This is a genomic window from Thalassoglobus neptunius (genome assembly GCF_007859735.1).
In the GTDB taxonomy this organism is placed as follows: Bacteria; Planctomycetota; Planctomycetia; order Planctomycetales; family Planctomycetaceae; genus Thalassoglobus; species Thalassoglobus neptunius.
The window spans coordinates 57,672-115,342 of sequence record NZ_SIHI01000004.1 but is presented as its reverse complement, the minus strand read 5'-3'; the positions used below and the strand labels follow the sequence as shown (position 1 = coordinate 115,342).

Here is a 57,671-nt window from a genome sequence, read left to right as displayed (position 1 = left end):
TTACGCCAATGCCTATCTCGCGGGAGAAGATCCGTCGTCTGCTCCGTTCGCGGCGGACGCTCTGACCGTCAATCCCTATATGGGCGTGGACACTCTCCAGCCATTCGTCCAACGCGCCTCTGAAGTCGGGGGAGGGCTGTATGTTCTGGTCAGGACGAGCAATCCAGGGGCAGGGGACTTTCAGGATCGAACGACCGAAGGTTCCACGCTGTTCGAAGCGGTGGCCGACGGAGTTGAGCGACTCTCCAGTGAATTCGCAAACGGAGCGGAATACGGGTCCATCGGAGCTGTTGTTGGAGCGACCTTTCCCAAAGAACTTGAAGAGCTCCGCGCGCGAATGAAGCACGTTCCGCTACTGGTTCCGGGATACGGAAGTCAGGGAGGAACGTCGAAAGATGTCGCTTCGGCGTTTGATTCAAATGGCCTCGGAGCTGTGATCAACAGCTCACGAGGCATCATTTTCAGTTACCGCAAGAGCCCATTGGCCGAAGAATTCGGAGAGGCCCGCTGGGAAGAAGCTGTCGAATCGGCTGCGAAGCTCATGATCGCCGATCTGGCAGAACATACTCCAGTGGGGAATCTCAAGTCGTCCTAGCAGTCAACCGGTCGGTTCTTTTCATGAGAGGAGTTCTTTGATTTGCACTCTCTCTCACGAGCCAACTGAGCCTTTTGACTGATGAAACGGCGCAAGCGAGTGCATAGGAAAGAGCAACTTGCTCTAGTTTTGAGGAGCAGCGGACTCGGCCATTTCTCGAATCACATCGGCGATGATTTCGCAACCTTGTGCAACTTCGCTCTCCGTCACATTGAGTGCTGGCAGAAGGCGGATCACGGTGTCGTGAGTCGAATTGAGCAAGAGTCCGCGTTCCATAGCGAGGCCAACCGCCGGGGCTGACTCGATTGTCAGATCAATTCCGATCATCATTCCGCAGACCCTCAGGTCGCGGATGATCGGAATTTCCTCTTTGAGTTTGGTGAAGAACTCCTCGAACTGCGACGACATTGTCTGGCAGTGCTCGAGCAAATTTTCGCTTTCGATCGTTTCGATGGTCGCGTTTCCTGCCACCATCGCGATGGGATTTCCTCCGAAGGTGCTGGCGTGCATTCCGGGGCGAAGCGACGGAGCGATTTCGTCCTTGGCAATGATCGCCCCGCAGGCGATTCCCGCTGCGATTCCTTTGGCCATCGTCATAATGTCCGGCTGAACTCCGAACGTCTGGTAGCCGAACCAGTTTCCGGTCCTTCCCATGCCTGTCTGAACTTCATCAAAGATGAGGACCATTTCGTTCTCGTCACAGAGTTCGCGGAGCCCCTGCAGAAACCCTTCCGCAGGCGTGTTGACTCCGCCCTCACCCTGAACAGGCTCGATGAGAATGGCGGCCGTTTCAGAATCGATCAATTCACGGACTGCATCGAGATCGTTGTGCGGGGCGTATGTGAACCCGGCGACCATGGGGCCGATTCCCTGATGGTACTTCGGTTGCGCTGTTGCGGTCACCGCTCCATAAGTGCGGCCATGAAACCCGTTCTGAAAGGAGATAATTTTGTAGCGATTTTCTGACGTATGAAGCCGTGCGAGTTTGATTGCTCCTTCGACCGCTTCGGCCCCGCTGTTGCAGAAGAAGCTCTTTCCGAATCCTCGCGTGCAGAGTGCTTCCGCAAACTCTCCCTGAGGTTCCATGTACCACGTATTCGGAACATGGATCAGACGCGCCACCTGTTCCTGAACAGCCTGAATCACTCGTTCCGGAGAGTATCCGAGAATGTTACATCCCCATCCGGGAAATAGATCGAGATACTTTTTCCCTTCGGCATCGTAGACAGTACTTCCCTCGCCACGAACCAGACTGATTGGAAATCGTCGGTAGTTGGGGATGACGTACTGATCGAACAACGCGATCGTTTCTTGACTGCTGCGGGGTTGTGTGGCCATGAAAACTCTGTACTGAAACTGACTTGGATGTCCGATACGAATCGGCAGGATGAAAACACGAAATCCGGTGTCGAGAAACAACATCTGACAACGGAACACCACGATTGTTCACGTCACTGGACCGCGGAAACGATTCGACGAGTTTCCGTGTCGAGGGCTGAGATTCAGCCGACGATTTCCGTTCCGATCCCTTGATCGGAATAGACTTCCAACAATAGCGAATGAGGGATGTTGGCGTCGATGATGTGTACTTTTCCGACTCCGACTTCCAGTGCATCGAGCGCAGCTTCGACTTTGGGAACCATTCCGGTGGCGATGGTCCCGTCGCCGATCAGTTCTCGACAGCGACGAATTGTCAGGTGCGGGACGAGTGTTGACGGGTCTTCTTTGTTCAGAAAGATCCCGGGAACGTCACTCAGAAAGACAAGTTTCTCGGCACCGATCAGTGCAGCAATCGCAGCTGCGGCGGTGTCCGCATTCACATTGAGCGATCCACCTTCGGTGTCGATTGCGATCGAAGGAAGTACGGGAATGACGCCTCCCCGACAAACACTGTGGATCACGTCTTCTCGAATTCCTGTGACATACCCAACTCGTCCAAGATCGATCGACTCACCGTTCGCATCCTGCAGAGTGAGTTTCTTGCCCTCCAGCACGGGCTGTTCGTTAACGTGCAATCCAACCGCACGTCCGCCCTGTGTTTTGATGAGATCAACCAGAGATGCACAGATCTCTTCGGTGAGGACACGTGTCGCGATTTCGAGTGTTTTCTCGTCAGTGTATCGCCGGCCCTGTACGAATCGGGGCTCGATGCCCGCTTCTGCGACGCTTCGGCTGATCGCTTTTCCGCCGCCATGGACGAGGATCGGACGCATTCCGACTGCTTCCATGAAGACGACATCAGCAAGACATCGTTTCACGGACTCAGGTTCTTCCAGCGCGCTGCCACCCAACTTGACGACAACGTAGCGATCGCGGAAACGTCTGATCCATTCGAGGGCTTCGACGAGAACTTTAACTTTCGAGAGTGCCTGATCCACGAAGGGACATCCAGAGGCTGCGCGGACTGACAATCATGAAGAGACACTCAGAGAATTCGCGTTCTTGTCGCTTATCCTCCTTGGGGAAAGCGACACTTCGTGAGTGAACTTTCCGATCTTTTCACTTCGAGATCTCACAACGTCGGTCGAAGTGTTTTTCTGCGAGTTGCGAGATGGCCATTCAATGAACGGACCCAATCGAAGTGCAATGACGTCAGCCAGCCGGGTGAACAAATTGGTGAATTCGAACGAGGGTAATGGCTTGTTCAGTGCAGACGAACAGACGACGCAGCGTGATGCTTGCAGAGATCAGTCCGTGAACACAGATTCGAAAAGGCTGTAGTCTAAGTGAGGCAATCTGATCGGTCCAGCGCGCCGAAAACATCGACGTATTGCGATGGGGAACTCGAGAACGTGTTCATAGGACAGGCTCAATCGAGTAGGCGCAAAAAAAATGCGCCGTCAACTGTGACGAGCGCACCAGGGGGGATTCAATGATTTCGATTGCTTATTTGCCTGTTTACCGGCAGTCAGTCCTCAGTCTCTGGATGTCCGAACGATCGGTTGGATGCGGCATTGGACATCGTTTGATTCTGCAAGGTGGCGAAAATCAGCGTCTCGAATCGATTCGAACGAATTGAAAGTGACTCTGAAATCGCATTCCGGTACGTGTTTGAATCAGGCAGCTTCAGGCGGCAAATTCAAGCAGCCCCGAACTGTGAGATTCGATTGCGAATCGCGAACTGGGAGTCGATCCCATGCTCGGCAGCCAGTTGAAAACGCATTGTGTAGGCGTCTTCTTCGGTGTCGTCGAAGTGTCTGCGAAGAACGCAAACAGCGCGAAACCCTTGCTTCTTGAAGAAGAGTTGGGTGTCGAGGTCGCTCTCGCGAACTTCGATCAAGATTTCGCTGCGACGTTGTTGTGAAAGCTTGTCGATCAGACGCAAGACCATTTGCGTTCCGATGCCTTGGCGTCGAGCTTCCGGAGCGACTGCAAAGTTCAGAATGTGTAATCGTGACTTGTGCAACTCGTAGATCATGAAACCAACGATCTTCTGGTCGTGTTCTGCGACCATTCCAATGCAGTTTCGCTGACGCAGACAAGTGAGGAAGTCTTCGTCTGTCCAGGCTTCCCCATAGCTTGATTGTTCAATTTGAATAACGTCGGTCATGTCCCGACGAATCAACCATCGGATTTGAACGTCCAGGCGATTTTCGGAAGAAGAAGATGGCTCCACATTGGCCTCCATGCCGATTGAACGTGCCGTTCGAATGAAATGACTTCAAGTGATGAGTGTGTTCAGTGGTTAAAAGATTAACACAGGTTTGAAGAAACTGGAAAGCCGGAAAAGTCGAAATCTGAGCAACACATGAAACTGTTGCGTATTCTGCCGAAATGAGATTTTCCGGTCTTGACAGAGGTGGTGATTCAGACCTTCCGATTTGCGACCGGCGGTCTCATCAAGCAGAGTGCCGCATTCAAACGAAGAATCACCCGATCAGCAGTGCCTTGAACCAAAATTCCGAGCGTTGAAGCGGGACGTCTCTACAGCGCGCAGTGAATTACAGACTGACGTGAACATCACGAGCCATCTTTGACTGCAGGTCAAGAATCGTTTGGCTCGGAAAGAGAACCGCAGGAAATTCCCGGCTGCCCAGAATCTGGTGTGCTCGAAGTTGTGCTTCCGCCTGTTCCAGTTCCCGACGCAACTGTTCTTCCTGAGGCATCGCCAGTGCATGCAGTGCTTGTTGAACTTCCTTTAACTGGCGGTGACGTTCTCGGTTCGCCAATTGCCGCTCACGTCGCTGCGCACGCGTGAATCCTTCCGTCTGAGCCTGCCAGTGTTGGCGAATCAGTTGATCTTTGCGCTCTCGGAGGGCATCAGCTTCGGGACCTGTGAGGTAACGGTCCGCATTGAATCGCAGGTCGCGAAGTCGTCTTTGGATGTCGCTGACCCGTTCGGAAGCTTCCGAGTGGGAAGCAATGGGAAGATGGCATGTCGCTGTCAGAATATGAAATCGAGGTGGAGCGGTTCCGAAAAAGGACTCGATCAGCCGGTCTGTCATCTCGTCATATTTCGCGCCGCCGATTCCGTGAGTGAATTGATCAGCAAAGCAAAGTCGGGAAAACAGAGTTGTTGTTAATGCGCGAGTGCGGAGTTTTGCGTTTTCAGTGAGTTGTTTGAGGCCTTCGAACAGGCCGTCTTTCGTCGACGACATGATGGTCGTTCCCAAACAGGACAACTCAACACGATCCTCGTCTTGCTTGACGAAGACTTGGCCGCGTGAATGGTCGCCTTCGACCCAGTACCACAGCGGAAGCTCGAGTCCGTCCGGACTCGATTCGAGATTGGGGACGGGATGCCGGTCGTTGCGGATTTTGTGGACTTGGCGGTATTCGGTGACGATTTCGTTGTATGCAGCGTGAAATTCCTGGGCGTGTTCGATCAAATGGGCAGCAAACTTCAGGAATGAATCTGTCTGACAAAGTTCACTCAGGGGAAGTTCAAGATTTCCCAATCCCCATTCCCGCTCCTGGCTCATTCGTGCAGCGGAAAGGGCACGGGCCATTGAGTTGCTTTGATTCGCGCTCTGAATCGCCGCAGGCCATGCATTCGCAATGAGTGGCTCGATTCCCCAATTTGACATCGCCTCGACGACGCGGTCTCCGAAGGTGTCAAACAACTCACGGTCCAGAATCTTCAGTTCTTCCCACGGTTGTTGAGGTTGCGGGCGGTCAAAACTGAGACTGAGGAGGTTTGGTCGCTCCTCTGATCCGGACGGCATTCGCAGCGACTGAGTCTGAACGGTGTCATTGTCGACAATGATATTCAGTCCAACGCCGGAGGCTTCTCGGGCCATTGAGGCGACTGCGAAGTTCTTTGCCCAGACGCCTGGGTGAGCAAGTTGTGGCTGATGTCCTGTGACGAAAAGTAACGAAGCGTGATGAGAACACTCCGCGCAGACCATCATCGAGCCGGTGACCTGATTCGTCCAATCGGCAGCCCGTTGAATCAGCTCTCGTCGAGTTGCAGCACGAAACTCGGAAAGTGGCACACCCGCAATCTGCACATTCGCGCAGGCGAAATCGTCGGCATTCCGTTGCGCATCGTGAATTGCCGTCTCCAACTCGGGAATCGATAAAACCGATCCACTCGTTTTTGGAGCACGAAGCTTGATGGAATCAGAGGAAACAGGGCGGGACATCATTCAGTGAGACTCGAAGCTAAAACTGGCGAGAAAACGGGAATGGCCGAGCGTCAGGACTTTGCATCGGAGCCGCATGGGACCCCTTGAGCTTCCATTTCCCGTTTCAGTACGGACTGATAGTACGCCATTCGCTGACGAGAATCATCTAGCGAGCCCCCAAAAGACCGTTCTTCTTCGAGGTAAACCAGTGGAACCGGAAATTCCCGGACCTTCAAATTGTGCCCCACAGCTTGAATCCAGAACTGAAGCGGCATCGCATATCCAAACTCTGTGATCTCAAAGTTCTTCAGAGCTTCGACTCGATAAGATTTGAAACCGCAGAACGAGTCGGTCAAGTTCAAGTCAAAACAGTTGTTGAGCTGCTCAGTGATCGACACGTTGATTTGTCGCCGCTCAGCGGGCGGAATTGAGTTTTCATCGAAGATCTGAAGGTATCGACTTCCGGAAACGATGTCCCAGGGGGCTCCTTCGCTGTGAAAGACCGCATCAGCCAGTTCCGGAATGAGTTGAGGTTGATGCTGGCCGTCGCAATCAATCGTTACGAGAACGTCGTAATCGTTATTGATCGCAAACTGAAACGCACTGTCGAGCGCAGCTCCATAACCGCGATTCTTCTCATGCGTGACCACGTGAATTCCGTCAATTTCATCCAGCACGGCAGCTGTTCCGTCGCTTGATCCATCGTTCACGACAAGGATTTCCGGACTGTACCGGGCAACCTCAGCGAGAACAGGTCGAATGTGACGTTCTTCATTGAAGACGGGGAGCGCGGTCAGAATCTTTTCAGACATGGAGTTCCTTTAATTGATAGCAACATGCTCACGGATTTGGTCGGTCATCTTCTGACAGAATCAGTCGACTCGATGTCGCATGTGAAATCACATGCAAAAAGCGGTCCGAGTCGAGAAAACAGCCGGATTTCAGTCCGCACTGACGGTGATGACGATTGAAATATCGACCGCTTCTGAGATTTGAACACGAGTTCTGGAAGGACGCGCAAGCGGAGCCCCGGAAAACACTTTGGTTTCAAGAACAGTCCGATCGCACGCCGGCCAAAACGTCAGGCAATTCTAGATGCCGGAATTGTCTGGTGACAGCAACTCACACAGGAAAGAGCAGAGAAACAGCGCGCAACAATTTATCTCGAAAAGAGTTATGAATAATCGCTGCATCCGATGGAAGAAACTGGACTCGTTCGCGAGTCGCAGCGACGCGATGTTGATTTCGGATGAGGCAACGCAACCCGTTGTTGCCGGGTTGCCGTCAGAGTTCTGCTATCTGCAGAGTTGATGATCGGGCGAGTTTCCGATTCGGCAATCATGTCATGACAACCGATTGATCGAATGGGGACACTGATTACAGCAGCATCAAACGGCATCGGCTTCACCGATTCGCGCGCATTGCCGAATCGAAAACCTGAGCGACGGCGAATAGATCGCGCGGGCCAGAGCAGGGGATTCAATTTCTCGGGATGTGGTGGACCTTCCCTCACCCTGGCGTGATGCGATTCAATGGCAACCAGAAACAGAGAGCATTCGCCACGGCGAAACGGCGAAGCGACTCATTTACTGGCGAAGCAGTTCCGGCACTTTCGTTTTCAGGTCGTCGACCGACGCACTGTTGTTGACCACTCGTCCGGACTTATCGATCAGAAACATTGTTGGAAGCGAGATGATTCCATAGTCGATGGCAAGTCGACCTTCGAGTCCACCCTCTTCGATGATCTGAGGCCAGACGACACGATAATTTCGCAAGTAGCCTTCGACATCAGCACCGGGAGTATCAAGATTGACGCCCACGATCTCGAACCCTTGACGTTGGTATTCGCTATAGAGTTGCTGAATTTGAGGGAGATCTTCCGTACACGGTTTGCACCATGTCGCCCAGAAGATCACTGCTGTCACTTTGCCACGATAGCTCGCCAGATCGATCGGTCTTTGACTTCCGAAAGTTGTTCCGGAAATCGAAACGGGTTGACCCTCGAGAGAAAGTCGACGCAGCGCTCCCTGTCCTCGTTGAGCTGCGGAGGAGTTTGGATAATCGTTCACCAAGCGTGTGTACCAGACGCGAGCGTCCTTCAAATCTCCGTTGAATTCCTCAGTGATGGCCAGTTGTAGAAGAGCATCACCAGCTTCTGGAGCTTTGGGGAATTCCTCAACGAATGACTCAAGCGATTTGAGCCACTGTGCCTGCACTTCTTCGCGTTGTTCTGGTTCGGCCGTTTGAAGTTGGACGTTATAGCTGACGAGCATGTTCTGGAAGACGGCGAAAGCCAGTAATTCCGGATCAGATTTATCGGCACGAAGTTTGTCGATTGATGCTTTGAGCTCAGCCAGTCCGTTGGGGAATGTCTGCATCTGTGTCGCTGCGGCGATGAGTTCGAGTCGCTGCCGCTGCCAGAGTGTGCGATCTTCGGCTGTGGCTGAGAGATCTGCCAGCTTTTGAAGCAAAGCTGCCCGTTCGACATTAAAACGAATCATCTCTTCGCGAGGAGTGTCAGCGGTTGGCGATTTGGCATCGAGTTCACGCAACTGATCGACGAGTTCCCGCATTTCGGGGCTGATGCCTTCCGATGTGCCGGGGGTAATTCCGGGAATTGTGGGCTGCAGCAGGAGTCCGCCTTCGCCGAGGTCGAATCGTCCTCCCTCAATCGGTCGCGGGCACTGGGTCAACCTCCAGTTCGATCCGACCTGAACCATTTCCCCGATCTGAACGAATCCGTTTTCGTCACCATTGGAGACAATGGCCATGACGTTCTCGTAAACCAGAAGGTCTTTTTGAGCTTTGCCAGCATCGGCAGGCACGAGATTTGGCATCAACATGGAACTGTCGAATCGAACCCATTCCGTCGATTTATTGATGATCTTCGAGTCGGCGAGAACACTTTGAAGCTGCTTGGCGAGCGTGTTGCGATTCGCCAGAAACTTGTTTGAAATCGATTGATCCAGGCCGATCGCTTGAGCGTCTTGAGGAGTCAGAAAGACAGCTTCGAGTCGAGCGACGTCTCCGTTTGCCATCGCAAGGACGGCTTCGCGAGTCGCTTCTTCCGCCGAGATGATTTTCCAGTAGTCGATCGTTCCGTTCTGATCGGTGTCCACACCCCAGCGAGTTCCATGAGTGTTGACCCAGCGGGACTCATTGATTTTGTTGTCGCCATCCGTGTCTAGATCGCGGTACACCTCGAGGCCAAATTTGAAGTATTTGAACTCGTCGACCTTCTGGTCCCCGTTGGTGTCCATGAATCGGCGAAGGACTTGTCCGGTCGGTCCGTAAAGAACCCATCCAGATTTCTTCCCCTCGGACTCAACTTTCAGTTCACACTGGGCGATCTCTGCACCAGTCGGGGTATCGATATCGACACCCGATTGAGCCGGTTTGTATGTCAGAACGACATCCGGTTTGACGTTTTGGCCGAAGACTGTAGAAGTTGAAATCCCGGCGAGAAACACACCAGTAGCGATGACTCTCGCAAGGGAGGAACACGTCAACATCTGATCATAACTCCGTTCGTGACCATTACTGCAGAGGGATCGTGTACGGGAAGAGTCTTCCATCTTCGCCTCGACTGCGCACTTACTCTATTGAGATTGAGACCCGATGGAAAGACCATCTGAGGAGATTGGCGATCGTCGGAAAGCGAGATCGACTTATTCGAGTTGATCGTCGAAAAAGTCGACCTCAAAAGCGGGATTTCGGACGTGTCGGTTCTCAAGGGAGACAATTCGCAGGAAGTTCTTGTAACGAAGACGAGAGATTTGCCCACGTTCGACGGCGGATTTGACCCCGCACTGCGTTTCGTGCGTGTGAGAACAGTCGGGAAACCGGCAATGGCTCACGTGAGGGCGGAATTCAATGAAGAGCCCCTCAACTTCTTCCGCAGCGACATCCCAGAGTTCGAGTTGGCGAATTCCAGGTGTGTCGACCACCCAACCACCGGCTTCGAGCGGGATGAGTTCGGTCACACGAGTGGTGTGTCGACCCTTATTGGTGTCTCCGCTGACTTCTCCGGTGTCGCGCCAGAGTCCCGGCTGAATCGCATTGAGAAGTGATGACTTCCCGACGCCGCTTTGCCCGGTGAAAACGGTTTCTTTGTCGATCAACAGTCGTCTGAGTTCATCGATCCCTTCACCCTGAACGGCATCGGTCATGACAACGGGATACCCAAGGCGGGCGTACTGTCCGACCAGTCGCTGGAGTTGAACGCGATCGCCGAGGTCGATTTTGTTGAGGCAGATAATGGCCCGGATTTGACCTTTTTCGGTGCTGCACAGAAATCGGTCAATCAGTCCAGGTTTGAGGACAGGCTCATCGACCGAAGCCACAATCACAGCCTGATCGACATTCGACACGATGACATGCGCTTCCCGGCGACTTCCTCGACTGAGAGTTCTGTCACGCGGCTCGACCCGTTCAATGACTCCTTCTGTTTCATTGACGGGAAGAAATTTGACGTGGTCCCCGGCAACGACGGGGTTTCTTGAGTCGCGCGAGAGAGTTCGCACGACTCGCCGCACCGTACACGTGAAAACTTCGGGCTTCGAATGATTCCGGTCCGACTGAACGACGACATGATTCGCGCCGATACATTTCAGGACGCGGCCGGAGAGAACAGCGGACTCGTCAATTTCTCGTTGAGAACCATCCTCATCCGTGAGGATTGTCCGGTAACGATTGACAGACCCTTTGCCTGAGAGCCGTTCTCCGTGTTCCATGTCGGCAACCTGATCGAGATCTTCTAGAGATTGCTTCGTCAGGTTCTGGTTTCGAACGCGCTTCTGCCTGTTCTTTTCAAACTGAACGCGGATCTTATGAGAGGACTTCCGTTTTTTTCCCACTGTTTAATCGTCGCCCATCAGCCATTCCATGGCTGCATCTTCATCCTCACCGAAAGAACGATCTTTGACGGGACGAGATGGAGCAGGCGGCGGATTGGAGGGACGTCTCTCTGCTTCGCGAGTCTGCAGGCCAGCTTTCTCAAGCAACCCGACTTCGAATGGATCGTCGTCTTCCGGAGGTGCATCGCCGACAGGTTCGTATGCGATTTCATAGTGGTTCTTGGCGATCGAAATCTGATCACCCGGATGGAGCCACTTTTGGTCGCACCGTTCGCCGTTGACTTTGACACCGTTACGGCTGCCGAGGTCGCGAATCTGCCAATAGCCGTTCAGGAGTTCGAGTTCACAGTGTTGTGAGGAGACATTTGGGAACGCCAGAACGATGTCGCATCGGCTGCGTCGACCGATGACGATTTTCGATTCAAGTAAGGGGATGCTGTCTCCGCCACCTAATGGGATCAATTCGCCCAACATTCGATTCATCCTTGCTAAGTCGTCAGTTGTCTTGCGTTCCACCTCAATGAGGCCCGTACTCATTTCAGAGATATTTACGCTACTGGCGATGACAAGATGTGGTTTGATTTGATGAAGTACTGATGAGAAGCACCAGTCAGATTCAATTAATCTACGGTTGATGCGTTTTGATGTCAAACAGGGAATTTCGGTTCAATGAAACAAACTGCAGATCAATCGAGTCGGCAAGCCTCTCGTGAACTCTCTGAGTGAAAATATGACGATGACGCAGGGTTTCCTGTGGAGAAACGGCATCATTCGAAGGAAGGAACCGTGTCTCACGAATGTGATTTACGGATGATCGCCTGAAGGTGCGTGACCACTTCATCGATCGTCATTTCTGACGAGTCAACAATCACAGCGTCGGCTGCTGGTTGAAGCGGGGCGATTGAGCGCGTTTCGTCCCGGGCGTCGCGTTCTCGCTGTTCAGACAGAACGAGATTGAAGCTGGCTTCCGTTCCCTGACGTTGGAGATCTTCCATTCGACGACGGGCACGAATCTCTTCGGCTGCCGTCAGAAAGAATTTGAAATCAGCATGAGGAAAGACAATTGTCCCTTGATCACGCCCTTCACAGACAATGTCGCACCCTTTAGCGATCGCCTGTTGCTGAGAGACAAGAATTTCTCGAACTGCGGGGTTTTGAGCAACCACAGATGCCGCTGCTGACACTTCCGGTTCTCGGAGACGATGCGTGACATCCCCGCCATCCAGAATCGCTGCTCCCTGATCAAATTCGAGTTGCGTCGCCCCAGCGACATTGGCGACCTGATCGGAATCCTCAAGCGACACCGCGGAGCTGAGGACTTTCAGAGCGATCATGCGGTACATGGCACCGGTGTCGAGGTATTCGAATTGAAGCACTTGCGCGAGGCGTTGAGCGACTGTGCTTTTTCCAGTTCCGGCCGGGCCGTCAATTGTAATGATCATCGGAGACGTGAAACTCAGGTCGGTGGAGATTCATCGAACGAAGGATCTCCCGGTCTTGGTGAAGTTCATCAAGCCATGATTGCGTTCCACTTTGTCGTTGTCGAGACTCGCGTCCTATCAATTCAAGAGACGACAATGATCAAAAGACGTTACTGAACACGAGCCAATACTGAGTGCCAATAAAAAAAGATTCGTCACGGACGATAAAACGATCCGTGACGAATCCCCCCCTCATTCTTGCTTCCAGTGTTCAGCGAGCTTTCGAACAGGTTCTCGGGAACGGATGCGATTGATTGAGTGAAAACTCTGGTTCGCTCTGTTCAAGTGCTCGCACCGATTCGTGCGATGTTCGAGAGCCGCTGAAAAAATCCTCCAAGTGCTATAATATCTGGCCGGCTTCGCGCTATTTTCTTGCTGAATTCGTTGCGTTGGTTATGCGTTGTGCGACGCCGATTTCTTTCGACGCATTTGCAATCCACAACCACTCGCCAGAGCCACTCCCCACATCGCAATTGATGCCGGTTCCGGAACGGTCGCGTTGAGGTTTGGAGCAGCGGAGTAGCTGAAGTTGTCCGCTCCCCATGCTCCGTCGTCCCCTTGAATGGTGATCTGGCTGAAGGCATTGAAAGATGTTTCAACGACTCCGAAGAACCCGCTGCTCGACGGGAAGAAGGTTTCGTAAGTGCCGAACTTGAACGACTCAAACGGAATTCCGCCGTTGAAGCTTGTGTAGTCGAATCCGAAGGCGGTGACCGATCCGTCGAAGTCAATGGTGACGACTGTTCCGTCGTCAGTGTCTCCCGAAAAGTAGGTCGTCCCATCGATGTTTCGGTCCTGGTTGAGTGCCTGAATGTTGGCCGGCGATGGATCGTATGCTTCGATCCCGTTGTCGGAAGCCCATGGACCAGATGCAGAGAGAGTAAACGGTCCCGCGTCAAAACTTCCGGACGTGCCGAGATTGTGATCGCTGGAGATTTTGTTGAAATCGACCACCGCGTAAGTGGCCACCGCGTTCTGCCATGCTGTTCGATCCGTGAAGGTCACGAACCCTGCCTGGGCAGTCTCGGCCGTCAATCCAACGATCGACAGTCCGATGAGAGTCAGAGTAATTTTGTGGTTTTTCATGATAGAAGTCAGTTTGCTGGCGATTGAGTTCGCGTGAGCTATTCGGATGATTCGAACTGAAACTGCCGAATTCACAAAAAAACTAGCTCGCGTTTTCGACCACTCGGTTGGGTTTTATAGAAAAATCTGAAAAATTGATTTCCCTTGTTCAAAACGCTTACGGGGGGGGCCGCGATTGAAGCGGGCGTTGTCAAGGATTTCCGATTTTTTAGAACGAAATGTTGTTTTTTTGCCTCATGTTGCAAATTCGCAACATTGGCGAATTCCCCTGTTTTCGAGCAGCGGGATCTGCGTTTTATCAAGCAAGCGGATCGCAAAATTGCTACGATGAGAGTGCCCGTGGGAATGACTAGGGCCGTAAGAAAGTCGCGATGTGGAGAGTTTGAATGCAGCCGGAACTTCCTGAGGTATTGGTCAATCAGTTTCGTCAGTTGCAGAACCGGCTCCGTGGGACATCGGCGCTGGGAGGTCTCGGTTTCACAGCGATCATCGCTGCCGTTTGTGTGATCGTGTCGATTGGGGTCGACCTCTCATTCGATCTGCCGCTCTGGCTTCGAGCGACGATGTTGGTCGTATCATTGCTCCTCGTTGCTCTGACGATGATTCTGTGGGTCGTGCGTCCAATGCTTCGACGCTACGAGCCGACCGAACTTGCTGCATACGTCGAACTGCAAAATCCCGACTTCGATGAACGCCTTCTTTCAACGGTTGAACTCCTCTCCGCTCCCGATCCCAATGCGTCGCCTTTGATGAAGCATTGGCTGTTTCGCGAAACGGCCGATCTCACGAAACGGACCGACTTCTCAGATGCCGTCGATGCAAGGCGGGCCGTGCGGTATTGCTGGGGAGGCGGAATCGCTGTTCTGGCGTTGCTGTTGCCGCTTCTGTTTGTTGGGCCGGCTTATGGTGTGTTGTTCGCAAGGTTCGTCAATCCTTGGGGAAACTACGAACGCGTTCACAATCTCATGCTGACGGTCGTCGACGGTGACCGCACAGTCGCTCGACATTCGGATGTCACTTTTCAGGTCGAAGCCGACTGGAGACTGACACCGGGAGAACTTCCCGAATCCGCGTGGCTCCACTGGACGGACAATCACGGAAGCACGGACCAGCGACGACTCGACTGGAATTCGGAGAGTGAGTGTTACGAAGGGACACTGGCACGTGTCGAGAACGGGTTTCGATACTTCGTTCGAGCGGATGGCTCAAAGACTCGGGAGCACGACATTCAGGTTGTCGATCGACCAGAGATGACAGCCTTCCAGATCGTATTGACGCCACCGGCCTACACGGGACTTCCCGCTCAACAGCATGATCTCGTTTTGGGAGAAATCATTGCGCTCGAACAAAGCCTCTGGATGATCGATGCAGAATTCAATAAGCCGATCGTCGAAGCCGAAATCCTCTGGCTTGATGGGCCCGCCCGACCCGACCTCGAACCTCTTGATGATGGCACCGCGATCGCTTCGATCACTCCGCTGAACATCGATCCATCGGGGCTTGTCGCACATCTTGAAGAACGACTTGATCAATCCCACCCATCGGGACGTTTCCAACTTCGACTGCAAGATGCCGACGGGTTGACGACCGTGTTGTCAGGGTCTCGAAGACTGACGATTGCCGAAGATCTGCCTCCCACAATTGCGTTCGGTGACAACGAAAGTTTGACGAGCGCCCGCCCGGACGACCTGTTTCCCGTGCCGATCATCGCGAGTGATGATTACGGAGTCGACCAACTCGAACTCCACTGCGAAATCGTTCGCAGCCCTCAATTGACAGAAGAGCGCGTGTTTCGAGTGGATCAACGACAGCTTGGTGAACGGCACGTTGAGAACCTCTTTGAACTCGACCTCGCGCAGTTCAAGCTTTCCGAAGGCATGCGCATCGCCTATCGAGCTCGGGCAGTCGATGAGCGGCCGATCCCCGCACCGAATGAAACATGGACAGTGAAACGGTTCCTGCCGATTCGTCTCGACGCGAAGCCTTATGGCGATCAGACATTCGCTCAACGGCAGCAACAGACTGAGGAAGCGTTGAAGAACCTGAAATCGCAACTCGAAAGCCAACGCGAAAAGACAGAAGAGTTGAAGAAGCAGGCCGAATTGGACGTTGCGAAAGACAACAATTGGGACAATCAGGAGGACGTCGCTCAAGTTCGTGAGAAACTGGAGAAGCTTCAGCAGCAAATGGAGCAACTGGCTGCACACATGAACCAGCAGCCTCTCATGAATCAGGTTTCCAGCCAGCTTCAGAATGCGGCTCAGGAACCTTTGGCGCAGGCACAAGAAAACTTGAACGATGCCGATCAGGCTGAACTCCCTGACAAGGCAGAGGAGTTCGAACAAGCCATTCGCAATATGCTGAAAACGGAAAAGCAACTGGATCAGGTCCAACAAGATTACAGCGAAGCTGCTGATTTACAGCGAGATCTATTGGAACTGAATCGTCTTGCTCACCAGTCAGAGCGACTTGCCGATCGCGTGGAAGATCTTGAACAACGGAAGAGTCAAATTGGAGAAGAGGGCGATGCGCTCACTCCCGAACAATCACGTGCGCGGCAGGAATGGAATCTCGATCATCGAGACGCTTCGAATGCCCAGCGGAATCTCTCTCGTGAACTTTCTGAACTGATGAAGCGACAGCCCGAGTTGGAATCGTCGGCTCGAACTTCTGTCGAACGCAAGTTGGCCGAAATTGCTCACAAGGCTGGACAACTCGCTGAGGAACAAAACGACATCGCCAAGACACATCGCCAGCAGGCTCAAGAGTTGGCGAAAGAAACGAAGTCGCTCAGACAACAGGAGCAAAAGCTGGCGAACGAACTCCGCAAGGCAATTCAATCACTCGAAGAGGAACGCGATACACCGGAGGAGGGGCGGCGAACGAACCCAGCGACCCATCTCGAAGACGCTGCTAAACATCTTCAGCGAGGAGATCTCGGAGAAGCACTGGAAAGCCATCAAAAAGCACAACAAGTCGCGGCCGATCGCCTCGCAGAAGCTCAAGAATCGGAAGGCTCTGAATCTGCCAGTCAGCTTGAAAAGCTCATTGAGGACATGAAAACCAGCGGTCAACAGTTGCAACAAGGGCAGCAGAACGAAGAGCGTTCGGAGAATAACGATAAGCGTCCGGAGCAGGGAGAGCGTCCTACCAATGAAGAGAGTCCTGCCAACTCTGACCGCTCGGATCAAAGTGAGGAGAGGCCCAACGGATCAGAAGAATCAGCATCGCGACCAACTTCTGACAGAGAGAACGATTCCGTCCAAGGCGAGAGTTCAGAGCGTTCTCCGGTCGAAGCCTCACAGGATCGGGTTCTCGAAGAGACAGATTCCCTGGCGGATGAGTTCGTTCGGACCGAAGATGAATTCGCTGCCTTGCCGACACCGAACTCTTCGCAATCGGAACGAAGATTGAGAGAGGCCAAGAAGTCTGTTTCACAAGCTCGTGAGCAAATGGAACAGGCAGAAACAGCGACGCAACAGCAGAACCGGACCCAGTCAGCACATTCTGCACGTGAAGCTGCCAGATCTCTGGAACAGGCTGCGCGAAATGCGCGCGAACTGGCTGGGGATCAGTTTCAACCGAGTGAAATGAATACGAAAACGAACCCGTCTGACCAGAACACGGCGTCAGGTGAGAATGCTTCGTCGCCGGATTCCGCGCCGATGGGTTCTGAGTCGATGGGTTCTGAGTCGATGTCGGCCTCGGATGCAAACTCGGAAAGCGAAAAACCAACTCAGGATTCTGGATCCGAGATGAACCAATCTTCTCAGAGCGAACAGGGCCAGGGCGAACAGGGCCAGGGCGAACAGGGCCAGGGCGAACAGGGCCAGGGCGAACAGGGCCAGGGCGAACAGGGCCAGGGCGAACAGGGCCAGGGCGAACAGGGACAAGGCGAACAGGGACAAGGCGAACAGGGACAGGGTCAACAGGGACAGGGTCAACAGGGACAAGGTCAACAGCAAGAAGAGTCTTTGATTTCTGACGGAGTGGGTGAACAGGTCGCATCTGCTGGGGGGCATTTGCAGGCGGCGGGGCGGATGTTGAAGCAACTCGGACAACTCAGCTCAGGCGAGAACGGAGACCAGCAACAGGCATCGCAAGAAGATCAGCAGACCGATTCCGGAGACATGGAAGCTTCGGACGAGGGGGGATCAGAAGGTCAACAACCCTCCGAACAGGGAAGCCAATCGGAGCAGCAACCGTCGTCGTCATCTCAGGCCCTGCGTCAGGCTGCGAAATCAATGCGACAAGCTGCGGGAAAAATGGGAATGGCTCAGCCCGGCCAGCAAAAGCCCGGATCAAAGCCGGAAGGACAGCAACCGGGCAGCAGCCCGAGTTCAGAATCCTCCGAGTTTGGAGTGGATCAACTCGTTGACCTGAGCGATTTGAATCTGCAGATCCAGTCGAGCGATGCGAGAGATTGGGGGCAGTTGCCGGGAGAGTTGCAAACCGAACTCCTGAACTCCGCCCGGAAGCGGCCATCCGGAGAATATTCGAAGCTGATCCGAAACTACTTCGAAGAGATTTTCCGGTCTCGTCCGCCTGAGGTTCAGGCCGACTGACACGTCTTTTCATGCTCGCTCTTGAGGTGTGAAAAATTACCGATGGAAATGGGTTCGGTTGCCGGGACTCTGATGCCAGAATCTGCTATGACTTCGTGAAAATCGCGATGAAGGTGATCTGAAAATCTGAGACGCCAAGCATTCCCCAGCGATGAGGAATCGGTTTTCGGAAAGCAGCATGAAACAGAAGACTCTGAGGCAGAGAAAACTGAGAACATGACCGAGACACTCCAATTGGCCAGCGGGGCGAAGCTCCCTAAAGTTGGTCTGGGATTCTGGAAAATCGATTCCGAAGCGGTCCCGTCGATCGTCGAAGAGGCAATTGATGTTGGGTACCGCCACTTCGATTGTGCCTGTGATTACGGCAACGAGGAAGCTGTCGGCCGAGGGCTATCGGCATCTCTCAACAGCGGACGTTGTCAGCGGGAGGATTTGTGGGTCACTTCCAAGCTTTGGAATACGTATCACGCTCCAGAACATGTTCGGCCAGCATTGCAGAAGACGCTGACGGATTTGCAATTGGACGAGTTGGATCTCTATCTGATCCACTTTCCGATATCGCTCAAGTACGTTCCGTTTGAAGAAAGATACCCTCCCGGTTGGGTCTTCGATCCTGAACAGGAGACTCCCCAAATGGAGTTTGCACCGGTTCCGATTCTCGAAACCTGGCAGGCCATGGAAGAACTGGTCGATGAAGGACTCATCAAGAATATCGGTGTCTGCAACTTCAACACGGGGCTCCTCGCTGATCTTTTGAACGGTGCGAGAATTCGCCCTTCGGTGCTGCAAATTGAGCGGCATCCCTATCTCGTTCAGGAGAAACTGCTCAAATATTGTCAGCAACAAAAGATCGCGGTCACGGGATTTTCTCCGCTCGGAGCACTTTCGTATGTGCCGATCGGAATGGCTGGAACGGATGATTCCGTGTTGTCTCAAGCGGTTGTTCAGGACATTGCCAAGCGGCATGGTCGGACGCCTGCACAAGTTGTGCTCCGCTGGGGAGTTCAGTGTGAAACAGCAGTGATTCCGAAGACAACGCGTCGGGAGCGATTGGTCGAGAACATTTCGATCTTCGATTTTGAATTGTCCGATGACGAAATGGCGGCGATTTCCGGGCTCGATCAACATCGCCGATTCAACGATCCTGGAGATTTTGGGCTCGAGGCATTCAACACGTTTTGTCCGATCTATGATTGAGTTTCTCGGGACAAGTTTTGTTCATGTCTTTCGCGCATTGATGGATGTGTTTGCAGTCCTCAGTGGGGAGTCGAGTGTGTCACAATTGACGATTTCAGAAGTCCTGAAGAACGAAGAATCCGTCCGTGAAGTCCACGTGGACGGACAACTGTCAATTGACGGGGGAGTTTTCCCCATCGTGATTCAGTGGGATTCCCCTTCGCGTGATCTTGCGGATGTCGAAGAGTTTCTCAAACCGCATTCTCAACTGATCAGCGACACAGCTGCGAAACACGGAGCGATACTTTTCCGTGGATTTCCCGTTGCGGATGCCTTCGAATTTGATCGGTTCATTGAAGCCTGCGGATTTCCGAACTTTCGGTATGAGGACTCTCTTTCGAATGCCGTGCGCGTCGTCAAAACGGATCGAGTCTTCACAGCAAACGAAGCTCCTCCGGAAGTGACGATTTTTCTGCATCACGAAATGGCGCAGACACCTGTTTACCCAAGCAAGTTGTTTTTCTTTTGTGAGCATGCCGCAGACACCGGTGGAGCCACTCCGCTTTGCCGCTCGGATGCACTGTTTGAGTTGATGCAAAAAGAGCTTCCGGAATTCGCCGCAGACTGTGAAAACAAAGGGCTTCAATACACGAATGTTATGCCTGGTTTTGACGATGCACAGTCAGGTATGGGCCGCAGCTGGCAGAGTACGTTTCGTGCTCAAACCCGCGAAGAAGCAGAAGAGCGGATGCGAGAGTTGGGCTACACCTGGACCTGGCTGGATGATGGAAGTCTGAAAGCTGTGACACCTGTGCTGGATGCTGTCCGTGATCTCGGAGATGGGCGAAAGGCATTCTTCAATCAGTTGATCGCTGCGTATAAAGGCTGGAAAGATACCCGCAACGATCCCTCAAATTCGATCCGTTTTGGTGATGGTTCGATTCTGGATCCGGAAGATGTCATGGCGTGCTCGGACCTCGCAGAACGCGTGACGTTCGACCTGATGTGGCAATCGGGGGACATCGCACTTGTTGACAACTATGTGGCAATGCACGGTCGTCGTAACTTTACAGGAACTCGCAAAGTGCTCGCGTCTCTCGTGGCTGGCGAGTCCGTCGGTTAACCAGCGAATCAGAAAATGAGACTCTCAACTCAACTTTGAGTTGAGAGTGAATCCTAGAGCAGTTTCTGATTTTGTGTGAACGATCTCGCACGAGCAAGCACAGCCTTTTGACTTATGAAACAGTGCAAGCGAGTGCACAGGAAAGAGCAACTTGCTCTAGTCTCGGTTGGTCACGAGTTTGCTGATTTGCTTGAACTCGTCGGTGCCTGCCACTTCGCACCATTCGAAGAGCACCATCTCGGTCGAAACGACCTGAATGCCTTCGTCGGAAATGCGTTTCAGTGCGATGGACTTGTCCTCTGCGGTGCGACTGCCGACGGCGTCTGCAACGACGAACACATTAAAGCCTTTCGAAGACAGATCGAGTGCTGTCTGAAGGACGCAGACATGTGTTTCGATTCCTGCGAGAACGATCTGATGTCGCGCCTCGGAGAGAATTGTCTCTGAAGTCCCATCGAGACATTCCGCAGCGCTGAATTGTAACTTTTCCGGGCGATTTGGAATCGCTTCTGCCAGTTCAGCCACGGTTCCGCCTAAACCTCGCGGATACTGCTCCGTGGCAGTCGTCGGCACATCAAGAATTTGCGCAGCCCGTACGAGTTGCAACGTTCTCCGCAGGATTTCGCTGTGTCGCTCGACGACAGGCAAGAGTTTTTCCTGCATGTCGACAACGACCAGACGACTCGTCGAACGGTCCATCAGTTGAGGGCTGCGCATGTCCTGCCTGTCATAAAAGGTTCAGGAGTGTGAGGTTCGCGAAAAACGGAAGATGCGGCTTCTTACTTTTCGTCGAACGCGTCGAGAGGCGGAGCAGCCACACAGTGGTAACCGGCGTCGACGTGCAACACTTCCCCGGTGATTCCTGAAGCGTAATCGCTCAGCAGGAACATTGACGATTTCCCGACTTCCTCGGCGGTGATATTGCGACGCATTGGCGAGAATGTTTCGTAGAGCTGAAACATCTTCTTGATGTCTCCGACACCACTGGCACTGACAGTTTTGACCGGGCCGGCGCTCACTGCGTTGACTCGTTTGCCTTCGGGACCGAATTCGCTCGCGAGATAGCCTACGGCACTTTCGAGTGCGGACTTACACAGCCCCATCAAGTTGTAACCGGGAATCACACGTTCTCCACCGAGATAGCTGAGGGTGAGCATGCTTCCCCCCTCGTTCAAGAGACCTTGCGCTCGACCTGCCATTGCGATCAGGCTGTAGACGCTGATTTCCATGGCCAGTTTGAAACCATCACGACTGCAGCGGTAGACCGGGCCGGTCAAGTCGGCAGGGGGAGCGAATGCGATGCTGTGGAGCACGAAGTCGATCTTGCCGAACTCCTGCTCGGTTTTCTCGAAGACGGTATCAAGTTGCTCGTCGCTCGTGACATCGCAGGGGATGACGAATTTCGCGCCGTGCGGATCGACGAGCTTACGGACTTTGTTTTCGTTTTTCGGACGAGCTGGGTCTTTGTCGGGAAGGTGTGTGAAACCAATCTCCGCACCTTCGGCGAAGAGTTGTTGTGTAATCGCCCATGCGATCGAGTGATCGTTCGCAATTCCCAGAACGATTCCCTTCTTTCCTTCAAACAATCCCATGACTTCTCTTTCTTCAGTGATTCTCGCTGGGAGATAAACTGTAACTGTGTTGGGGAGCATCTGGCAGACATCGATCCGTCGACGACGCTCCGATTTTGGCTTCAATCGACACGTTTCCATCGAAAACTGAGATGTCGATTTCTGGAAGTCAACGATCTACGACTCGATGAATTGAAGCATTCGTGACAGAGGAAACACTCGGCAAGCAGACGCTTGCGGTCAAAACAGGTTCCTCTACTTTCAGAACGATATCCAACACCGATCGAGGCTTCAATCAGATCGGGCGATTGGAGACCAGAAATGCAAGAAACCAGACGACGAGCTGTCGGCTGGTTTCTGCAATTGCAATTGTCAATCTCTTCTGTAGAAAGACCTTACGGCGGAAATGCTATTCCACGATGGGCAGAGTGAACTGCTCGGTGTAGGGGCCTTCATCGGTTGGGATGCAGTAGCTGAACGAAGGCACGAAGTACTTCGAAACCTCTTCGTAAGGTGGCAACAGAGAGAAGTCGATTTCTCCTTCTGTGGCACTGTCGAAATCTCCGTTGCGGAGTTTTTCGTAGTTGGCCTTCATGCCCGTGGCGGCATCCTGGTACGAGAAGAACGAATAGCTTTCCGGAAGATGCGACTCTGCGCGGAGGTAATTCTGCGACTGCTTGAGCGACATGTTGTCAGGCAGGCCGTCAAAGATTTGCTTGGCTCGCTCTTGCGATCGGGTGATGTAAACAGTTCCGTCGTGAATGGCGACGACGAAGTCTTTTCCGCCGGATGACACGAGAGTAACGGTGTTCCCGGAAACGGTCCCTTCTTCGACTGAGTCTGCCTGTTCAAGGGCGAGATCGATGAGTTTCTGGGCTTTTTCCGGGTCCGTGATGCCAATCGCTGCGGTTCCGTCGACGTCATTGGGATCGTCACCTTCAGGGGTCGCGAAGAAGAACTCGAACTGACCGGAGAATGTCGCGAGAACATCGTCACGGATGTGCAGGTCGAATCCATCGGCACGACGAGTCGCCTGAGTGACCATTTTCTCGAAGCTGCCTGGCTGGCGGCCGATCCATGTGTCATAGAGGTTTTCGATGGTGTCGTAAGCGCCGAGCAGATTCCAGTCGAATGCGAAGTAACCTGATGCGTCAGCAGGAACCCAGTCAGAGACTTCGGTGAAGGTCGGACGGAATTCAAACGCTTTGAAAATCCCGGCTGTCGGCTGATCAACAATGAGAAGTGATCGCGAAATTGTGGCGAAATCCTCGGCGTTCAGTTCGACGGTCGCGCCCGCTCCACGCAATGTGTTCACTCCAAATTGCGGGAGGAAGCCAGCTGCCATCGCTCCGAAGAACTGTGTGTCCGGAATCGATTGCAGAATTCCCAAGGTGAGTTGAACGGGAGTCACAAAGTAAATGGAGTCCGGTTCACTTCCGTCTGACGTCTGGCAGCGAGCCAGAAATTGTTGATAGAAGCTGTTCTTTTCGAATGTCTGAGCGTGTTCTCCATCCCATCGTTCGAGAACGGAATCGAGAATGTCGACGGACGATCCAATGATGACGGTTCCATCTTTGACGAAGTAGCAGACATCCACTGTTGGCATCTGCGGTGAATCTGTCTGGATGGAATAGACTTTGATCTCAGTCCCGGCAATGGTTTCGGACGTTGCTGTGACTTTTTCTTGGTTCGCGAGTTCGCTGTCGATTTTATCCAGAAGTGGCTGAAGAATGTCTTCGTGATCGCCAGTCTCGACGAAGGCGACAACTCCGAGTGCTCCCCCCAAAGGACGAACCACAGCAATGGACGCTTCGCCATCGATCAAGGCTGCGAGGTCGCTCGGCGGGTATCCAAGGTCGGCTTCAACACGTTCGACCGATTCCGCCATCTTGTTTTGGACCCACTCGATCATGTGTTCGCGGAAAGGGGTCATTTCCGGACCGTAGATCAGTTGTCCCCAAGGGGTCTGCTGGAACTGATCAAATGTCGCAGGGACGTCAGGTGTTGTTGCATAAAAGAAAACATCAGGCGGCAGTCGCTGATCGGATCGCGGAGCGGGCTGTGCATGGACGGCGACCGATGTGAAAGCGACAACTGTCAGAACGCACAGCGACTGGGCAAAAAGCCTTAAGCTGGCCAGAGATAGCATGAATAAGTGTCCTTGAAATCGATTGACAGACAGAAACTGTGCAGACCAAACGGTCAGACTCGGAAACAGGAAATGTTGGAATTCGTCTTCAGTAGGAAACGCAATGCAATGTCAACTTCACTCGCGAACATCACACTGCCGTTGCTGATTCACTCATTGAATTGATTCGACGCGCGACTGCGAGAACACAGACTCGCTTCATGTTCAAGAAAGCCCTTCGTTGAGCGGCTGTAATTCTTGGGGCAAAAATTTCCCATCTTTACGGATGAGTGTGCCGTCGAACCAGATTTCACCTCCACCGTATTCGGGAGTCTGAATGAGAACCAGATCCCAGTGGACCCGACTGCGATTGCCGTTGTCGGCTTCATCATACGCGTTTCCGGGCGTCAAATGCATTGAGCCGCCGATCTTCTCGTCGAAGAGGGTGTCGAGCATTGGATGTCGAACGCGATTGTTGCAGCCCATTGACCATTCTCCGATGAATCGGGCGCCTTCGTCGGTGTCGAGAATTTCGTTGAGCCGTGTCGAGTCGCCCTGGCAGGAAGCGTCGACAATCTTGCCGTCTCGGAACTCAAATCGAATCTGCTCAAAAACGGTCCCTTGATACCGAGACCCGGCATTATACTGGATGACTCCGTTGAGGCTGTCGCGGACTGGGGCGGTAAAGACTTCACCGTCCGGGATGTTGCGGTCACCGTTACAGGCAATGACGGGCATGTCTTTGATCGAGAATTCCAGTTCCGTTTCGGGACTGACGATCTTCACATGTTCGGTTTTGAGCATCAGTTCGCGAAGCGGTTCCTGAGCTTTCCCCATCGCGGCGTAATCGGCGGTGCAGACATCGAAGAAGAAGTCTTCGAACGCGGGCGTGCTCATTTGAGCGGCCTGCGCCATCGAATGAGTGGGATAGCGCAAGACAACCCATTTTGTTTTCGGAACGCGAATGTCAATGTGAACCGGTTGCCACACACACTCGGTCATGAGATCCATCTGCGATCCGGAAACGTCGGACATTTGATCGCTGTTGAGCGCTCCGCGAATTCCGACGTACGCATCAACGCGAGACATCGCTTCCGCTTCGAGTTCACCCATCAGCTTCAGGCCCTCTCGGTCGGAATGCTGATACAGTGAACGAAGAATCTCGTTGTTCTTCCAAAGCACAAGCGGATGTGCTCCGCGGGCTCTGGCGGTTTCCACCAGTGAACAGACTAAATTCGTTTCCGGAAGATCGAAGGCTTCGATGAGGACTTTCTCACCGGCCTTCAACTGGCAACTGTGATCGATCAGGACCGAGGCCAGTTCATCAATTCGTGGATCTTTCACCGACGATTCCCCCTATGATTGTGACGGTGATTGAATGGAACTTGACGAACGCGTCTTACAGAAGCGAGTCGATCAACATTCTCAGCTTTCGCAATTCGAGCGTTCGTTGTTCCTGATCCATGAGGTTTGGCAGAAGTTCAACAGAGAGCGCGCGGGAATAGCGATGCTTTTCCAGCTGAGAAATAATCCGACCGTAATCGACTTCTCCGAGTCCGACCTGCACCTGAAGTTGTTCGCGCGTGGAATCTCTCAGGAAGACGTGCATCGTGTACTTGGCGACGAGGTCGACAATCTGATCGATCTTTTCTGGATCAACGAAGTAGCTTGGATCGAATGCGATGCCCAATCCGCTCACAGCCTGACATAATTCGACAGCGGTGTGTGCGTCGGCAGACAATGTTCCGGCTTCGGTTCGGATGCCGACTCGAATTCCTTCGGTGGCCGCGGCACGTGCCATCGCCTTCAATCGGTCGATTTCCGAGTTGAAAGGAGTCCCGACAGGCGACGTGGCAACATTCACCTGCGTGACCTGCATCAGTTTGGACAGACTGCACAGCTTTTCAAACTGTTCGATCGGAATTTCATGTGCGAGCGTGAATGCGATCGGGGCCAGTCGCGTTTTCTCTCGCATCTGATGGTAAAAGTGATTGGGATCAGAAGTAATTTGACTGGGGGCAAGAGCGCCTGTTTCATCAAGATAGATTTCGACCTTGTCGAATTCATGGTCTGAAATCAGTGTTAGACTCTGCCAGTAGTCGAGGTCACCGAAGCACCTCGTCGATGCGGCCACGTACACGCGAACACTCCCTTGTCGTTGATCGTCAGTTTGGAATTCTCATTCGGAAGAGACAAGAGCGGGTTGCTCTCTCCCCGGCGATCGTCTCAATGTGCGGCACAGCATGGGGCTGCGCGCGTTGAGATATGAATCGCTTGAGAACCAAATCCAACGATGCTCAAAACTGTTGTTGTCTCCGTCCGATCGATGCATTCCCAAGTCTTAGGTTCGCGAAGTGTGAGAAACAGCGAACATGGGTAATTCGATTCGGTCTGGTACTTTATTCCGGTCAGGAGAGTACTGCAAGATCGTCCATGTGATCTCAATGATTGAGTTCTACGAATCTGGCAGATTCTCCGTATTCCACCGGTCCAACTGCCGATAACGGTATTGTGTCGAATGTTGCCAATCCGCTGGCTGGCGGAATTTGCCGGTCCGGTGGGACAGAGTCACCCCTTGCACAGTTGTGTACGGGTGTGGAAGTCGAGCTGGGCAGAAAGACGTTCGCATCTATTGTGGTTCGCTCGCAAGGGAAATTCCCAACGAGTTGCACCACCTTCTAAGTCGATTTGATCTTTCAGTGGTACTGAATTCTGGTTCGGAGGCCCAAGCCTCGATCAGCAGAGGACAACATCATGAAGCGAATTCAACTCCTCATCGTGGCTGGATGCCTGTTGCCGGCAGCATCTGTCATGGGACAAGCTCCTATGCCACAAGTCTCCCCTCAGCAGATTCAGCAGACCGGGATCAATTTGCCTGAGCATAAACAGCAAGTGCATCAGTTCGTTTACGATGCCAAAATGGGGCAAGGACCAAGCCAAACCGTCTTCTACGGACAGACGGTTTCCGGTGCAACCGGCGGATGTCCAACCGGTCACTGTCCTCCCGGACAGTATGGACAACAGATGTATCCTCAATACGGAAGCTACGGCGGATACGCAAGTTGTCCGGTTGCCGGATCAGCATGCGGTGGATGCCAATCCTGCTATCCAAAACATCGTTATTCTTCAGCGTACAACGTTCCGCGTGGATACGGTCCAGGTGGACAGTTGCAGTACCCCCAGAAGAACGCAACTGGTGGTGCGATCGTTTATCCCTATTACACTCACAAGGGGCCAAGCGACTTCTTCCGGAAGTAAGCTAGTCAGATTGGGCAGACTCTGACGCGCATCCGAGATCCCTTCAGCAAACTTGCTGACGGGATCTCTTTTTTTCGCGCTTCATTCTTGCGCCTTGTGATTCGCTCACTCTGGGAGATTGGTTCGGCAACGCTGTTTGACGGAAGGGCTGCTGCGATTTCTGAGGGCGACATTTATTGGCCAGAAAGACGTCTCGGGACTGGACCGGGATTTTGACTCGGCGATCTCGTATGGATGCCTAGTCAACAGCAATTTTGTAGAGATGCTGGTCGCTTCGCACGTAGACACCGTCGTCAGTGACTGCGGGGGTCCCGAGCATGATCTCGCCAAATTGATGCTCGGAAACGATCTTGCCTTTCTTGTCCGGATCGATGACTTGGGTCGTTCCCTCTTCGTTGACTGTGAAGAGTTTATTCCCGACCACAACCGGACTAGCACTCATTGGACCTTTGAGTCGTGCCTGCCACAGCCTCTTTCCATTCTCAAGCGATGCTGCCGAAATGACTGCTCCGTTGTTGATCACGAAGAGTCTCTCGTCGTAAGCGATCGGGCTTGGGACACCCGGAGAGAGATTTCCGACTTGCCAGAGAATCTCCGGAACACTCGTGTCGCTGCGACCGGGACGAATGGCGGTGACTCCATGAGACGGCACGTACGCCACTTCTCCCACCATCACGAGCGTGGGTTGTGTCGCTGCTCCGTCTGAGTATTTCCAAATTTCGGCTCCGGTTTCCGAGTCGATCGCTGAGACCCCGGCTGAGGATTGCATCAGGATGGTTTTCCCATCGGGAGCGATGGACGGAGAGGTCCAGTTCGCACGCTGAGGACGATCGATCACCCATGACGTTTCGCCGGTGTCCGCATTCAAACCGGCAGCGAAAGACGCATCGTCACTCTCCAACATGACAACGACCTTGTCTCCCACGGAAACTGCGGAGGAGGCCATTCCCAGGCTGTTGCTGGCATTCGGGAATTCGTACGTTAGACCGCGAAACCACTGCAAATTCCCGTCAAGATCGAGGCAAATCAGGTCGTTGCTCGAATAAATGGCGAAGATGCGTTTTCCATCGCTGGCCGGGCTTGGAGCAGCCACGCAGGTTTTGGGATGACAAACGGTTCGCCCGGTTGCCCAGCAGGTGCGCTCCCAGAGTTTCGAGCCGTCTGTTGCTGAGAAACAGAGGACGTGAAGGCGTTCCTGCAGGCCGCCGGAACTTGCGGTGACGAAGACGCGATCGCCGACAATGATTGGACTTGAAAGCCCACGCCCTGGCAAATCCGCTTCCCAGACGACTTCCTGAATGCCATCCCAATCTCGACCGGGGTCTTCGGGGAGTCCGTTGCTTTGGTTTCCGCGGAACTGTCTCCAGTCTGCGTGGGAAATTTCTGTGAGAAGTCCGAACAGGCAGGCCGAGAGAACCCAGCAAAACACAAGTTGCATCGAATGAAACCTTTTCCGTCAGTTGTCAAACTGGTCCTCAAAGCCGTTGGAGCGTCGTTGTCATAAACCGATTGCATGATTCGAATTCAGCAGCTTGATGAATTCAGAGATCGGAGTCGTGACACTATTCATTGGTTGAAGATTCGTCGGATGAAGAGAGGGCGCGTCCTGTTTCGTCCACAATCCGAAACTGAAATGCCCAGCGTTGAGCCCAATCCTGATTTTGCTCGTTCTGACAAACCTTCAGCAGGATTTTGTTGACACCCTGCTTAAGATGGACGGGAACAATGTATTGATCGAATTGCATTCCGCGATGGTATTCTTCCCTCGCAAAGATCAATTCTCCGTTGCACCATAATTTCCACGCATTGGGCGTCGCCAGACGAAACTCTACTTGTTGTTCAACCGGGCTGTTGAACTCTGTGTAGGCGTAGTCAATCGCACCTTTGTGCGAAGTTGTCAGTTCGGCGAGATCGAAAGCTCCGTCTTTGCGTTCCGAGACGAAGTGCTGCCAACTGACGGACTCGTTCATCCCGTCGTATTTCGCCGACAGGTTGATTTCTTCTTCCGGAGGGTAAACGACATCGAAGCCAGCTTCGTCCTTGTTGTCGAAGGGACCGATGAGATGCCAATCGATAATCAGCCCAAAGTGATCGACGAGATTGACCTTTTCTCCCAACTTCTTCAAAGCGGAGGCGATTTCGTCGAACTGATCCCGGTCGACTGCTCCGGAGAGAGCTTTGGTCCAGAGAGCCGTTTGTGCCTCCTCCGATTCCGCTGCCTTTGCTCGTTTGATGGCTAATGCGACTGCTTCCCGCCGGAGCGGACTGCTTGGGTCATCGAGCATGTTGGGAATGAGTCGAGACGGGGCGGACGGGTCCGCTTTGGCGAGCCAGTCGAAAGCGACACGCCGGGCACGGCCGTTGTGAGTTCTGTCGGTGACGAATTCCTCCAGTTGTTCCGCCGGGAGTTGACCCGAATTCAGAGACTGATCTGCGATTGACTCAAAGGCGACCTGTAACCAGTTCATGGCGACCGGATTCGCGTCGTCCATCGCAACGAGGAGAGGACCAAGCGTTTCCGGTCCCATCTGTTGCAATTGATTCACAGCTTTGGCTGCCGAAGAGTTTTCGGATCCGGCGCGACCGACACTTTGAACTTGAGTGATCAGGTCCTCAGTTGATGTGGCTGCAACTGTTGCCGCTGCACTCCAGAGTGCGGTGAATAACAGCGTGAAGACGGGACTGGAGCGTCGACACAGTTTTCGCATGAATTCATTCTCCGAGGAATTTCGCTTCGGGCAGGGAACGTGTTCCAACCAATGGCGGATTGATGAGTTTGGGTTTTGCTGGGTTGTCTTCCCAACAGCGATGAGCTCCCCGCGTGGGGGAATCAAGACGATGACGTCGTCTTGGAACTGCGTTTAATCATCGTGACACAATTCCCGATTTCGTTGAACGTCACGTCATCCATAAAGGTTTTCATCAACATCAATCCTCGCCCGCAAGGGCGTTCAAGATTTTCCGGCGCGGTCGGGTCCGGAACGTTCGAGTAATCGAATCCCGGCCCTTCATCCTGAATCGTGTATTCGATGCCGGAGGGGTTCAGGTCCACTTCGACTCTGATTTTTCGGTCGCGATAGGGTTCGAGATCGTTTCGTTGTCGAGCGAGATCGTAGAACTCTTCCGGGTTCTCTTCGCGAAGGTCAGAGCTGACTTCAAGATTTCCGTGATAGGCGGCATTCAAGAGTGCTTCCTCGAAAGCAACGCCGCACCGAAAGCTGTCTGATTCTGGAAGGAGGCCGGTTCTGCTGACTTCACTCTGAAGAAATCCGACAAGTGACGCGAGCAGAGAAGGGGCGTTGTTGAGCGTAAATTCCCAGCTGATGGTATCGAGTCCACGCATCAATTCGCTGAGAGTCCGTTGTTCCTCAGCTGTGGCAAGAACACGTGAAACCGTTTTGATGAGCAAGCGGTGGAGCTGTTTTTTGGGGACGTAACTTGCTGCTCCACTCTGAAGCGCCTCAACCGCGATGGTCTCGCTGCCGCGTGAGGTCATGACGATGACGGGAACATTGGGATGAGAAGATTTCATCTCCTGAACAAGCTGCAATCCGTTCATTTCCGGCATTTGCAGATCGGTGACCACCGCAGTCGGATTGAAGGATTCTGTCTTCTTGATCGCGTCGAGGCCGTCGTCGGCCGTTTCGACTTCCCATCCGTCAATTTTGCGAAGCAAGCGTTCCGCGAGTTTTCGATCCATCGAGGAATCGTCCACGACTAAAATCTTAGGCATCGCAAACTCTCCTGTTCCCTGAGTGTCGATCCGGCGGAAGAGAACGTTTCGATTGAATTCTTCGGTACATCTCCATCTTCGCATGAGACTCCGAATGTGCAATCGAGTCAAGCAACTTAAAGCTTCTTAAAGATCCACGAATCACGGAAGCGGCTCTTGTGACGGCAATTGTTGGCGCGATGTTTCTCAAGCGAATTCGGTGTTGCGAAATCTTCGTGAAGCCGTCGATCAGACTCTCGAGTTGCATGCGTGATCTCAACTCTCAACACTCAAAGGAACGCTCTTCAATGAGTATTCGTCCTATTTGCTCGTGCCTGTTCCAAGAGTGCTCGATAGCAATTCGGAATTGATTTCGAGGAATTGCTCACCCCAGTAGTAGCTGTCGAGCATGCCATCTGTCGAGCGCCCGAGCTGCGCGTAAGCAGCGAAGACAGCTTCGATTGTGGCGAGACCCTCGGCAGGGTCTTCGAACAGCTTCGACTTCCGCGGATATGCCGTCTTCCACGGTTTCAGGCTCCGAATCGGGACGTCATCGAAGGCTTCTTCCATCGGCCCGGCCAGCTTCCAGGTTGCGTCGAGAACGAGGAGCCCGGAGTTGCGATCTTCCGGAGTCAACAGAGGACCGCCGAGCCCGAGACGGTAGTAGCCGGTCATCGGTTCGGTTCGGCTGACCGGAAACTTCCAGAATTCAAACCCCGGAGTTCCTCGGAGCGGCTCCACAGAACACTTGCTGCGTTTTTCCTTGGGGTGAACGACAATGATTGTCGGGGGAAACTCCTCATGGGATGTCATGATTTTTCAATTTCTGCAATCAGTTGTTTCTGTTTCTCGATTTCTTCTTTGAGACGCGGAACGTCTTCAGGATCGTCAGGCTGTGCCTTCGCTGCAGCGAGAAGTTGCTGCAAGTTCTGGATCTTCTTCTTCGCAACATCGATCTGCTTTTTCTGTTTCTTGTTCAATCCCATTGCGATTCTCAATTCAAGTTAAGAGAGTGTGTGTTGTTTGAGAAGGATAGCGAGTTGCATCCGCGAGAGGCGAGCGACTCTAGGTGAACTGGATTTGGCAGGAATGACGCCCCCCCTCGAAGAGTTTCTGGAAGCAGTCCGATTCGCGTTTGAGCGAAAATTACCGTGGACGATTGTGCTCAGCCATCCGATTTCACCCGGGGAACAGAAGTCCGATGTCACGATTCCGAGAAAGATTCGAATTCGGCCTTTCGAAGTCAAGGGGCAACTGGTTTGTCAATGGGAGAGCTTCATTGGCGAAAAGGTCTCTCATGCGAATCGAAGCCTTGAGGAAACACTCAGCGAACTCGAACGAACTTTTCCGGATGTGCTGAGAGATGGCTACCTCTTCACGAACGAGCAGGAATGGAACGTTCGTGTTGTTGGAAAGGGCTTGAAACTGACCCGACGAAAACGGAAGGGGCCGGCGCTCGATCGATCGTTCACGCATGACCGGTCGAAGAATTACCTCATTCCCGAAGGGACGCCTTGTGCATTTTTGCATGCCCTCGGGATCATGAACGAGAAAGGGACGGTCAAATCTTCGAAGATGAAGAAGTTCCGCCAGATCAACCGGTACCTCGAAATCGTCAATGATGTCGTTGCAGACTTGCCGAAAGAGGGGACGCTGCGAGTCGTCGACTTTGGTTGCGGGTTAAGTTATCTCACGTTTGCGTTGCATCATCTGCTCGCAAACATTCACAACAGAGACGTGCAGCTGTTGGGGATCGATCAGAAAACGGATGTCATTGATCGCTGTCGAACGTTGGCCGACAAATTACAACTCAGCGGATTGACGTTCTCTTCCGGACGGATCGATCCTGAACAGGCGACCGAGAAAGAGCCCGTTCATCTTGCGTTGTCTCTGCATGCCTGCGATACAGCGACGGATGCTGCGCTCAGCTATGCCGTTCGCGCCAATGCAAATGTGATTCTAGCGGTTCCGTGTTGTCAGCATCAGTTGTTCAATCAGGTCGAAAACGAACAGCTGGATCTCATTTTGAAGCACGGAATTCTCAAAGAGCGTTTCGCGTCGATGGCGACCGATGCACTTCGAGCGGCGGCTTTGGAGTCGTGTGGATACCGCACTCAGATTCTGGAATTCATCGACCTTGAACACACTCCCAAGAATCTGTTGATCCGGGCCGTCAAAACAAGCGACAGCCCCACTGAAGAGAAACGCAAAGAATACGATTCGCTCAAGAAACAACTTGCGGTTCAAACAACAGCGACTGATCAACTTTTCGCGTAGAAACAGCGCTGTTTGAACATCAAAGAATTGACACTCTCATCGTTCAACCATCGATGATCGTGCGGAAAGTAACGCAGATCGTCTAACTCTCTGCCGGGTTCAGTTCGACCTCGGCGGCGATGTGCTCGTCGGCTTCCGCTTTTTCTTCTTCAACCTGAGCGATGCTCATTCCGGATCGAAGGAAGTAGATCAGACCGATCAGAGTCACTGGAATGTATTGCGACATGTGATAGTAGACCGATGCTGCAAAGATGGCTGGCTTGTTCGGGACGAAGAGTTCGAGAACAAGCATGAAGCAAAGCTGAATGACCCCGAAGTATCCCGGAGACGATGGAACGGTCACGCCGAAGGCAACGACCCCCAGCAAGACCATCGCAACAACCGGAGAGACGGAGATGTCGAAACTCCATAACGCCAGCAGAATGAGTGATCCGTTTAATGCCCACTTGATGATGGAAATGACCACGATGGCGAAAAGCAGGGGGCCGTGCTTTAACGATGCCAAACCCTTAGCGCCCGCTTCCAGCATCTCACAAAGTTTGTCCGTCAGCGAGTGCGGAATGAACGTGATCATCTTGAGGATTTTCTCCACAAGATTGACGAAAGGCTTCGTCCAGATCACGTAAATAATCCCGCCCAGAACCAGCGCGGCAGCGGCTCCCGCGAAGACATACGCACTCTTCTTGACCGAAGGGTCAACGCCTTCAATGAAGATCAGGCCGATTCCCAGATACAGCAGAATCGCGATGACGTCGAAAACTCGCTCCAGAACGACGCTTGAAATCGAGACCGGAACGGGCACTTTCTGTTGCTTCGAGAAGACAAAGCAACGCACGAATTCCCCAAGATGGGCTGGCAACAGATTGTTGAAGGAGAACCCGATCATAATCGGCGGAAGCAAGTCTTTAACGGGGCGGAACTGCCCGATCGGAGCCAGCATCAACCGCCATCGCCAGGCTTTCAGCCAGTAGAAAATGAAGAGGACGATAAAGATCACCGGCAGTGTTCGGTAGTCTGCGGTTCGAAACGCGAAGACCAGCTGATCCCATGCGTCGTCGTCATTCAGGATCGGCCGAAGTGCTAACCACATACACAGCACGGAAACCGCGATGCCCACGGTGAGTTGAAACGCCTTGTGATGGTAGAAAGGCTTTTTGCTGGTCATGTGCGTCAGTACTGCAGATGTGATGAGATGAAAGTGGCTTTGATATCAGCTTGTCAAATTTGTTGCGTCGATCACTATTTGGGTTTCGCACCGGCGAGTTCATGAACCCGCTTCCACTCAGCTTCTGTGACGGGTTGAATCGAGAGGCGAGACCCTTTCTTCAACACCATCATCTCGGCGAGATCGGAAGCCGCTTTGAGATCATCGCGAGTGACAGGTGACTTGAACTTCTGAGTCAATTTAATGTCGACCATGAACCAGGTCGGATCGTCAGGACTGCTCTTCGCGTCGAAATGTTTTTCGTTCTCATCGAACGCCGTATGATCCGGGTAGGCAGCCTTTGTGATGCGGGCTGTTCCGACAATTGCCATCGGCTTGGCGTTGCTGTGATAGATGAAGACTCGATCACCGACGCGCATGTCGTCGCGAATCATGTTTCTCGCTTGATAATTCCGAACACCGTCCCAGAAAGTCGATTGATTTTCTGAAGCGGCCAGATCGTCAATGGAAAACGAACCGGGTTCAGTCTTGAACAGCCAATACTGTTTGGGACGGGCCGCTTTCTTCGCCATGAATCAAGTCTCCGGAGTTCTCGTTCGCTTTTGATGTTACAAAACGCAGATTTTCTCGATGTTTGTGCGAACTCTATTGCACAACCCCCTCTTCGCCAACACGAATCTTTTCGCCCGAGGCTCCTCCATCCCGCTCGATTCCTTGCGAATGTTGTCCAAAACTGACAATCTGCTCAGTGCGTTCCACCTCCGATCTCACATCGGTGGATTCTTAAACATCCGTAACGAGATGAGTGCCATGAGGCGAATATCACAGCGTTCTTGTTCAATCTGGGTCGGCATAATCGCCGTCTTGATGCTTATTCAGGTGACAGATGCAGCTGAGAAACCAAACGTGCTGTTCATTGCCGTCGATGATCTCAATGACTGGATCAGTCCACTCGGGGGATACGAAGGCTGCCAGACTCCCAATCTGGAGCGACTGGCAGAGCGAGGAATGACATTCACGCGGGCATATTGTGCTGCTCCGGCGTGTAACCCGTCGCGTGCATCACTAATGACTGGCGTGCGGCCTTGGACGAGCGGCGTCTATCACAATCCTCAACCGTGGCGTCCTGCGATGCCGGACGTTTTGACGATTCCTCAGCACTTCTCAGCGAATGGATATCGTTCGACCGGCGCCGGAAAGATCTTCCACGGAGCCTTCGATGAAAACGAATCCTGGGATGACTACAAGAAAAAAGGAGGAGACCCGAAGCCGACGAAAAAAGTCCTGAATGATCCACACAGTAGAGCAGGCGGGATTGTCTGGGGCGTTCTGGACGTCGAAGACTCCGAAATGAACGACTACGTGACGGCATCACACACGATCGAACTTCTTGAAGCGGATCACGACAAGCCATTCTTCGCTGCTTGTGGAATCTTCCGACCGCACATGCCGTGGCAGGTTCCTCGCAAGTATTACGACATGTACCCGCTCGATGAGATCAAGGTCCCGTATGTTCCGGAAGGAGACCTCGACGATGTTCCGGAAGCTGGCGTGAAAATGGCGAAGCCGCAAGGCGACCATGCAACGATTCTTGAGACAGACAATTGGGCTCACGCAGTGCAGGCGTATCTTGCCAGCATTACGTTTGCAGATGCCCAGGTTGGGCGCGTGCTCGATGCTCTGGAAAAGAGCCAGTACAACGACAACACCATCGTCGTTCTCTGGGGAGATCATGGATGGCATCTCGGTGAGAAAGAACACTGGCGAAAGTTTGCGTTGTGGGAAGAAGCAACGCGCGTCCCACTCTTTATTTCCGTACCCGGAATGACAGAACCGGGGAGTCGCTGTGATCGAACAGTCGACTTGATGAGCCTTTATCCGACACTCTGTCGATTGTGCGATCTTCCAATGCTCGAACAGCTGGAAGGAGTTTCGATTGTTCCGCTTCTGAAAGATGCCGACGCGAAATGGCTCGTCCCGGCAATTACGACTCATGGTCGGAACAATCACGCCATTCGCTCGGAGAGATTCCGATACATCCGATATGCAGACGGTTCGGAAGAGCTTTACGACCACGAGAGCGACGGCGGAGAGTTCAACAACATCGCGAGTGATCCGGGCATGAAAGACGAGATCGAAAAACTCAAGCGATGGCTTCCGCCGAATAATGCTCCCGATTCACCGGCGAAAAAGAAAAACTCAAACAAGAACGCGAACAAGAACAAGAACGCAAACAAAAAAGGCAAATAGCCATCTGACGAATCTTCGACCTCGAGGACTCCGAATGCGCTCGCATCCGGATTGAAAGACATCTCCCGATTGTTTCGGAGGTGTTGAATATTCCGGAGCGATGACGCTGCGACGAGAGCACCGGGGGGATCGAAAATCGTCAAGGTCGATCTTTTCAAAACGGAAACGGCAGAAATAAGCACGCTTCGTTTCTCTTCGTTGCGAAGCTGTCTTTGAGTTCCCGATAAGCGATTGTGGTGCACTCTTTGAGTAAGTCGCGATCTTTGTGCACTTGCTTCGACGTTCGAGCAATCTCGCGCGCGCCGTTGAGGCGTGCGAGGCTGACCAGCGATCAGTTCGAACACTGCGCGAATCGGACTTCGGGAACCAGACAGAAGTGCAATGCGTGCAACCAAAATTGACAGCATGGGGCGATCGCTTCGAACGCAAAGAGGAATCGTTGCGTTCGAAGCGATTGTCTGGTTGCCGATCCTTCTCATCGTTCTCTTTTCCATTGTTGAGATGGGGTTGATGCTCGTCGGAGTGATGCACGTGTCGATGGCAAGTCGCATTGCTGCCAGGGAAGTATCGATCACTTCGGGACTGGCCAGCGCGTCGTCATCCGTGATCACAGACGACTTGCGAGAAACCGTCGACCTCTACTTTGAGAATGCCGGATACGGACCCAGTGCATCGCTCGGGTTAAGGCTGCAACATACCGTCGGGGCAGGGGGCTCATTCGCCAGTGGCGAGTGCGAAGCGGAAAGTGATCCTCCGCTGCCGGAGATAATGACTGGGGCGCCGCGCGCGGTAAGAGTGGTCGTCTGTCTCCCGGCAGAAGTTGTCTCGCCAAACTGTCTCGCGCAGTTTGGGTTCGACCTTTCGAATTGTCGAATTCACGGAGTCACGACCTTCCCGTATCTCGGTGAGAGTCCATGAATTCACGAGCATTCTTCCAAGCTTTGAAGAGAGAACGAACGGACGGTTCGAATCGGTCCGGAGTCATCACGTTCTGGATGATTGTCTCGATTCCCATTTTTCTGATCGCGCTCGCGATCGTTCTGGAAGTCGGGACACTGTGGGCAGCTCGAATTCAATTGACGAATGCGCTCGAGGCAGCTGCCATGGCTGCGGTAAAGACATGGGGGGATGCGGGAGCAGGAGATACCACCTTTCCACGACAAGTCGGAAACAGCTTCTCCTCTGCGAATACGATCAACGGGCGACCGGTCGACCTCACTGGAGTTGATCCAACACTCAATTATTCAGCGGGATCGGGCTTGTTCCAGAACGATGAATGCGACGGAGTGTTCGTCTTTGGAAGCCTTCGCGACGATGGGCAATATTTTCAGTTTGAGACGTGGCAGCCAGCCGGTTGCGGTTCTGATTACGGTATTGTGCTCGACATCACAGCCGAGGGTGTCATCGACGGAGACAACGATTGGGGGATTTCCTTTCAACCCGGAAATGGAAACAACTCGTCGCTTTCAATTCACCGCGTGACTTACGAATTGCCGAACGTCTATCGCGCACCCAATGGACAAGTCACCAACCCGGTTTTTGATTTCACGGGAGAAGCTCCGACTGTTTCTCCCAGCAGGCAAGACAATCAGCCCGCAAATCGAGTTCGATGTACGTTGGGTGAGATTGATTGCGATCTCCAGCAGAATGGTGCTCAAGGCCTGCTTGGAACTTCGCAGGCAGACATCTTCGGAATTGACCCCAATCAGGTCTCATTTCTGATCGGTGTTCAAACCGGAGCGACACCCTCAGGTGGAAGACGTGAATGCTCTCGCAACGGCCGTGATGTCACCGGGCAAACACATCCGTCGTATCGATCCAAGACTCTGACTCTGGAATTCTGCGATCCGAGATCAGGCTCGGGGTGCAACCCATTCACTCCCGGCGATCGCATTCGTTTTCGGGCTCCGGTGCGAGATCGCGGACAGGGACAAGGGCAGGCCTCGGTGACGATTGGAGCGGATGACATTGGAAAGATGGGCGTTCAAGTCACCGTTTGTTTTCACGACGGGACTTTTGTTCGAGGAACATTCGTTGATACCCTCTCGCCGGAGTTCGGACCTCTTGCGTGTGCGTGCTCAGATGTGCAATTCGCAAGCTGGGGCAACTGTCAGATTCCTCGGCAGGGAATGATTATTCATCCGACCGGAATTCCCGACCTTCCCTGTTCTCACAGTCTCTATGAGAACAACGATGAACAGTCGATCCTACAGCTTCAAGGCGGTTCTGTTGGAGGGGGATTCCCAGCTGTGCGTGTGCAGGCCCGTGTTGAAGTTCCCAGCCTCTGTTCTCAATTGTGTGGTTGGACGATTGGGCCGTTTTTTGTAACTGCCTGTGCAGACGCATATTACGATTGCGACACTGGAAGCGTTCGGCTCTACCATCTGGAGCAATCGAGATTCGGCTGTCACGAAAACTGTCCGTGAGACTGCTGATTCAAGCTGCGACATCGCCAGGGACGAATACGCTTCGAGTCACATTCGATCCACAAGAGATCAGCGAATAAAGCCGAGTCCGTACTGGAACGCAATTCCCACAAGCGAGCGCCGAGCCACGCTGGAAGTGGCTTAATAGATCTTTCGGATTCGGTAAGCGTTGACGCCTTTTCCGGGGAACTGGTGATGATGGAATTCTTCAATCACCTTCCAGCCTGAAGGAACAGGTTGACAGGCCCACATCGTCATTTCCGCATTGGGACGATTCGGGATCTTCCGGATCAGCAGCAGGTGGCACGTCGAACTGAGCTGCAACAGGCTCTGACGATGACCGACGACCACCCAGCCCGTTGGGACCGGTTCATCAGCTGGCCAGGGGGTGACATCCCGATCGTTGTACGGGGCAAAGAACGAGAGCCCTGATTTGCAGTTACAGCACTTCCATGGATAGCGAAATCGAAGCGCGTCGAGGGCATCGGTCGCTGGGGCTTCGCTCGGTATCGATCCAAAACACATCGATCCAAACAGGACGGCGAATATCCACTTTCGCATGAGGCTCCCCTTGAATTCGCATCTCGGAAAGATGCATCACTTCAGATAAACATTCCGCGCGTGCTGAACGATCGATTTGTCTGACGGGACTGATTTTGGAAGATCGGAACCGGTTCAGAGAATCGTGCAGTTTCGATTTCGACGAATGAGAGGGCTATTCTGAAATCGATCGCACTGCACGAGCCGATTGTGTCGATGATGATGCGATCCAACCCTCAGAATCGATACGACTAGAGCAAGTTGCTCTTTCCTGCGTGCTCGCTTGAACTCTTTCACCAGGCAAATGGCTGAGTTTGCTTGTGCGAGTAAGTGCACACCAAATCAGAAAATGCTCTATGCAATACGCGCGCGAATCGCTTCAGCCCATATTCATGGATTTCTTGCAGGTGGATGCACTCGCACTTGTTGCAATCCGTTGCGTTTCATTGTGTGTGCGGTGTTGGAAAGAAGCTATTCTGCCAATGTTGGCGGGTCGATTTGATAGATTTCGACCTCGCCGATTTGATCGATGAGAGTGAAGTTCGGCTGTTCTTCGTGACTCCAGTCGATCGGTGTATTTGTTCCAAGCGAACGCAACACAGCTTCCGGCGATTGCCCATGTTCTCGACTGACGAGAACGATCGCGTAGTGAATGGTTTCTTGTGTCGGAATTGCAAAGTGTTGTTCGTCGAGACCGCTTCGTTGGGCGTGAAACACCAATGGGCTGCTGATGGGTGTTGTCGTCACGATTGGGAAATTTGCTGCGTCTTGGGATTCTGAAATCGGCATCTCCAACAGTCGCTGGACAACTCGTTCGGCATCCGGGCACCGACCGGTTTCGTCTGACTGGCGAATCGATTCTGATGTCGTTGAGAAGGGTATTTGTGTTGCGACAAGTGCTGCGAAGGCGACTCCCGAGACTTTCGACTTCAATGACTGTGATCGAATCTTGTCGAGGGTGCTGCTCCATCCCCAACCGCAAATGAGTGCACAGATTGGAATTAAGAACAGCCACGTTCGCGCCGGAGGAATGACGTGCTGAACCAGAAGAAGCAGGGCGACCGACAACACGCTGCAGGCGAATGGAACCGGGAAGAGGGGCTTCTTGTGTAAAGTGAGCAGGATGGTTTCGACGACTGCCATCACCCATCCGATGACGATGACCGCCCACGCAACGAAATTCCAGTCCCGTAAGAGGAGTGAAGCAGTTGTCTCAATTCCCGGAATGATCCCTTTCAGAAACTGATCCCTGGTCAGCGGTTTGACGAAGTCGTTTCCGGTGAGGCTCTTCAGTCCCGAAGTGGCAATGATTGGGGAATAGAGAGCAATAGTCAGAAGAGCCACCGACGCGACACCGGTCATCCAGCAAATGATGAATCGCCTCCGACCTACCTGAGGTTCGGAAATGACTCCTGTGATCAACAGCCAAGTCCAGACCATGGCATTCGCGTAAGCCATGCTCGGAATTGTCCACAATCCTAAGCTGCTGAAAACCACCATCAGTGGCCATTCGAGCCCATTGGGACTGTCGGATCCTTGTGAACTTTCTTTCGCGTTCAATGGAACGATTTGAGGCGTTTTGAGTTCATCTTGCCCAGTCGAGTTTGCGGAGGAACTGTTGAATGAGCTTTTGAGAATCTGACCTGCCACGATGATTTCGAGCAGTGTGAACAGAACGACCATCGTGTAGCCCCGTCCGAGGGCCGAATATTCGATAAGCGCTGAAGAGAGGCAGACAATCAAAGCTGCGAGGATTCCGCAGCTCTTATTTCCGAAAGTCACTCCGACCAGGTAGGTGAAAAACATACAGAGGCAGCCCGCCAGAAACGCGGGGAGCCGAATCGCCCAGGGATCGTATCCGAAGAGGCTTGTCGAGAGATGAATCAACAGCGTGTTGAAGACGTGGTTGTTCGGATCGTGATAGGTCGACAGGCCAATGAACACAGGAGGGCGGGCGTAGTTGAGGTAAGTATAGGCTTCATCAAAACGAATCGGATCATTCAGAAACGGAATCCGAAATAACACTGCACACAGGAAGAAGAGTGACAGCAGCAGAGCATTCTCCGATGTGATCGCGAACCAGTCTTCGATCGTTCGACGTGTTCGTCCTCGAATTTCAACGCGGTCCCAAAGTGATTTCGGAAGCCACCAGACTGTCGCAGCAAGAAGCCCGCCGATCACACCAGTGAAGAGGAGAAACGTCGTGATGCGATCATGAACTCCGGGAGTGTAAGCATCCGCCGACCCATCTCCGGAATATCGGTCGAGAAATCCTCGAAGGAGATCGTAGGAGGTGAAGGAACCCGCGATCGAAATCAGTGCACCGCAAGCGATCACCAGCGAGACGATACGTGTCCAGTGTGGAAGACGTAAGTGAACGGAGTCGTCAGAAGGATTCGTCACGAACGGGCCTTATCCACCGATCCTCAGTTGTAAATTTACTCCACTCCACCGACTTGCCGCATTGCTTCATAAATCACAGCTGTGGCAGCACTCGCAAGATTGAGGCTTCTGACTTCGCTCCGCATCGGAAGTCTGAGACAGTGGTCGGCATTGGCTGTGCGAATTTCTTCCGGGAGACCTTGGCTTTCGCTTCCAAAGACCAGCACATCTTGCGAGTTGAAGTCGGCGTCCCAGAAGACTTTCTTTCCGAATTTCGTCAAGTACCAGTAATTTCGATTGGGACCGAGTTTTTCCAAAAGATGATCCCAGTCTTCGACGATTTCAAAGTCGAGGTACTGCCAGTAATCCAGTCCAGCCCGGCGCAGATACTTGTCTTCGAGAGAATAGCCAATCGGTTTGACTAACCACAATTTTGCTCCGACTGCGACGCAGGTTCGACCAATGTTCCCCGTATTCGGTGGAATCTCTGGGGAATGCAAAACAACGTTGAGCGAAGGTTCTTCAAGCTTAGGCATACGAAGATTTCAGTGTGAAGGTCTGGACTTGTTGAGTGAGCAGTCGTCGAACACGTTCAAGCTTCTGATCAAACGACGGATCAGCTATGTTTGATGCTTGAGTGTGCACCATTTTCAAGCATGATGAATGTCGGCGTGAGAAAAATCCACGTCTCGCATGTTTGATTCTTTCAACTTCTTACGAGGAAGACGATGACCGATTCTGTCAACCGCCGCAGTTTTTTGAAAAGCTCGGGAGCCATCGCCGCCGGAACGAGTGCATTCGTCGGCCTGTCCGCGAAAGACGCACCCGCGCAGTCTCCCAACCAGAACATCCGAATTGGATTCATCGGTCCTGGAGGTCGTGGATTTGGTGCGCATGTCAGGACACTGGCGAAACTGAAAAATGAAGGGGCCAATATCGAACTCGTTTCCGTCGCAGAAGTCTTTTCTGTCCAGCGAGAGAAGGTGGCTGACTACATTAAGGAGAAAAACGGAAATACTCCCACGCAATACGTGGACTATCGAGAAATGCTCGAAAAAGAGAATCTCGATGCCGTTTCCATCGCGACGCCGGATCACTGGCATCACAAACAGGTTCTCGATTCACTCGCTGCTGGGCTGCACGTCTACTGCGAAAAGCCGATGACGAAGAATGTCGAGGAAGCTCTCGATGTCGTCGAGAAGTGGGAAGACTCCGGAAAAGTGATGCAGGTCGGAGTTCAGGGAACCTCCCAACCGGTTTGGAATCACGCCCGGGAACTCCTCAACGACGGGAAACTCGGAAAGGTGATGATGTTCCAGACTGAGTACTTCCGGAACTCGGCTCAGGGACAATGGCGGTATTATGAACTCAAGAAGGACATGACTCCGCAGAACATCGACTGGCAGCGATGGCTGGGAGTCGAAGAAGGTCTGGCCGAAGACCGACCGTTTGATCGAGAAGTGTACAAGCAGTGGCGACGCTTCTGGCCGTTTGGGTCCGGGATGTACACAGACCTCTTCGTCCATCGTGTCACGATGATGCTCAAAGCGACTGGATTGCGTTATCCCGGCCGTGTTGTCGGGGCGGGTGGATTGTACCTTGAGTACGATGGTCGAGGCGTACCCGATGTCGCCACCGTCGCGGCGGACTATCCCGAAGGTGTTCACGGCCTTGTCTCGTCGACGATGTGTAGCCAGGAATCGCGAATCGATCAGTGTATTCGCGGGCACTTTGGTTCGTTCATCTTCAATGGGGATAAGATTCAATACATCCCTGAACGTCCTCAAGTGACTCGTGACAGTTCCCTCGCTGAGGAAACGATTCAGACGGAACCGATTGACGATCAGACTTACGAACACTTCAAGAACTGGATTGCTGCCATGAACTCAGGCAATCCACTCGACTGCAACAACCCGCCTGATCTCGGAGCCGCCGCAGTGACAACAGTCATTCTCGGGGCTCAGAGTTACCGAAACGGCGTCTGCTACTACTTCGATCCGAAGACGGGTCCCGTCAATGCGTTCGAAGCCCATCAGGGCGGCAAGTCGTGGGCAGATCAATGGGAGAAAATCTCGAAAGAACGCGGGAAGCCGAAGCACATTCCTGGGTGGACTGCCGGAGATTACGGAAGTACTCTCGAAGAACCTGCCTATATGAAGCTGGCTGGTCCATGGAAAGATGGTCAGCCGCCCGCCTGATTCTGATGATTTGCTGTTAGGTTATGTCCCGGACGATTCGTTCGTTTCTTGCGATCCCCATCGAGCCGACCGAACAACTTGGTCGGTTCCTTGGATCGCTTCGCAAAATTCAAGGCACCGTGCGAGCGAACCGTCCGGAAATGCTTCACTTCACGATCGCGTTTTTGGGCGAAACCAAAGATCATCAAATCTCCGCTGTGTGTGAGGTGATGAATGAGGTTATCCAGGAAACTCAAGAACAACAGCTCACGCTTCAGGGAGTGGGAGCTTTTCCCAATCGCAGACGCCCACGCGTAGTGTGGATTGGTTGCCATCCGCAGCAGCCGATGATTTCACTGGCGGAGCGACTGACGGATGCTCTCGAAACGATCGGGTTTCCGCGAGAAGGAAGGCGATTCACGCCGCATCTCACAGTTGCGCGAGTCAATGGAAAGCCTCCGGAATCTCTGATGGAGCTGATCGACACACATCGCGATCAGGAGTTCGGAAAGTTTCTGTTTGATCGCATGGTGTATTATCAATCGGAGCTTTCGCGTTCGGGATCGAAGTACACAATTCTTCAAGAATCGGTATTCTCAGGCGATCCCGACGATGAGGAGATCCGATGAGAGGGTTGCTGACAAGCGAGAAAACAATTCTATTGGTGACGATGTTGTACATCGCCCCCGCGCTGTGGAGTTCCTTTGCGTCAGGCAAAATGGAATTCGTGATTTACGTCGGCGTCATGGGCGTGCTTTTGGGGCCAGTGTTGTGGCTGCATCATCGAGTCCGATTGCATCCACTTGCGTTGTGGGGCCTCTCGCTTTGGGGTTTGGCACATATGTGCGGTGGGCTCGTTCATGTTCCGGAGTCCTGGCCGACCGAAGGAACATCCTCGGTCTTGTACAACCTGTGGTTGATTCCGAATCGGCTGAAGTATGACCAGTTGGTGCATGCGTACGGATTTGGCCTGACGACATGGATCTGCTGGCAAGCATTGAAGGCGGCGTTTCAAAAATCGGGTGCGGACATCGCGCCGACCTTCGGATTGCTGACGCTGTGCGCCGCTGCCGGGATGGGATTTGGAGCACTTAACGAAGTGGTCGAATTCGCTGCGACGCTGCTTGTTCCCGAAACCAATGTCGGCGGTTATCTCAACACCGGGTGGGATCTTGTCTCGAATCTTGTCGGCTGCCTGCTCGCAGCAGTGTTGATCTCTCTGTTCGACAGAAGTTCCCATTCTGAATCGTCATGAATTGCTGGCGGCGCTATTCAATCCGGGGATGATTGACTACCGTGACACATCAACTGAATTCGATTCTTGATTGGAAAGTATGATTCATGCTGATGGGTCTTTCAGGAGTCTTCCAAACGTCACTATCCCTCCCGAAGTCTCTCCTCCTCGCAGACTTGCCGAACGTATTTGATCCAGACGCCGGGCAGACTGGCCTGGCAGCGATTGACTGGATCATTGTGCTTGCTTATGCAGTTGGCACGATCTGGCTGGGATGGTATTTCAGTCGTAGACAAACCTCGACCAAAGAATACTTTGTCGGCAGCGGAGCAATGAATCCCGTGCTGATCGGGGTGTCATTGTTCGCGACGCTTCTGAGCACAATTTCTTATCTGTCGTTTCCCGGCGAAGCGCTTGGGAAAGGGCCTGTTCAATTTTGCAGCCTTCTCTCGTTGCCGTTTGTCTTTCTGATCGTCGGATTCGGAATGCTGCCGGTATACATGCGACATCGAGTCACAAGTGCCTACGAGTTGCTGGAGAAGCGACTCGGGCTCGAAATTCGGCTTCTTGGCGCCGGGATGTTTGTCATTCTGAGACTTATCTGGATGGCGTTACTGGTCTATCTCACAGCTAAAGCACTCACAACGATGATTGGGGCTGATGAGCGATGGATTCCACTCGTCTCGTTGATCACGGGAACTGTCGCTGTGATTTATACGTCGCTGGGAGGTCTCCGCGCGGTGGTCATTACCGACGCAATTCAGACGCTGCTGCTCTACGGCGGGGCGCTGACCGTCATCGCGATCGTCACTTCCAAAATGGGAGGCTTTCATTGGTTTCCCAGTCAGTGGCATCCGATTTGGGATCGACAACCAATTTTCCCTGAAAACGCTGCGACGCGATTGACTGTCATCGGCGCCATCCTCAGCCAGGGAACCTGGTACGTCTGTACTCTGGGAGGAGATCAAACTTCTGTGCAGCGGTTTATGGCGACGAAAGATGCTGCTGCGGCACGCAGAGCTTTGGCCATTCAGTTGATCGTCGCGGTGATTGTCGCGATCACTTTAGGGCTCGTTGGATTCGCTCTCCTTGGTTACTTCGAAGCCAATCTCGATCAGCTTCCACCGGGCACGAATCTCAAAGCGGACGCAGATGATCTCTTCCCGTTTTTCATCTCGCACTTACTTCCTCCGGGAGTCTCTGGACTCGTGATCGCAGCGATGTTTGCGGCAGCCATGTCGAGTCTCGATTCCGGAGTGAATTCGATTACTGCTGTCGTGATGACTGACGGACTCGATCGCTTCGGAAAGAAGCCCGAATCCGAAGAAGCTCACGTTCGTCTCGCTCGGCGGTTGGCGTTCGGAATCGGATTGTTTGTCGTGATTCTCAGCTCCGTGATGGATCGAGTTCCCGGCAATATTACTGCGGTGACGCAGAAGACGTCGAACCTGCTGGCCACTCCGATTTTCGGGCTGTTCTTCTACGCGTTGTTCGTTCCCTTCGCGAGTCGAACTGGTGTGTGGATCGGAACAGCTTGCGGGATCGTGACTGCCGTTTTGATCGCGTTTTCGGGTCCGTTCTACCGGTTCTTCGTTGACGCCGATCAAATGACAGACCCGGTCAGTTTTCAGTGGATCGCTCCGGTCGCTCTGGCTGTGAATCTGGGAGTCGGCTGTCTGGTGAGTCTGATGACCTCCGACGGTCCTTCAGCTTCCGAAAAAGCTGACACGAGCGGCGATTGACGAAGTTACTGACGGCTGACAAACTCCTCCCTTGCGCCCACCCATACCGCCTCCCTTATCCTCAAAGAACTGCAGGATCACAATGCGAAGAAGTCGGACACTTGCGAAAATTCGTGCTGGAGAAACGGCACGTATGTGCGCGCTGGGACATTACATCCCGGCCTACATCAAGCATGCCGCGAACGCTGGTTACGATTGTATCTGGCTGGATACCGAACATCGGCAGTTGGAAGACCATCAGATTCAGTCACTCCTCGCCTTCGGCCATCTATTCGACATCGACATCATGGTCCGTGCGCGAACCCTCGAGAAAACCCGCCTATATCGACTTCTCGAAGACGGAGCGACTGGGTTAATGATTCCACACGTCAGCACGCCTGAAAAAGCCGCCACGCTGGTCGATGCCGTCAAGTTTCCGCCGATTGGAGATCGAGGGCTCGACGGAGCTGGACTGGACGCCGATTTTCTGTGCAATGATCCGATGACGTTTCCCGAAGAAGCCAATCGAGAAACATTTCTCGTCGTTCAAATTGAAACTCCTCAAGCTGTTGAGAATGTCGAACAAATTGCTGCGACCGACGGAGTCGACGTTCTGTTTATTGGGCCGGGGGATCTCGGCCTGCGGCTGCGGCATCAGGAGACGGGCTGGTCACTTGAGGATGCTTATCAACGGACAGCAGAAGCGTGCAAAAAGCATGGCAAAGCGTGGGCCTGCCCGGTCAGCGGCAAGGAAGAGATTCAGAAACGTCGCGAGCAGGGGGCGCAACTTCTCGCTCACGGGGGAGATTTCCTCGGCTTAAAACGGATGCTCGAAACGAACATTCAGGATTTCGAAGAGTGATTCGTCAACGAAATTCAGCGTTCAATGGTTTGTTCGTTCCATCGGAAGACAAATGCATCAAAGAACTGTAATGTGATGCTCAGTTCAGATTTCTCCCGATTGAAGAGTGGTCGACTGATGAAAACCCTCCTGCTGATGTGCTGCTTCGCTCTGTTTGTCTCTCCATTCGCGCTTGCCAGCGAAGGTGATCGGCAACAGGCTTCCTCAGAGACAATCCAATTGACCGATGCTCAGAAAGAGCAGTGCCTTAAGATTCTTCGAGGAGCCATGGCTTCCGACGAATTTTGGCCCGCGATGCATGCAGCGGAGGCACTCACTCTGGCAGGGTATGGCGCGGAGGTTCGCGAAGCGCTGGAACCAAAATTGCCACTTGAAACGGACGATCAAAAGCGCTGCGGTCTCGCTCGCGAACTGGTTCGGGCAGGTGCGACCGAGCACGCAGCGGCGATGCTGAAAATCCTTGATAAAACGGACACATACGGTCACACACACGCGGCCGAAAGTCTGTTCAAGGTTGACGAAATCGGGAATGGGAAGCGGCTGAAGCGAGTGCTGAGAACGACCACTGACATGAAGACAAAGCTCATGGCAGCAGCGGCACTGGCGAGGTCTGGAGATGAGCAGGCCATGCAGCTTCTTCGTCAAGAATTAAAGAGCGATGACGAACAGACTTTCCGGATAGCAGCCTGGATTCTGGCTCGGATCGGTGATCAATCGGACATTCCGCAAATGCGTCGAAACGTCAAACGCGCGAAAGATCCTCTCGTCAAAGCTTACAACGAGCACGCATTAGCATCGCTTGGTGATGCTGAGGGATTGAAGGCGCTGATGGACAATCTCACCGACGCTGACCCTGCCATCCGGACCAATGCAGCGACATTTGCGGGAGATGCACGAGCCACTGAGGCGAAAGAGTTGCTCTTGCAGCTGTTGGAAGACGAACACTTTGATGCTCGCATCCGTGCGGCGCAGACGTTGCTCGTTCTGTCTCAGTCGAAGTCCTGATGAATCGGGAAGAGTTCGGGCTGCGGGCATTCATGAATATTGCAACTTGAGGAGTTTCTATTGTTGAAGTTCATACTTACGCTATTCGGACTACAGTTCTTCATCCCGGTCGGTCTGCTTCAGGCGGCTGATCGCCCGAATATCATCTACATCATGACGGATGATCTGGGGTACGGGGATCTTGGATGCTATGGGCAAGAGGTGATTGAAACACCCAACATCGATCGGCTTGCGAGCCAGGGAATGCGTTTCACTGATCACTATTCCGGACATACCGTATGCCGACCATCACGACTGGTGCTCTGGACCGGTCAACACTGCGGGACGACCGGGCTCATCGGAAATCGAGCGCGCAGCTTGACCGGGATGGAATCAACCGTCAGTCGACAACTCAAAGAGGTTGGTTACCGGACCGGAGGAGTCGGAAAGTGGGCTCTGGGGAATGTGGACACTCCGGAAGAAATCAACAATCCGGGGCATCCTAACAACAACGGGTTCGACTACTGGTTCGGATACTTGAATCAAAGCAATGCCCACAATTTCTACCCGACCTTCCTGTGGGAAAATCAGACACAGGTCACCCTCCCCGGAAATGTGATCGGAGACTACGAAAACGGTCGCGGTCGAGTTTCGTCGGTGCGGGTCAGCTACTCTCATGACTTCATGACAGATGCTGCCATGAATTTTGTGAAAGAGAACGCTGAAGAACCGTTTCTGCTTCACATTCATTGGACCATTCCGCACGCGAACAACGAGGGAGGGCGCGTTCTCGGTGATGGCATGGAAGTCCCCGACTACGGAATCTATAAGGATCGTGACTGGCCCAATCCCGAAAAAGGATTCGCGGCGATGATCACGCACATGGACCGAGATGTCGGACGCCTGATGGCGCTGCTTGATGATCTTGAGCTAACAGAAAAGACGCTCGTCATTTTCACTTCAGACAATGGTCCCCACGAAGAAGGCGGACACAAGCACGACTTCTTCGATTCCAACGGGCCGCTGCAGGGATACAAACGTTCGATGCACGAAGGCGGGATTCGAGTTCCTCTCATCGCACGCTGGCCGGGAACCATTCCAGCTGGAACGACAAGTGATCTTCCTTCCGCCTTCTACGATTTTCTTCCGACTGCTTGTGAACTCGCCGGTGCGGAAGTTCCCGACGGGATCGATGGAATTTCCTACTTGCCGACATTGCTCGGAAATGATTCTGAACAACCACGTCACGAATACCTTTATTTTGCGAGCCAGGAGGGACGCACGAGTGTTGGCGTCCGGTCAGGCAAATGGAGACTCGTTCGCTATCCAGAGAAGCCAAACCGAAATGCAGACTTGGAGTCTCCCGGAACCTGGAAACTTTATGATGTGACAACCGATCCGGGCGAAGAGACCGACCTTGCAGCGGAGCATCCTGATGTCGTCGAAAAGATCACCGGATATCTGATTCGCGATGGGCTTTGGGAAGAAAGCGTCGATCGCTCTTCCAACTAGAGCATTTTCTGATTTTGTATGCACTCCCTCGCACGAGCAAGCACAGCCTTTTAACTTGTGAAACAGTGCAAGCGAGTGCACAGGAAAGAGCAACTTGCTCTAAAGCACGTTGCTTCCTCACTCGAACTGGTTGCGTGTTTCGGAGGATGCGTTGAATCACCCGAATTGCTGCAATTCTTCACAGCAGTTCTCCGAGCTGTTTCGACGAGTCATTACAGCTGCAGCGAGTGAACTTCAGGAGTAACGTGAGTTCAAATTAAAAGGACGCCGGATCCAATCCGGCGTCCTTTCTTTTCCTATCGCTTCGAGTTGTTTACTTCGAGTTAATTACTCAGCGTTCACTCCTCGGCGTCTTCGATAATCAACTTGAACTCGTCGGAATTCCCTCTCAGTTCGGGAGCGTACATGGCGTAGGCCCGGGCGGGGAGTGCGCTGAATCGTCCGGGGATTTCTGCCCGGAGTTGGTAGCTCACGGAATGTTTTCCGCGTACGAGGCTTCTCATGAAGAAGGCGACTCGTTCGTCTCGAAATTCGACATAAGCCCGGAGACCGCCGCTCGTGTAACCACTTCTCAGTTCGACGGGTTCCGTTCCGGCAGCTTTGAGGTCTTCGAAAATAACGTACTCGTAGTCGTTCTTCGAATCGATTTCGAGTTCCACTTCGATGAGGTCTCCGCTTTTCACATCGCTGAGATTTTCAAGAAGAACTCGGTCGTACTTCAGCGTTTTCTGGTCGATGACCTGTCCGCGACTTCCGGACACGACTGAGTTGGCGTCCTCGTCCTGAACGAGTCGATAGAACTTTCGCTGAACTTTGATTTCCAGTCCCGCTTTCGTGATGAAGTCTTCAAGCGAGAAATTCGTTAGGTACGCGTTGTGATACAACGGGCCACTTCCGGTCTTGCGGAGTTCGATGGTGTGCTCTCCGGACGCAAGATCCTCTCCTTCGATCACGAAGGCGTTCTCGAAAGTGAACAGGTTGTCGGAGGTAATTTTGACCGACTTCTTGCGTTCTCCGTCGATGAAGACTTCCACCGTCATGTCCGGCTTCAGTTCGTTCGTCGCTTCGAGGTACTCAGCGAGTGCTTCAATGCAATAGGCAGTATCTCGTGTATTGGTCCAGTAAGATCCATGCTTTCGGTTGTTCAGAATGAACTTCACGAGACCGGAAGTTTTCGGGTCCTGCGGTGCGGTACGACAGAGCAACTTGAGGTATTGAGCGTTCGCTTCAATCGTGCTTCCATACCAGTTCCACCAGTATCCGTTGTTTGGCAGATCGATATAAGCGGTCTGATTTTCATCATCGACAGTGATGAACTGGTCGATGTTGCGAACGATCATGTCGCGTTGTTCATTGGCACCAATCTTGTCGAAAGCGAGACCGGTGAGAGCCTGACCATACAGTGAAAGTTTCAGTCGATCTCGGTAGAGATACTTCTGCATCGACGGATTGACCTCACCTGCGTCGACGAGGACCGAGAAGACGAGAGCGTCGAGGTTGTTGGCTTCGGAGCGATAGCGCCTTCGGCTCGGCTTCTCAGCCTGGCGATCACCTTCTTCCAGCAACTTGACTTGCTCAACTTGATACTCAGTGAGCCAGCTAATTCCCTTCTCAATAATTCCATCGACGATCGCGATATCGTTTTTCGCAGCTTGTTGCAGACCGTGGACCACGACTGCTGTCGTGTGCGGATAAGAACGTTCCCCATAACCTGAGAACCATCCCCATCCTCCATCGGAGTTCTGCATCGATGTGAGATCCTGGACCCCTTTCTTAACCATGCGAGCGAGCTCAGCTTCGTCGAAGACCGGGTTCCGGTCGAAGCGCTTCCAGCGAGCTGCCCGTTCATTCGGATCACCGATTTCCTGAGCATTGAGGTTTGTTCGTTTTTCCTTGATCTCAGCCAGATTCAACCCCATGCGACGCAGAATTCCCTGCGTGATGACTGACGGCACGAACCGGTTGAGGGTCTGTTCGGTACAGCCATAAGGATATTCAGCGAGGTAGGGAAGGGCGTCGACCATTGCTCCCGCGAGTGTCGGTGAATATCGAATCTCGAGCCGGGTTTGCTCAGGTCGTCTCTCTTCGGGGACAACGATTTCAATTTGATCGCTTGTGTCTTCCGGACGAATGACTCCGGAGAACGACTCGAATTTTTCGAACCCATGGACAAACACTGGGAAAGACATTTCCATCGCATCCGACTCTTCGTCGGTCAGTCCCTGCACAGTGATTGTGGCGGTTCCCTCAGCGACCGCTTTGACTCGCCAGTCAACGCGGGCTTCCCCTCCGGCGGTGATTCGAACGGTCTGCTTCTGGGCGTCAGGAGAGAGGAATTCGAGCGTGTTCCCACTGAGATCGAGCGAGACTTCTGCTTGTTTGGCCGTTTCGAGATAGTTGTGAACGACCGCAGAGATGACAATCTCGTCTTTCTCGACGAAGAATCGCGGAGCTTGAAGTCGAACGACGAAATCTTTGGACGTGACGACTTCGGTCGTTGCTTCTCCGACTGCTGTTCCGGCTCCGAGACCCCAGGCACGCATCTTCCATGAGGAAAGGTTTTCCGGCATCGTGAACGAGATCTCAGCGATCCCGTCGTGATTTGTTGTGAGATCGGCATCCCAGAAAGCTGTATCGGCGAAATTGGTCCGGACGGTTGGTGCGACCATCTCAGCTTCGACAGCGGCTTCTGCTCCAAAATCTGCAGCGAGCGATTCCGTGACTCCTCCCCCCACGGCTGACATCGGAGTGGGCATCGCTCGAGTGTTCATCATTCGACCACCCTTGCGTTGAGGAGCCCCATCAGCGAGCTCAAGTTTGCTCTTGGCGAGTTTGTCGGTGTCTGCGACCTCACCGCCAAAGATCCCGATGTTCCCCATCAGAATTTCCCCGGACTTCGTGAGCAACCCAAAATACTTGCTGAGGTTATGCTCGGTATTCGGGTAGTGGTTCCGTTTCCATTTCCAGAAGAACTCGCGAATCTCGGTCACATTCGAACCACCGGAGATGTACTCGACCGCCCGGTCATACACGCTCATGACGAGTGAGCCTTCGAAAGGTTTGCCTTCGTCGTCGGTGAATTTGACTTGTATGTCCGCTTGCTGTCCGGGGCGGAACTTTTCGGTTTCCGTCAGAATTTCGACATTGATGATGCGATCTTGAGGCGGAACGACGACTTCCTGAACGGTGGTATGAAGTTCCCCGTTGGAAATGGTGATCGCTTCGATGAAGAAGTTCGGCATGTCGCGATCGACGACATCAATCGGGACGACGGTGCTTTTGCCGTCGAGTCGCAAAACCTGAGGTTTGGCCGGGGCCAGTCCGTTCTCAGCTCGCACGAACAGCAGGACAGTCGAACCGATCCGGTTCGTATTGACGAGAAGTTCGATCTCTTCGCCGGGTGCGTAGGTTTGCTTGTTGAGGATCAGTTCGAGATCGTTGAACTGATAGTCAGATCCGTCGAATCCAGTTCCGCGAATCACGAACAGGCAAGCTCCCTCAATTGTCTTGTCTTCCGCGGTGACAGAATACGAGAGGCGATACTGTCCGGCGGACTGTGCGTTGATTTTTTGTGAGACTCTTCCGTCTTCGTTTGTGTTGAGTTCCCATTCCTCAACGGTCTTTTCTTGCGGCACTCCGTTTTCGTCGTAGGAGATCTGTTGAAGTTTGAGCGATCCCGTTCCCTGAACACCTTTCCCGTCGACCGTGCGAACCTGAAACTCTGCGTCGATGACATCTCCGACCGAGTAGTGTCCGCGAGTTGTCCATGCGAACACATTGAAAGGTCGACGAGCGACAAGGACAGAGCCGGAACCGACGATTGTGCGGCGAGAGGCATCGGTCACTTCAGCAGTGATTTCGTATTCGTGATCACTGTCGCCGTGCAGGACTTTTGCAAGTGATGTGTCGATGTCAATTTGAACGGTTCCATCGGGACCGATCTCAACTTCCTGATCGAGAACCAGTTCGGGGGGATCCGGGTTCCAGTTCCACCAACCGGGAATCGGCGGCAATGAGCCCCATCGACTGAAACCAGGGTACCACTGATACTGGGAACCAAACCACCAGTATCCGCTGCCGTAAAGCCAGTCCCAGCGAGTGACGGGGAACCAGCGCGAATCGTGCTTTGATCGCTCGACCTTAAACTGAACTTTGGCGTTGGTGACGGGGGCTCCGAAGAAGTATCGGGCTGAAATCGTTGCCTGGATTGAGTCTCCCAGTTCCACAGGTGTCTGTGGAGCATCAATCGTCACCTCAAATTCCGGCTTCTTGTATTCCTCAACACGGAAGGAATTTCTTCCGCTGATTCCAAATTGATGATCAATGGAAAGATCATAGTTTCCGAGAGCGGCTCCTTCCGGGATTTCATAGCTGCCTGCCAGTCCCCCGAATTTGTCGGTGGCCATTTTCTGCTTGAAAACTTCCGTCCCTTTCGGATCACGAATTCGAACGGTGAATTCCTTATTTGCGAATCGTTCGGCATCGGTCTTTTCGTAGGTGACTTCACGCAGCCAGAACTTGAATTCGACCGTTTGTTCTGGTCGATACACCGGACGATCCGTGACGACATAGACTTTGTGCTGGTCGTATCTCGATCGTCGATAATCACCGTACCAGACGCCGCTGAATCCGAGGTAAGCAAAGCGGTCGTCCTCAGACTGAACGATCGCCATCCACTGCATTTCGTCAGAGAGAAGTTTTTCGTCGGCGAGGATGATCCCGTTCTCGTCGGTGAACTCAGCGTGCTGTTTGACCGAAATCGCGTAGTCTCGAATGGTGTTCGGAACGAGTTCTTGTTTCCATCCGAAGAACTCGACCGGGACACGATTGAGTGGTTCTCCCGTCACTGTATCCGCGACGAAATACATCGACCGACCGTTGAGTTGTTTCTTGACGATCGCGGTATTGTCGAGCCAAATGATGATTCGGCTTGTGTTACCGTCCTCCATTTTCGCCGTCAGCAGATAGGCCCCCGCATTTTGCAGCGGTGTGGAAATCGTCGTCCGGCGGTCAAAGTGATTCTCGCGAGGTTCCAGATCGACGGACCAGGCAGCGACTGTTTTGCCCAGATATTTGGTTTCATTTTCAGCAACGAGCCGATATCCGATGTTCTCGACCTGAAGCTTTCGCCAGTCGAGTTCTTTGGGCGATGACTTGAGATAGGTCTGAATGTCTCTGACTAACTCGGGAACTTTGATTTCCTGAGCAGCGAAATGAACAAGGTCTCCGTTGCGGAATCGGTAGTCGATCTTCGCTCCGACTCCGGGCGCCTGGCTTTGAACGGACTCAAATTGGCCCCAGTTGTTGACGATCTGATCGAGCCGCTTTTGTCGGTAATTCCGGTTTCCGGGCCCGTGACGCTCGATCGCTGATTTCCAGACTTCAGCTGCGGTGTCGTATTGAAGTCGATCTTCGAAGATTTGTGCCAGCAAGAGCAAAGCACGCTCTGAATCGGCTTTGGTGTCGCTGTTGCCGATTCTCCGAAGGTTTCCGATGAAGTCGTAATCTTCCGGAAGCTTAAAGCGAAGAGTTCCCGTGGCGAGACGCGCGATCATTTCGTCTTCTGCGAGTGTGGGAAGTTGCCACGTTTTGGATTCTGCGGAATCGTCATCGTTGGAGTTGAGACCGCTGAGATTGATGCCCCAGCGTCTGAGAGTTGGAACGCCAAACTGGGAGCGGGCAAACTCTGCGAAATTGAAATCGAGCCTTGGTTTTTGCGACGGGTCCTTCTCGGCAGCTTGTTGCAGGCACCAGCGCCATCGTTCGCCGTCGGAAGTGGCCTCTTCCAGTGACGACGGAATCGAAATAAAGATGGGATGTCCTTCTTCATCGACGGGAGCCGCTCGATCTTTCTGTGAACGGTAATTGTATCGGTATCCGACGACCGGGTCGGGAAGTTCGTCGAGTGAGGTCAAGTCTTGGAGCAACCAGGAGTGTGTTCCCAATCGTCCCTTCGCAAAGACCTGAGCGAAGAATTCGTAGAATTTGGCTTGTTCCTCGGGAGGCACATCGCTCGGCATCAGCCGCTTTGCTTCCATCATCCATTGAAGCGATTGAACACGATCTCGATCTTCGACCGACGCATACTCACCGCCGCCCCGCTGATTTCCCCGTCGAAACTCTCCCGCGACGACGAAACCGTTGGATGGACTTGCCTGCAATTCTTGTGCAGCCATCCAGTAGCCTCTCCAATCCTCAGAGTGAATGCTGATGATCACTTGGAGCAGATCGTCGAGTTCGTGCATTTGTTGAAGCTTTCGGTAACAATTTGCTGCACTCTTGAGATCGTAGGCCAACGTCTTCCCAGAGTTTTCCTCTGATTTCACGAGCCCCAGGAAGATCGTGAGTGCCTCTTTGAACTGGCCCTCTTCGTACAGCTTTGCTCCCTCGGAACGCTGTTGCTCAAGATTCGGCGTCTGAGCCTGAATTTTGAAGACCCCCAACAGGGTCACTCCGCACAGAAAAAGAAGAAGCACCGCGAAAGTTGGTCGAGACATGTTTGCATCCTGTCGAGGCTGTTATTCCAGATTTGCGGATTACCCGTCTGAAATCAGCCCGTTTCTTTGATTCACCATCCGTGAGACGAAACGGTTCGGAAGAAGGTTCCCGGAAATTTCGTCACAATCACCTGCATCTTGAACTGCTGAGACCCGATTGCCAACCATTTCGATTGAGAAATTCGATACGGATAAGGAAACAGATGATTGACATTTGGGAATTGGCGAGCGACCATAGTGTTAGGGTCTTTTCAGCTCGAATTCTGTCTGCCCTGAAACTGGAGTTTCACCTCACGCGTCGACGGATTGACAGATCATCTGAATCCACTCAATCAGAACTGACTCAAAACGAAATAAAACAGAGATCAAGACCGCTGATTTCAATTCAGCAGCATCTCGTGTGCCGTCGTTTCTGAGACGTCCCATGTTGTGCCTTGGTCCATTCAATCATTCAGGTTCAGCCTGTAGTGAATTTTGCGACTGTTCCTCCCTTCCTTCACTGATTTCCCTGAACTCAAATCTTGAA

At 53.0% G+C, this 57,671-nt stretch carries 42 protein-coding genes (1 of these 42 only partly in view); 16 read left to right on the top strand and 26 right to left on the bottom strand.

Going from position 1 to position 57,671, the window contains the following annotated elements:
* Nucleotides 1-595: the 3' portion of an orotidine-5'-phosphate decarboxylase gene (pyrF, locus tag KOR42_RS13490; protein ID WP_146510353.1), read on the top strand. 353 nt of this gene lie to the left of the window's left edge; only the last 595 of its 948 coding nucleotides appear in the window; the start codon falls outside the window, past its left edge; it ends in the stop codon at nucleotides 593-595.
* Between the two features lie 123 nt (nucleotides 596-718).
* On the opposite strand, the gene KOR42_RS13485 is transcribed toward pyrF, so the two are convergent.
* The 10 genes from KOR42_RS13485 to KOR42_RS13440 form a co-directional block, all read right to left on the bottom strand.
* On the bottom strand, nucleotides 719-1,933 hold the full coding sequence (locus tag KOR42_RS13485) for an aspartate aminotransferase family protein (protein WP_146510352.1): 1,215 nt from the start codon (nucleotides 1,931-1,933) through the stop codon (nucleotides 719-721).
* 164 nt (nucleotides 1,934-2,097) lie between these two features.
* On the bottom strand, nucleotides 2,098-2,973 hold the full coding sequence (argB, locus tag KOR42_RS13480) for an acetylglutamate kinase (RefSeq protein ID WP_146510351.1): 876 nt from the start codon (nucleotides 2,971-2,973) through the stop codon (nucleotides 2,098-2,100).
* A 701-nt stretch (nucleotides 2,974-3,674) separates the two neighbouring features.
* Entirely contained in the window at nucleotides 3,675-4,145 is a 471-nt protein-coding gene (gene rimI, locus KOR42_RS13475; RefSeq protein ID WP_231740918.1) for a ribosomal protein S18-alanine N-acetyltransferase, read from the bottom strand.
* Nucleotides 4,146-4,536: 391 nt separating this feature from the next.
* Nucleotides 4,537-6,183 carry a hypothetical protein gene (locus tag KOR42_RS13470; RefSeq protein ID WP_231740917.1) on the bottom strand — a complete coding sequence of 549 codons (1,647 nt, stop codon included), beginning with the start codon at nucleotides 6,181-6,183 and terminating at the stop codon, nucleotides 4,537-4,539.
* A 50-nt stretch (nucleotides 6,184-6,233) separates the two neighbouring features.
* Nucleotides 6,234-6,974, bottom strand: coding sequence for a glycosyltransferase family 2 protein (locus KOR42_RS13465; protein ID WP_146510348.1), 741 nt, complete (start codon nucleotides 6,972-6,974; stop codon nucleotides 6,234-6,236).
* Between the two features lie 774 nt (nucleotides 6,975-7,748).
* Nucleotides 7,749-9,674, bottom strand: a complete 1,926-nt coding sequence (locus tag KOR42_RS13460; protein ID WP_197441161.1) for a redoxin domain-containing protein — start codon at nucleotides 9,672-9,674, stop codon at nucleotides 7,749-7,751.
* Nucleotides 9,675-9,830: 156 nt separating this feature from the next.
* Nucleotides 9,831-11,018, bottom strand: coding sequence for a ribosome small subunit-dependent GTPase A (gene rsgA, locus KOR42_RS13455; protein ID WP_146510346.1), 1,188 nt, complete (start codon nucleotides 11,016-11,018; stop codon nucleotides 9,831-9,833).
* A gap of 3 nt (nucleotides 11,019-11,021) precedes the next feature.
* Nucleotides 11,022-11,501 (bottom strand): FHA domain-containing protein, encoded by a 480-nt coding sequence (locus KOR42_RS13450; protein WP_231740916.1) that lies wholly within the window; start codon nucleotides 11,499-11,501, stop codon nucleotides 11,022-11,024.
* Nucleotides 11,502-11,809: 308 nt separating this feature from the next.
* A complete protein-coding gene (cmk, locus tag KOR42_RS13445) occupies nucleotides 11,810-12,460 on the bottom strand; it encodes a (d)CMP kinase (protein ID WP_146510345.1) in 651 nt (216 codons plus the stop codon).
* A 432-nt stretch (nucleotides 12,461-12,892) separates the two neighbouring features.
* Complete coding sequence (locus tag KOR42_RS13440; RefSeq protein WP_146510344.1) at nucleotides 12,893-13,585, bottom strand: hypothetical protein; 693 nt, start codon at nucleotides 13,583-13,585, stop codon at nucleotides 12,893-12,895.
* Nucleotides 13,586-13,971: 386 nt separating this feature from the next.
* Between KOR42_RS13440 and KOR42_RS26645 the strand changes: the two genes are divergently transcribed.
* The 3 genes from KOR42_RS26645 to KOR42_RS13425 all read left to right on the top strand — a co-directional run bounded on the left by KOR42_RS26645 (nucleotide 13,972) and on the right by KOR42_RS13425 (nucleotide 20,449).
* On the top strand, nucleotides 13,972-18,150 hold the full coding sequence (locus KOR42_RS26645) for a hypothetical protein (protein ID WP_197441160.1): 4,179 nt from the start codon (nucleotides 13,972-13,974) through the stop codon (nucleotides 18,148-18,150).
* 216 nt (nucleotides 18,151-18,366) lie between these two features.
* Complete coding sequence (locus tag KOR42_RS13430; RefSeq protein WP_146510343.1) at nucleotides 18,367-19,347, top strand: aldo/keto reductase; 981 nt, start codon at nucleotides 18,367-18,369, stop codon at nucleotides 19,345-19,347.
* 76 nt (nucleotides 19,348-19,423) lie between these two features.
* Entirely contained in the window at nucleotides 19,424-20,449 is a 1,026-nt protein-coding gene (locus KOR42_RS13425) for a TauD/TfdA family dioxygenase (protein WP_231740915.1), read from the top strand.
* 156 nt (nucleotides 20,450-20,605) lie between these two features.
* Here KOR42_RS13425 and KOR42_RS13420 read toward each other — a convergent pair whose 3' ends face one another.
* The 5 genes from KOR42_RS13420 to KOR42_RS13400 form a co-directional block, all read right to left on the bottom strand.
* Complete coding sequence (locus tag KOR42_RS13420) at nucleotides 20,606-21,166, bottom strand: hydrolase (protein WP_197441159.1); 561 nt, start codon at nucleotides 21,164-21,166, stop codon at nucleotides 20,606-20,608.
* A gap of 62 nt (nucleotides 21,167-21,228) precedes the next feature.
* Nucleotides 21,229-22,041: an enoyl-ACP reductase FabI gene (locus tag KOR42_RS13415; RefSeq protein WP_146510342.1), complete on the bottom strand. Its 813-nt coding sequence runs from the start codon at nucleotides 22,039-22,041 to the stop codon at nucleotides 21,229-21,231.
* A 388-nt stretch (nucleotides 22,042-22,429) separates the two neighbouring features.
* Entirely contained in the window at nucleotides 22,430-24,169 is a 1,740-nt protein-coding gene (locus tag KOR42_RS13410; protein ID WP_146510341.1) for a hypothetical protein, read from the bottom strand.
* A gap of 204 nt (nucleotides 24,170-24,373) precedes the next feature.
* Nucleotides 24,374-25,492 (bottom strand): aminopeptidase, encoded by a 1,119-nt coding sequence (locus tag KOR42_RS13405; protein ID WP_146510340.1) that lies wholly within the window; start codon nucleotides 25,490-25,492, stop codon nucleotides 24,374-24,376.
* Between the two features lie 55 nt (nucleotides 25,493-25,547).
* Complete coding sequence (locus KOR42_RS13400) at nucleotides 25,548-26,288, bottom strand: sugar phosphate isomerase/epimerase family protein (RefSeq protein ID WP_146510339.1); 741 nt, start codon at nucleotides 26,286-26,288, stop codon at nucleotides 25,548-25,550.
* A 614-nt stretch (nucleotides 26,289-26,902) separates the two neighbouring features.
* Here KOR42_RS13400 and KOR42_RS13395 point away from each other — a divergent pair.
* Nucleotides 26,903-27,406: a hypothetical protein gene (locus tag KOR42_RS13395; RefSeq protein ID WP_146510338.1), complete on the top strand. Its 504-nt coding sequence runs from the start codon at nucleotides 26,903-26,905 to the stop codon at nucleotides 27,404-27,406.
* A gap of 238 nt (nucleotides 27,407-27,644) precedes the next feature.
* Here KOR42_RS13395 and KOR42_RS13390 read toward each other — a convergent pair whose 3' ends face one another.
* From KOR42_RS13390 to KOR42_RS26640, 5 genes are all read right to left on the bottom strand, one after another.
* Nucleotides 27,645-28,844 carry an outer membrane protein assembly factor BamB family protein gene (locus tag KOR42_RS13390; RefSeq protein ID WP_146510337.1) on the bottom strand — a complete coding sequence of 400 codons (1,200 nt, stop codon included), beginning with the start codon at nucleotides 28,842-28,844 and terminating at the stop codon, nucleotides 27,645-27,647.
* A gap of 124 nt (nucleotides 28,845-28,968) precedes the next feature.
* Nucleotides 28,969-30,114 (bottom strand): hypothetical protein, encoded by a 1,146-nt coding sequence (locus KOR42_RS13385; protein WP_146510336.1) that lies wholly within the window; start codon nucleotides 30,112-30,114, stop codon nucleotides 28,969-28,971.
* A gap of 122 nt (nucleotides 30,115-30,236) precedes the next feature.
* Entirely contained in the window at nucleotides 30,237-31,139 is a 903-nt protein-coding gene (locus KOR42_RS13380; RefSeq protein ID WP_146510335.1) for an ATP-binding response regulator, read from the bottom strand.
* A 300-nt stretch (nucleotides 31,140-31,439) separates the two neighbouring features.
* Nucleotides 31,440-31,931, bottom strand: a complete 492-nt coding sequence (locus tag KOR42_RS13375; protein WP_146510334.1) for a hypothetical protein — start codon at nucleotides 31,929-31,931, stop codon at nucleotides 31,440-31,442.
* On the bottom strand, nucleotides 31,928-32,104 hold the full coding sequence (locus KOR42_RS26640; RefSeq protein ID WP_197441158.1) for a hypothetical protein: 177 nt from the start codon (nucleotides 32,102-32,104) through the stop codon (nucleotides 31,928-31,930). Before KOR42_RS26640 ends, KOR42_RS13375 begins: the two co-directional genes overlap by 4 nt.
* A gap of 103 nt (nucleotides 32,105-32,207) precedes the next feature.
* Here KOR42_RS26640 and KOR42_RS13370 point away from each other — a divergent pair, with 103 nt between their 5' ends.
* Nucleotides 32,208-33,395: a class I SAM-dependent methyltransferase gene (locus KOR42_RS13370; RefSeq protein ID WP_146510333.1), complete on the top strand. Its 1,188-nt coding sequence runs from the start codon at nucleotides 32,208-32,210 to the stop codon at nucleotides 33,393-33,395.
* Nucleotides 33,396-33,477: 82 nt separating this feature from the next.
* Here the strand turns inward: KOR42_RS13370 and KOR42_RS13365 are convergent, their stop codons facing one another.
* Together KOR42_RS13365 and KOR42_RS13360 are read right to left on the bottom strand one after the other, a co-directional pair.
* Nucleotides 33,478-34,560 (bottom strand): lysylphosphatidylglycerol synthase transmembrane domain-containing protein, encoded by a 1,083-nt coding sequence (locus KOR42_RS13365; protein ID WP_146510332.1) that lies wholly within the window; start codon nucleotides 34,558-34,560, stop codon nucleotides 33,478-33,480.
* A gap of 74 nt (nucleotides 34,561-34,634) precedes the next feature.
* A complete protein-coding gene (locus KOR42_RS13360; RefSeq protein ID WP_146510331.1) occupies nucleotides 34,635-35,132 on the bottom strand; it encodes an EVE domain-containing protein in 498 nt (165 codons plus the stop codon).
* 238 nt (nucleotides 35,133-35,370) lie between these two features.
* Between KOR42_RS13360 and KOR42_RS13355 the strand changes: the two genes are divergently transcribed.
* From KOR42_RS13355 to KOR42_RS13345, 3 genes are all read left to right on the top strand, one after another.
* Nucleotides 35,371-36,810, top strand: coding sequence for a sulfatase (locus tag KOR42_RS13355; protein WP_231740914.1), 1,440 nt, complete (start codon nucleotides 35,371-35,373; stop codon nucleotides 36,808-36,810).
* A 381-nt stretch (nucleotides 36,811-37,191) separates the two neighbouring features.
* Nucleotides 37,192-37,728, top strand: a complete 537-nt coding sequence (locus KOR42_RS13350) for a TadE/TadG family type IV pilus assembly protein (protein WP_146510329.1) — start codon at nucleotides 37,192-37,194, stop codon at nucleotides 37,726-37,728.
* Nucleotides 37,725-39,236 (top strand): pilus assembly protein TadG-related protein, encoded by a 1,512-nt coding sequence (locus KOR42_RS13345; protein ID WP_146510328.1) that lies wholly within the window; start codon nucleotides 37,725-37,727, stop codon nucleotides 39,234-39,236. The genes KOR42_RS13350 and KOR42_RS13345 overlap by 4 nt, the downstream gene beginning before the upstream one ends.
* A gap of 141 nt (nucleotides 39,237-39,377) precedes the next feature.
* On the opposite strand, the gene KOR42_RS13340 is transcribed toward KOR42_RS13345, so the two are convergent.
* The 3 genes from KOR42_RS13340 to KOR42_RS13330 form a co-directional block, all read right to left on the bottom strand.
* Nucleotides 39,378-39,797 carry a hypothetical protein gene (locus KOR42_RS13340; RefSeq protein WP_146510327.1) on the bottom strand — a complete coding sequence of 140 codons (420 nt, stop codon included), beginning with the start codon at nucleotides 39,795-39,797 and terminating at the stop codon, nucleotides 39,378-39,380.
* Between the two features lie 450 nt (nucleotides 39,798-40,247).
* A complete protein-coding gene (locus tag KOR42_RS13335) occupies nucleotides 40,248-42,179 on the bottom strand; it encodes a glycosyltransferase family protein (RefSeq protein WP_146510326.1) in 1,932 nt (643 codons plus the stop codon).
* Nucleotides 42,180-42,214: 35 nt separating this feature from the next.
* Nucleotides 42,215-42,694, bottom strand: a complete 480-nt coding sequence (locus tag KOR42_RS13330; RefSeq protein WP_146510325.1) for a tRNA (cytidine(34)-2'-O)-methyltransferase — start codon at nucleotides 42,692-42,694, stop codon at nucleotides 42,215-42,217.
* A 192-nt stretch (nucleotides 42,695-42,886) separates the two neighbouring features.
* Here KOR42_RS13330 and KOR42_RS13325 point away from each other — a divergent pair, with 192 nt between their 5' ends.
* From KOR42_RS13325 to KOR42_RS13295, 7 genes are all read left to right on the top strand, one after another.
* Entirely contained in the window at nucleotides 42,887-44,356 is a 1,470-nt protein-coding gene (locus KOR42_RS13325) for a Gfo/Idh/MocA family oxidoreductase (protein ID WP_146510324.1), read from the top strand.
* Nucleotides 44,357-44,379: 23 nt separating this feature from the next.
* Entirely contained in the window at nucleotides 44,380-44,964 is a 585-nt protein-coding gene (gene thpR, locus KOR42_RS13320) for an RNA 2',3'-cyclic phosphodiesterase (RefSeq protein ID WP_146510323.1), read from the top strand.
* Nucleotides 44,961-45,590: a DUF2238 domain-containing protein gene (locus KOR42_RS13315; protein WP_146510322.1), complete on the top strand. Its 630-nt coding sequence runs from the start codon at nucleotides 44,961-44,963 to the stop codon at nucleotides 45,588-45,590. The genes thpR and KOR42_RS13315 overlap by 4 nt, the downstream gene beginning before the upstream one ends.
* A gap of 86 nt (nucleotides 45,591-45,676) precedes the next feature.
* Entirely contained in the window at nucleotides 45,677-47,311 is a 1,635-nt protein-coding gene (locus KOR42_RS13310; protein WP_231740913.1) for a sodium:solute symporter family transporter, read from the top strand.
* A gap of 82 nt (nucleotides 47,312-47,393) precedes the next feature.
* Nucleotides 47,394-48,152: an HpcH/HpaI aldolase family protein gene (locus KOR42_RS13305; RefSeq protein ID WP_146510321.1), complete on the top strand. Its 759-nt coding sequence runs from the start codon at nucleotides 47,394-47,396 to the stop codon at nucleotides 48,150-48,152.
* Nucleotides 48,153-48,269: 117 nt separating this feature from the next.
* Nucleotides 48,270-49,157, top strand: a complete 888-nt coding sequence (locus KOR42_RS13300; RefSeq protein ID WP_197441157.1) for a HEAT repeat domain-containing protein — start codon at nucleotides 48,270-48,272, stop codon at nucleotides 49,155-49,157.
* Nucleotides 49,158-49,220: 63 nt separating this feature from the next.
* Complete coding sequence (locus KOR42_RS13295) at nucleotides 49,221-50,648, top strand: arylsulfatase (protein ID WP_231740912.1); 1,428 nt, start codon at nucleotides 49,221-49,223, stop codon at nucleotides 50,646-50,648.
* 338 nt (nucleotides 50,649-50,986) lie between these two features.
* Here the strand turns inward: KOR42_RS13295 and KOR42_RS13290 are convergent, their stop codons facing one another.
* A complete protein-coding gene (locus KOR42_RS13290; RefSeq protein ID WP_146510319.1) occupies nucleotides 50,987-57,145 on the bottom strand; it encodes an alpha-2-macroglobulin family protein in 6,159 nt (2,052 codons plus the stop codon).
* Nucleotides 57,146-57,671 lie beyond the last annotated feature (526 nt).

Coding starts and splice junctions, on each gene's coding strand:
- KOR42_RS13360 (WP_146510331.1), bottom strand. CDS start 35,132: ATGGCGAAGAAAGCGGCCCGTCCCAAACAGTATTGGCTGTTCAAGACT.
- KOR42_RS13310 (WP_231740913.1), top strand. CDS start 45,677: ATGCTGATGGGTCTTTCAGGAGTCTTCCAAACGTCACTATCCCTCCCG.
- KOR42_RS13375 (WP_146510334.1), bottom strand. CDS start 31,931: ATGACATCCCATGAGGAGTTTCCCCCGACAATCATTGTCGTTCACCCC.
- KOR42_RS13460 (WP_197441161.1), bottom strand. CDS start 9,674: ATGTTGACGTGTTCCTCCCTTGCGAGAGTCATCGCTACTGGTGTGTTT.
- KOR42_RS13430 (WP_146510343.1), top strand. CDS start 18,367: ATGACCGAGACACTCCAATTGGCCAGCGGGGCGAAGCTCCCTAAAGTT.
- KOR42_RS13305 (WP_146510321.1), top strand. CDS start 47,394: ATGCGAAGAAGTCGGACACTTGCGAAAATTCGTGCTGGAGAAACGGCA.
- cmk (WP_146510345.1), bottom strand. CDS start 12,460: ATGATCATTACAATTGACGGCCCGGCCGGAACTGGAAAAAGCACAGTC.
- KOR42_RS13385 (WP_146510336.1), bottom strand. CDS start 30,114: ATGCGAAAACTGTGTCGACGCTCCAGTCCCGTCTTCACGCTGTTATTC.
- KOR42_RS13300 (WP_197441157.1), top strand. CDS start 48,270: ATGAAAACCCTCCTGCTGATGTGCTGCTTCGCTCTGTTTGTCTCTCCA.
- KOR42_RS13465 (WP_146510348.1), bottom strand. CDS start 6,974: ATGTCTGAAAAGATTCTGACCGCGCTCCCCGTCTTCAATGAAGAACGT.
- KOR42_RS26645 (WP_197441160.1), top strand. CDS start 13,972: ATGCAGCCGGAACTTCCTGAGGTATTGGTCAATCAGTTTCGTCAGTTG.
- KOR42_RS13390 (WP_146510337.1), bottom strand. CDS start 28,844: ATGCAACTTGTGTTTTGCTGGGTTCTCTCGGCCTGCCTGTTCGGACTT.
- KOR42_RS13325 (WP_146510324.1), top strand. CDS start 42,887: ATGACCGATTCTGTCAACCGCCGCAGTTTTTTGAAAAGCTCGGGAGCC.
- KOR42_RS13345 (WP_146510328.1), top strand. CDS start 37,725: ATGAATTCACGAGCATTCTTCCAAGCTTTGAAGAGAGAACGAACGGAC.
- KOR42_RS13355 (WP_231740914.1), top strand. CDS start 35,371: ATGAGGCGAATATCACAGCGTTCTTGTTCAATCTGGGTCGGCATAATC.
- KOR42_RS13330 (WP_146510325.1), bottom strand. CDS start 42,694: ATGCCTAAGCTTGAAGAACCTTCGCTCAACGTTGTTTTGCATTCCCCA.
- KOR42_RS13440 (WP_146510344.1), bottom strand. CDS start 13,585: ATGAAAAACCACAAAATTACTCTGACTCTCATCGGACTGTCGATCGTT.
- KOR42_RS13410 (WP_146510341.1), bottom strand. CDS start 24,169: ATGCTATCTCTGGCCAGCTTAAGGCTTTTTGCCCAGTCGCTGTGCGTT.
- KOR42_RS26640 (WP_197441158.1), bottom strand. CDS start 32,104: ATGGGATTGAACAAGAAACAGAAAAAGCAGATCGATGTTGCGAAGAAG.
- rimI (WP_231740918.1), bottom strand. CDS start 4,145: ATGACCGACGTTATTCAAATTGAACAATCAAGCTATGGGGAAGCCTGG.
- KOR42_RS13395 (WP_146510338.1), top strand. CDS start 26,903: ATGAAGCGAATTCAACTCCTCATCGTGGCTGGATGCCTGTTGCCGGCA.
- thpR (WP_146510323.1), top strand. CDS start 44,380: ATGTCCCGGACGATTCGTTCGTTTCTTGCGATCCCCATCGAGCCGACC.
- KOR42_RS13340 (WP_146510327.1), bottom strand. CDS start 39,797: ATGCGAAAGTGGATATTCGCCGTCCTGTTTGGATCGATGTGTTTTGGA.
- KOR42_RS13290 (WP_146510319.1), bottom strand. CDS start 57,145: ATGTCTCGACCAACTTTCGCGGTGCTTCTTCTTTTTCTGTGCGGAGTG.
- KOR42_RS13370 (WP_146510333.1), top strand. CDS start 32,208: ATGACGCCCCCCCTCGAAGAGTTTCTGGAAGCAGTCCGATTCGCGTTT.
- KOR42_RS13415 (WP_146510342.1), bottom strand. CDS start 22,041: ATGGGATTGTTTGAAGGAAAGAAGGGAATCGTTCTGGGAATTGCGAAC.
- KOR42_RS13380 (WP_146510335.1), bottom strand. CDS start 31,139: ATGCCTAAGATTTTAGTCGTGGACGATTCCTCGATGGATCGAAAACTC.
- KOR42_RS13365 (WP_146510332.1), bottom strand. CDS start 34,560: ATGACCAGCAAAAAGCCTTTCTACCATCACAAGGCGTTTCAACTCACC.
- KOR42_RS13450 (WP_231740916.1), bottom strand. CDS start 11,501: ATGAATCGAATGTTGGGCGAATTGATCCCATTAGGTGGCGGAGACAGC.
- KOR42_RS13350 (WP_146510329.1), top strand. CDS start 37,192: ATGCGTGCAACCAAAATTGACAGCATGGGGCGATCGCTTCGAACGCAA.
- KOR42_RS13485 (WP_146510352.1), bottom strand. CDS start 1,933: ATGGCCACACAACCCCGCAGCAGTCAAGAAACGATCGCGTTGTTCGAT.
- KOR42_RS13420 (WP_197441159.1), bottom strand. CDS start 21,166: ATGCGCAGCCCTCAACTGATGGACCGTTCGACGAGTCGTCTGGTCGTT.
- KOR42_RS13470 (WP_231740917.1), bottom strand. CDS start 6,183: ATGATGTCCCGCCCTGTTTCCTCTGATTCCATCAAGCTTCGTGCTCCA.
- KOR42_RS13315 (WP_146510322.1), top strand. CDS start 44,961: ATGAGAGGGTTGCTGACAAGCGAGAAAACAATTCTATTGGTGACGATG.